Annotated in this window: 41 protein-coding genes and 1 tRNA gene (2 of these 42 only partly in view); 31 read left to right on the forward strand and 11 right to left on the reverse strand. The window is 26.2% G+C overall.

Annotated features, from left to right (window positions below):
• The 3 genes from ABNS14_RS00690 to ABNS14_RS00700 all read right to left on the reverse strand — a co-directional run.
• Positions 1-1,010, reverse strand: partial view of a 4-phosphoerythronate dehydrogenase gene (locus ABNS14_RS00690; protein ID WP_348666457.1) — the 5' portion only. It extends 124 nt beyond the left edge of the window; only the first 1,010 of its 1,134 coding nucleotides appear in the window; it begins with the start codon at positions 1,008-1,010; the stop codon falls past the left edge of the window.
• A gap of 469 nt (positions 1,011-1,479) precedes the next feature.
• A complete protein-coding gene (gene pta, locus ABNS14_RS00695) occupies positions 1,480-3,612 on the reverse strand; it encodes a phosphate acetyltransferase (RefSeq protein ID WP_348666458.1) in 2,133 nt (710 codons plus the stop codon).
• Positions 3,613-3,692: 80 nt separating this feature from the next.
• On the reverse strand, positions 3,693-4,895 hold the full coding sequence (locus tag ABNS14_RS00700; protein WP_348666459.1) for an acetate kinase: 1,203 nt from the start codon (positions 4,893-4,895) through the stop codon (positions 3,693-3,695).
• Between the two features lie 1,135 nt (positions 4,896-6,030).
• Here ABNS14_RS00700 and ABNS14_RS00705 point away from each other — a divergent pair.
• The 9 genes from ABNS14_RS00705 to der all read left to right on the forward strand — a co-directional run bounded on the left by ABNS14_RS00705 (position 6,031) and on the right by der (position 17,031).
• A complete protein-coding gene (locus ABNS14_RS00705) occupies positions 6,031-6,696 on the forward strand; it encodes a sugar phosphatase (protein ID WP_348666460.1) in 666 nt (221 codons plus the stop codon).
• Positions 6,697-7,919: 1,223 nt separating this feature from the next.
• Positions 7,920-8,342: a nucleoside-diphosphate kinase gene (gene ndk, locus ABNS14_RS00710; protein WP_348666461.1), complete on the forward strand. Its 423-nt coding sequence runs from the start codon at positions 7,920-7,922 to the stop codon at positions 8,340-8,342.
• Between the two features lie 179 nt (positions 8,343-8,521).
• On the forward strand, positions 8,522-9,622 hold the full coding sequence (locus ABNS14_RS00715; RefSeq protein WP_348666650.1) for a bifunctional tRNA (adenosine(37)-C2)-methyltransferase TrmG/ribosomal RNA large subunit methyltransferase RlmN: 1,101 nt from the start codon (positions 8,522-8,524) through the stop codon (positions 9,620-9,622).
• A 290-nt stretch (positions 9,623-9,912) separates the two neighbouring features.
• Entirely contained in the window at positions 9,913-10,425 is a 513-nt protein-coding gene (locus tag ABNS14_RS00720) for a helix-turn-helix domain-containing protein (RefSeq protein ID WP_348666462.1), read from the forward strand.
• Positions 10,426-11,149: 724 nt separating this feature from the next.
• Positions 11,150-12,262: a flavodoxin-dependent (E)-4-hydroxy-3-methylbut-2-enyl-diphosphate synthase gene (ispG, locus tag ABNS14_RS00725; protein WP_348666463.1), complete on the forward strand. Its 1,113-nt coding sequence runs from the start codon at positions 11,150-11,152 to the stop codon at positions 12,260-12,262.
• Positions 12,263-12,365: 103 nt separating this feature from the next.
• Complete coding sequence (hisS, locus tag ABNS14_RS00730; RefSeq protein ID WP_348666464.1) at positions 12,366-13,643, forward strand: histidine--tRNA ligase; 1,278 nt, start codon at positions 12,366-12,368, stop codon at positions 13,641-13,643.
• A gap of 42 nt (positions 13,644-13,685) precedes the next feature.
• Positions 13,686-14,285, forward strand: coding sequence for a YfgM family protein (locus ABNS14_RS00735; protein WP_348666465.1), 600 nt, complete (start codon positions 13,686-13,688; stop codon positions 14,283-14,285).
• Position 14,286: 1 nt separating this feature from the next.
• A complete protein-coding gene (bamB, locus tag ABNS14_RS00740) occupies positions 14,287-15,468 on the forward strand; it encodes an outer membrane protein assembly factor BamB (protein ID WP_348666466.1) in 1,182 nt (393 codons plus the stop codon).
• A gap of 141 nt (positions 15,469-15,609) precedes the next feature.
• Complete coding sequence (gene der / locus ABNS14_RS00745) at positions 15,610-17,031, forward strand: ribosome biogenesis GTPase Der (protein ID WP_348666467.1); 1,422 nt, start codon at positions 15,610-15,612, stop codon at positions 17,029-17,031.
• A 105-nt stretch (positions 17,032-17,136) separates the two neighbouring features.
• Here der and hemF read toward each other — a convergent pair whose 3' ends face one another.
• The 4 genes from hemF to ABNS14_RS00765 form a co-directional block, all read right to left on the reverse strand.
• On the reverse strand, positions 17,137-18,048 hold the full coding sequence (gene hemF / locus ABNS14_RS00750) for an oxygen-dependent coproporphyrinogen oxidase (RefSeq protein ID WP_348666468.1): 912 nt from the start codon (positions 18,046-18,048) through the stop codon (positions 17,137-17,139).
• A 1,419-nt stretch (positions 18,049-19,467) separates the two neighbouring features.
• On the reverse strand, positions 19,468-19,971 hold the full coding sequence (gene crr, locus ABNS14_RS00755; RefSeq protein ID WP_348666469.1) for a PTS glucose transporter subunit IIA: 504 nt from the start codon (positions 19,969-19,971) through the stop codon (positions 19,468-19,470).
• A gap of 48 nt (positions 19,972-20,019) precedes the next feature.
• A complete protein-coding gene (gene ptsI, locus ABNS14_RS00760) occupies positions 20,020-21,729 on the reverse strand; it encodes a phosphoenolpyruvate-protein phosphotransferase PtsI (protein ID WP_348666470.1) in 1,710 nt (569 codons plus the stop codon).
• A gap of 153 nt (positions 21,730-21,882) precedes the next feature.
• Entirely contained in the window at positions 21,883-22,140 is a 258-nt protein-coding gene (locus tag ABNS14_RS00765) for an HPr family phosphocarrier protein (RefSeq protein WP_348666471.1), read from the reverse strand.
• A 2,587-nt stretch (positions 22,141-24,727) separates the two neighbouring features.
• On the opposite strand from ABNS14_RS00765, the gene ligA reads away from it, so the two are divergent.
• From ligA to ABNS14_RS00855, 18 genes are all read left to right on the forward strand, one after another.
• On the forward strand, positions 24,728-26,755 hold the full coding sequence (ligA, locus tag ABNS14_RS00770; RefSeq protein ID WP_348666472.1) for an NAD-dependent DNA ligase LigA: 2,028 nt from the start codon (positions 24,728-24,730) through the stop codon (positions 26,753-26,755).
• A gap of 1,089 nt (positions 26,756-27,844) precedes the next feature.
• Positions 27,845-28,252: a sulfurtransferase complex subunit TusD gene (tusD, locus tag ABNS14_RS00775; RefSeq protein ID WP_348666473.1), complete on the forward strand. Its 408-nt coding sequence runs from the start codon at positions 27,845-27,847 to the stop codon at positions 28,250-28,252.
• A 17-nt stretch (positions 28,253-28,269) separates the two neighbouring features.
• The gene (gene tusC / locus ABNS14_RS00780) at positions 28,270-28,629 is read left to right on the forward strand and encodes a sulfurtransferase complex subunit TusC (RefSeq protein ID WP_348666474.1); all 360 of its coding nucleotides are present in this window, start codon (positions 28,270-28,272) and stop codon (positions 28,627-28,629) included.
• 35 nt (positions 28,630-28,664) lie between these two features.
• Complete coding sequence (tusB, locus tag ABNS14_RS00785) at positions 28,665-28,970, forward strand: sulfurtransferase complex subunit TusB (RefSeq protein ID WP_348666475.1); 306 nt, start codon at positions 28,665-28,667, stop codon at positions 28,968-28,970.
• 128 nt (positions 28,971-29,098) lie between these two features.
• Positions 29,099-29,473, forward strand: a complete 375-nt coding sequence (gene rpsL / locus ABNS14_RS00790; RefSeq protein WP_348666476.1) for a 30S ribosomal protein S12 — start codon at positions 29,099-29,101, stop codon at positions 29,471-29,473.
• A gap of 96 nt (positions 29,474-29,569) precedes the next feature.
• The gene (rpsG, locus tag ABNS14_RS00795) at positions 29,570-30,040 is read left to right on the forward strand and encodes a 30S ribosomal protein S7 (RefSeq protein WP_348666477.1); all 471 of its coding nucleotides are present in this window, start codon (positions 29,570-29,572) and stop codon (positions 30,038-30,040) included.
• Between the two features lie 82 nt (positions 30,041-30,122).
• The gene (gene fusA / locus ABNS14_RS00800; RefSeq protein ID WP_348666478.1) at positions 30,123-32,234 is read left to right on the forward strand and encodes an elongation factor G; all 2,112 of its coding nucleotides are present in this window, start codon (positions 30,123-30,125) and stop codon (positions 32,232-32,234) included.
• 69 nt (positions 32,235-32,303) lie between these two features.
• Positions 32,304-33,488 (forward strand): elongation factor Tu, encoded by a 1,185-nt coding sequence (gene tuf, locus ABNS14_RS00805; RefSeq protein ID WP_348666479.1) that lies wholly within the window; start codon positions 32,304-32,306, stop codon positions 33,486-33,488.
• Positions 33,489-34,716: 1,228 nt separating this feature from the next.
• On the forward strand, positions 34,717-35,100 hold the full coding sequence (secE, locus tag ABNS14_RS00810) for a preprotein translocase subunit SecE (RefSeq protein WP_348666480.1): 384 nt from the start codon (positions 34,717-34,719) through the stop codon (positions 35,098-35,100).
• 1 nt (position 35,101) lies between these two features.
• The gene (nusG, locus tag ABNS14_RS00815) at positions 35,102-35,647 is read left to right on the forward strand and encodes a transcription termination/antitermination protein NusG (protein WP_348666481.1); all 546 of its coding nucleotides are present in this window, start codon (positions 35,102-35,104) and stop codon (positions 35,645-35,647) included.
• A 117-nt stretch (positions 35,648-35,764) separates the two neighbouring features.
• A complete protein-coding gene (rplK, locus tag ABNS14_RS00820) occupies positions 35,765-36,199 on the forward strand; it encodes a 50S ribosomal protein L11 (RefSeq protein WP_348666482.1) in 435 nt (144 codons plus the stop codon).
• A gap of 3 nt (positions 36,200-36,202) precedes the next feature.
• Positions 36,203-36,898, forward strand: a complete 696-nt coding sequence (gene rplA, locus ABNS14_RS00825) for a 50S ribosomal protein L1 (RefSeq protein WP_348666483.1) — start codon at positions 36,203-36,205, stop codon at positions 36,896-36,898.
• Positions 36,899-37,204: 306 nt separating this feature from the next.
• A complete protein-coding gene (gene rplJ, locus ABNS14_RS00830; RefSeq protein ID WP_348666484.1) occupies positions 37,205-37,699 on the forward strand; it encodes a 50S ribosomal protein L10 in 495 nt (164 codons plus the stop codon).
• A 64-nt stretch (positions 37,700-37,763) separates the two neighbouring features.
• Positions 37,764-38,132, forward strand: a complete 369-nt coding sequence (rplL, locus tag ABNS14_RS00835; protein ID WP_348666485.1) for a 50S ribosomal protein L7/L12 — start codon at positions 37,764-37,766, stop codon at positions 38,130-38,132.
• Between the two features lie 369 nt (positions 38,133-38,501).
• Complete coding sequence (gene rpoB, locus ABNS14_RS00840) at positions 38,502-42,530, forward strand: DNA-directed RNA polymerase subunit beta (RefSeq protein WP_348666486.1); 4,029 nt, start codon at positions 38,502-38,504, stop codon at positions 42,528-42,530.
• Between the two features lie 126 nt (positions 42,531-42,656).
• The gene (gene rpoC, locus ABNS14_RS00845; protein ID WP_348666487.1) at positions 42,657-46,877 is read left to right on the forward strand and encodes a DNA-directed RNA polymerase subunit beta'; all 4,221 of its coding nucleotides are present in this window, start codon (positions 42,657-42,659) and stop codon (positions 46,875-46,877) included.
• A gap of 248 nt (positions 46,878-47,125) precedes the next feature.
• A complete protein-coding gene (gene hemE / locus ABNS14_RS00850) occupies positions 47,126-48,130 on the forward strand; it encodes a uroporphyrinogen decarboxylase (RefSeq protein WP_348666651.1) in 1,005 nt (334 codons plus the stop codon).
• Positions 48,131-49,907: 1,777 nt separating this feature from the next.
• A tRNA-Glu gene (locus ABNS14_RS00855) sits at positions 49,908-49,980 on the forward strand.
• 404 nt (positions 49,981-50,384) lie between these two features.
• Here the strand turns inward: ABNS14_RS00855 and rpmG are convergent.
• On the reverse strand, positions 50,385-50,552 hold the full coding sequence (rpmG, locus tag ABNS14_RS00860; protein ID WP_348666488.1) for a 50S ribosomal protein L33: 168 nt from the start codon (positions 50,550-50,552) through the stop codon (positions 50,385-50,387).
• A 42-nt stretch (positions 50,553-50,594) separates the two neighbouring features.
• Positions 50,595-50,813, reverse strand: a complete 219-nt coding sequence (rpmB, locus tag ABNS14_RS00865; protein WP_348666489.1) for a 50S ribosomal protein L28 — start codon at positions 50,811-50,813, stop codon at positions 50,595-50,597.
• A gap of 780 nt (positions 50,814-51,593) precedes the next feature.
• On the opposite strand from rpmB, the gene coaBC reads away from it, so the two are divergent.
• Together coaBC and dut are read left to right on the forward strand one after the other, a co-directional pair.
• A complete protein-coding gene (gene coaBC, locus ABNS14_RS00870; RefSeq protein ID WP_348666490.1) occupies positions 51,594-52,808 on the forward strand; it encodes a bifunctional phosphopantothenoylcysteine decarboxylase/phosphopantothenate--cysteine ligase CoaBC in 1,215 nt (404 codons plus the stop codon).
• A complete protein-coding gene (gene dut, locus ABNS14_RS00875; RefSeq protein WP_348666491.1) occupies positions 52,786-53,241 on the forward strand; it encodes a dUTP diphosphatase in 456 nt (151 codons plus the stop codon). The genes coaBC and dut overlap by 23 nt, the downstream gene beginning before the upstream one ends.
• A gap of 279 nt (positions 53,242-53,520) precedes the next feature.
• Here the strand turns inward: dut and rph are convergent, their stop codons facing one another.
• Complete coding sequence (gene rph, locus ABNS14_RS00880) at positions 53,521-54,255, reverse strand: ribonuclease PH (protein ID WP_348666492.1); 735 nt, start codon at positions 54,253-54,255, stop codon at positions 53,521-53,523.
• Positions 54,256-54,398: 143 nt separating this feature from the next.
• On the opposite strand from rph, the gene ABNS14_RS00885 reads away from it, so the two are divergent.
• Both ABNS14_RS00885 and pfkA read left to right on the forward strand, forming a co-directional pair.
• Positions 54,399-55,265 (forward strand): YicC/YloC family endoribonuclease, encoded by an 867-nt coding sequence (locus ABNS14_RS00885; RefSeq protein ID WP_348666493.1) that lies wholly within the window; start codon positions 54,399-54,401, stop codon positions 55,263-55,265.
• 701 nt (positions 55,266-55,966) lie between these two features.
• On the forward strand, positions 55,967-56,944 hold the full coding sequence (gene pfkA / locus ABNS14_RS00890) for a 6-phosphofructokinase (RefSeq protein ID WP_348666494.1): 978 nt from the start codon (positions 55,967-55,969) through the stop codon (positions 56,942-56,944).
• A 285-nt stretch (positions 56,945-57,229) separates the two neighbouring features.
• Here the strand turns inward: pfkA and nfuA are convergent, their stop codons facing one another.
• Positions 57,230-57,671, reverse strand: partial view of a Fe-S biogenesis protein NfuA gene (gene nfuA, locus ABNS14_RS00895; RefSeq protein WP_348666495.1) — the 3' portion only. It continues 140 nt past the right edge of the window; 442 of the gene's 582 nt are visible here — the last part of the coding sequence; its start codon lies beyond the right edge, outside the window; it ends in the stop codon at positions 57,230-57,232.

The following is a 57,671-nucleotide window of genomic DNA, read 5'->3' on the forward strand; positions in this document are numbered from 1 at the left end:
AATGTACCATCAATATGAGCAAAGTTTCTTAAACAGGCATCATCACGACGTATATCATATACTAAATGTATTAAACGTTTCAAATTTTCTTGTGTTAATTTTCCATTGAAGTTAATTTGATTAAATTCTGCAATAGGCAATAAATCAATTACTGTTTCATTTTTTGTTTTTCCTAAAAATTTTTTAAATTCATTAAATATGTGTAATGTTCCTCGTATTTTCCCTTCAAGAGAATAACCAGCAATATGTGGAGTAGCGATAGTAGTATAAGTTAATAAAGGTAGTAAGAAGAAAGGTTCATTTTCCCATACATCTAATATGATGTATATTTTTTTTCCATTTGTTAATTTATTAAATAATATTTGATTATTAAAAACTGATCCACGACTAGTATTGATTAAAATTCGACCTGTTGGTATAGCTTCTAGTAATTCTTCATCTAATAAATGATATGAGGAATAATCTTTTGATTTATTCAAAGCAGGGTGGAAAGTTAAAATTTCGGCTTCATTAATTATTTTTTTTAATGAGCAAAATTTTTTATTATTTTTGGTTATATTTGCAAGAGGAGGGTCATAAAGTAATGTATGTACTCCCCATATTTTTAAATATTTATTAAGAAGATTTCCAATATTTCCTACTCCAAGAATGCCTACTGTTTTTTCTCTTAAATCAAAGCAATGATCTTGAGCTATCGTTAATAAGGCAGAAAAAACATATTCAACAACAGAAATAGCATTGCAACCAGTAGCGGTAGTGAAAGTTATTCCTGCCTTTTTTAACCATTTTTTGTCAAGATGTTCAAATCCAGATGTTGCAGTTCCTACAAATTTTACATTAGTATTGTCTAATAATGTTTCGTTAACTGGAGTAACAGAACGTACCATTAAAGCATCAAAATTTTTTACTATAGATTTAGAAATTAAACGACCTGGAATTGTTTTGACTTCACCTATTTTTTGGAATAATTGTTTTGCATAAGTGATATTTTCATCAATTAATATTTTCATCTATTTATATATCCATTCATATTTATAATGATTTAATTATTGTTATTAATTATTTTAAATATTATTTTTGAAATTTATTTAAAATGATTGATATTTTATTTCTGTTTAATATTTGATATCAAATATTAAAAATATATGTTTTTTATAGGATATTAAAAATATGTTTGCAGAATATATATTTGATAAATATAAAGTTATAGATCCGTATTATCCTTTGAAGGATTATTTTGTATATTATATTTTTTAAATTGTATTATAAAAAATTATCTATAAATATTTTAAAAAATATTTTTAAAATATGGTTTTCAACTATATATTTACTTTTAAAAAATATTGAACAGTAATATTGTTGACTAGTAAGAGCTAAAATTATCATTTTCATAAAATACATACTACGGAAAGATTTTATCAGTATTTAAAAAAATGACAATATTTTTCTGATCTTTTAGGCAACAGAAAATATAAAATTTTAATTTTTTGAGGCTTGAATTGCAGTTAGTGCAATAGTATAGACTATATCATCTACTAATGCACCTCTTGATAAATCATTTACTGGTTTTCGCATACCCTGTAACATTGGTCCAATAGATACTAAATTTGCTGAACGTTGAACTGCTTTGTAGGTTGTGTTACCAGTATTAAGATCAGGAAAAATAAAGACTGTTGCTTGACCTGCTACAGGCGAATTTGGTGCTTTTGATTTAGCAACATCTGCCATAATAGCTGCATCATATTGCAATGGACCATCAATTACTAAATTAGGATGTTTTTTTTGTACTAAACGTGTAGCCTTTCGAACTTTTTCTACATCACTACCACTGCTAGAATTACCAGTAGAATAAGAAATCATAGCAATTCGTGGTTCAATACCAAATGCTTTTGCAGAATAAGCAGATTGTATTGCTATTTCAGATAATTGTTCAGCTGTAGGATCTGGATTAATAGCACAGTCACCGTAAACTAAAACCTGTTCAGGTAATAACATGAAAAATATAGATGAAATAAGTGTATTTCCTGGAGAAGTTTTGATTAGTTGTAATGCTGGTCGAATTGTGTTAGCTGTAGTGTGAATAGCACCAGATACTAAACCATCAACTTCATTATTTTCTAGCATCATTGTACCTAAGACTACATTATCTTCTAATTGTGTACGTGCAATAATTTCAGTTACTCCTTTGTTTTTTCTTAATTCCACTAAACGTTTAATATAATTTTTTCGTACTTTTTTAGGAATGATGATTTCAATATCTGATTTTAATTTGATACCTTGAGTTGCAGCAACCTTTTTGATTTCATCTGGTTCTCCAAGTAAAATACAGGTAGCAATACCTTTTTCAGCACATATAGCAGCAGCTTTTACAGTACGTTGCTCACTGCCCTCTGGTAATATAATACGTTTGTTTGCTTTTCGTGCTAGTTCTGTTAATTGATAAAGAAATGCTGGAGGAGAGAGACGTTTAGGACGATTAGAATGAGCACTTAATGAATTAATCCATTTTTGATTTATATACAAAGCAATATAGTTTTGTATTTTTTGAATTCGTTCATGATCGTCAGCATATACTTCTAAGCTAAAGTTTTGTAAACTTAATGAAGTATTCCAAGTATTCATGTTAACCATTAATACAGGTAATCCAGTTTGAAAAGCAGGATAACATATTTTTTTTATAGATTTATCAATTATATAACCTCCAGTTAATAATAAAGCACCAATTTTTATACCATTCATTGCAGTTAAACAAGCTGATATAATTATATCATGGCGATCAGCAGATATTACTAGTAATGAACCTGGACGAAATAAATGAATCATATTAGATATACTATTTGTACAAAATATAATTGATTTTATTCTTCTTTTTTTTAGTTCTCCTTCATTGATAATTGTAGCATTTATGTGATTAGCAATATCAATACCACGTGTAGCTATTAAATCTAAATTCCAAGGAATACAACCTAATATTGGTAATGGACTATTCTTTTTTAAATAATTTATATCTATTTTTTTTGTTTTTTTTTGATTAGATCCTTCAAATATTTCTGATAAATCAGGTCGTATGTAACCATTTTCATCAATAGGTGCATTAAATTTGTTAATAATGACTCCAGTAATATTTTTGTTTTGTAAACCACCAAATTCTGAGCAGGCTAATTCAATATGTTCTTTTAATTGTTTTGATGTGTGATGGTTGAGTACTGTTACAAAAACGACATCACTTTCAAGTGTTTTAGCAATATCATAATTTAAAGATTGAGCAAAAGGGTGTTGTCTATTTGGCATTAAACCTTCAATTAGAATTACTTCGGAAAGTTGGGTATTTTTATGATAACGAGCTACAATTTCTTCCATTAAAAAATTTTTTTTATTATGAGCTAAGAATGATTCTACATTACTCATTTTTAATGGTTTATTAATTTGTTTTTCAGAATGCTTAAGTAAGATTTCAATAGTTTTGTCTTTATGTTTGAAACATTTTTGATCAATAGGTTGAAAAATACTTACATTTACCCCTTTTTGCTCCATTGATCGAATAAGCCCTAAACTAATGCTAGTTAAACCAACATTAATATCAGTTGGTATCAAAATTATTGTACGAGACACGTTTACCTCTTGAAAAATTTAATATTTACAAATCTTTAATGTAATATTAATAATAGGCAATATTAGCTAATTTGAATTTTTTATTTTGTTAGATAGTTGGTATCTTGAGCAATAACTAATTCTTCATTAGTTGGAATAACAAAAGCAGGAATACTATCTTCAGCAGTAATTGTTCCTAATTTGCCAAAACGCATGGATAAATTACGCTCATGATGATATTTAATACCAATTAAAGATAATTTTTTTAGCGTTAAAGCTCGTACGATAGAAGAATTTTCACCAATTCCACCAGTGAAAATAATTGCATCTAATCTTCCTTGCATCAATGTAGAATAACTTGCAATATATTTAGCTAAACGATGACAATAAACATCCATTGTACGTTTTGCCTCTAGTTTTTTGTAATAATTATTTTCTACATAACGATAATCGTTTGTCACTGTAGTTAACCCAAGTATACCAGACTCTTTTGTTAATAAAAGATGAATTTTTTTTAAACTCATTCCTAAGATATTATGAAGATAAAATATAATAGATGGATCAATATCTCCACTCCGTGTTCCCATTACTAATCCTTCTAGTGGTGTCAATCCCATGGAAGTATCAACTGATTTTCCATTAAGTATGGCAGTAATAGAAGATCCGTTACCTAAATGGCATGAAATCACATTTAATTCATTGATAGATTTATTAAGTTTTTTTGCTGCTTCTTTTGTGACATAGTAATGACTAATGCCGTGAGCGCCATAACGACGGATGCCATATTTTTTGTAGAGATAATATGGAATAGGATATAAATAAGATTCAGAAGGCATAGTTTGATGAAATGCAGTATCAAATACAGCAACTTGTTTATTTTTTAAATGTGGAAATACTTTTTGAATTTTTTGAATTCCCATTATGCTGGCCGGATTATGTAATGGAGCAAATGGAATAAGTGCTTCTATTTCTTCAATAACTTCATGATTAATAAGAGTTGATTTATGGAATTTTTCACCGCCATGTACAACGCGATGTCCAATGGCAGAAATTGCTTGAACTAGTGTGTTTTGTTTACTAAGAATGGTATTTGTCAGAAAATCTATTGCTTCATTATGTCCAAATTTTTTACGTAAAGAAACTTCATGTTTGCTACCTTTCATTTCCCATTTTATTTTGCTTTCTGCTAGATAAAAACATTCTGCTATACCAGATAATTCTTGGTAATTATTTATTGGATTTATAATAGCAAATTTAAGTGAAGAACTACCACAGTTTAAAACAAGTATTAATTTATTTGACATATCTCCCTCCTATGAATTGATGATAGAATTTTATTGAAAGCTGTATGAATGATAGGAAGTTAGGTTAATAAATGTTTATATTTTTATAAAAAATAATTTTGCTAACTTATTTTTCTTAGTATTAAATTTAACGATTAATATCATTTTTAGTAAATTAATATGAGCATAAAAATAAAAATATTTATAAATTCTAAGTTAAATATTAAATTTTAGAATCTAATTTTTTAGTATTATGAATTAAAATCTAAAAATAGACAAAAATAAAATTTATTTATCATTATTTTTTCTTTTATAAGAATTTATATTAAAAAATAAATGTTTTGCATTTGTTTTTTATATTTTTATTTTTGATAGATTAGATTGTTATAATTTTACAGATTGGATTTTTATGAAATATAATTCTATAATACATATAAGTTATTTAATGAAATTATAAAGCATAAAATATATTTACATTATTAGAGTTAATTTTATTAAAATAACATAAAAATATTACTTTTTTGATTTGATAAGAATTATTGTTAATATTAAACATCTTCTTTGATTAATATTAAACATCTTCTGATGTTACCTGTCTTTTTATTATGCAATTATTTTTAATAATTAAGGATTTCCATAGATTTATAAAATTATAATTTATGAGTTGCAAATAAATATGTAAATATTTTTTTGGTATTTATTATTTTTGTATAAATTATGAAGATTATTACATAATTTTTTATATGGCCAAATATATTATATATTATGAATTTTAAAAAACAAGATTGGTCTTTTTATGAAGTTATGTATTAAATTTAATTTTTTTGGTTTATCTAAAAATTTTAAAAATTTTATTAAATATTTATATTTTATACATTTTATTTTGCGATTGTCTTAGTTATAAAAAAATACAAAAACATTTTTGCTCAATATTTTTGAAAGTTTTTATTTTTATAAAACTAATTTATATAAAATTATTGATTTAATTTTAAGAATATATAAATTTTCAATAAAGCTTCAAAAAAAGTATATTATTTAATAAAATAATAATAAAAAGTAAAATTTATTCATAGCACCAAATACTATTTTTATATTTTAAATATTAAATTTAATTAAATGATAAATATATTGTTTATTTTTAAGGAGAAATCATGAAATGATATTAACATGTAAAGGATTTTTATTTGATTTGGATGGCACATTAGTTGATTCTTTATCGAGTGTCGAATATTGTTGGAAAAAATTTAGTCATCGACTTGGTATTTCAGAAAAAGATGTTTTGGAATATATTCATGGAAAACCTGCGATAACTTCTATTCGTCATTTTATGCCTCATACAGATGAAACTGATATTAAAAATATTTTTCATTGGTTAGAAAATATGGAAACAGAAAATATGTCAGGTATTGTAGCAATGCCTGGTGCAATTTCTTTGCTTGAAAAATTAAACAAACTTTTTATCCCATGGGCAATTGTTACTTCTGCTACAATGTCAATAGCTTTGAATCGTATTAAATCTGCAGGTTTACCTGAACCATTGCATTGGGTTACAGTTGAAAAAGTAAAAAATGGCAAACCGCACCCGGATCCTTTTTTGCTTGGTGCGAAATTATTGGGATTACCTCCTAAGTTTTGTATTGCAATTGAAGATGCGGAAGCTGGTATTTATTCTGCATTAGATGCTGGATGTCCAGTTATTGCTCTTAATGCACAATTATATATGCCAAGAAGATCAGAGATTTCAATGATCATAAAATCATTAACTGAATTAAATATTGCAAAAATAGATCATCGATGTGTTATTAGAATAAATAATTTGTAATTATCTATAATTATTTTTTTTAAAAATATCATAAAATTGTATGTTGTTACTTATTTTATAAGTATTGCTATATAATTTTTATGATACTTTTTCTTAAAATATTTTTTAAGTTTTATATTAAAATATAAATATTTTAATGGGAAACTGATTTATTGTAAGTTTTTATTTTTAATAAACATATTTTCTTTTTTTTTGTATATGAATTTATCAGTTTATGTGTTAATTATTTTTTAATTGCTATTTTAAAAATATTATTTTTTTTAACAAGCAGAAAAAATGATGTTCTTACATATATTGTAGATGCAATCTGATATTTAAATATTTTTTGTATGTATATAAACTACTTTTATACTGTTAGTAATTATATTTTTATTTTTTAAGTTTATATACATTTAATATAAAATCGATATTAATTTGATTTCTTAATGTTTGCATTTTTTATAAAAATACAAAAATGGTTTATTGATCTAAAAATTTTATGATATACTATTTTTATAATTAATTTTAAATTTTACTAATTGATTATAAGTTTTGTTTTTATTTTTTTAAATTTTTATAAAAATTTCTTCTAAAATCAATTTATACATAGATTTTTTACATAAATAAAATGATTTGTTATATACATAAAATATTAATTTTAATTTAATTTATATTTATATTAAAATATTATATGATTCTTTATGTTAGATTTTTTTTAAATAATTTTTTATTTTATCATTTAATATAAAAATTACTAACTATAATAGATACTAATTTTCATATATACTAAGATTCTTTTTTGTATAAATTATAGATGTTTAAAGGTTAGTAAATTAACATTCCATTTTTGAAATAATCCATAGTAAGATTAATAGTATTGATAATTATTGTATTATAATTATTTTTATGAATCAATTATTTTATTTAATTCAATAGGTATTTATAAGAATTATTAATTGTAGTAAAAATTTATTTTAGTTATCTTATAAATACAATTATCTTATAAATACAAAATGGTGTAGTTTTTTGTAAAAAGGATTATTTTTGCTGTTTTTTATGTTTTTTGATAAAACTTTATGTAATTTTTTGTATGCTATAGTTATAATATAAAAATTAATAAAATTTTTTTATAAGTAAAAAGAATAAAATAAAAAAATATCTACTAATTTTTAAAATGATCATATAAATTTTTAATTCTGTGAATGAAAATTTAATATAAAACCATAATTATTAGGAGAATTAAAATGGTAATTCAACGAACATTATCTATTATTAAACCACATGCGGTTAAGAAAAATATGATCGGTGCAATTTATTCTCGTTTTGAACAAGCTGGTTTTAAAATTATTGCTGCTAAAATGGTATTTTTTAATCGTGAAGAAGCTAAAGTTTTTTATAGTGAGCATAAAAATAAAGTATTTTTTGATATTTTAATCGATTTTATGGTTGGACCTATTATGTTACAAGTTTTAACTGCTGAAAATGTTATACAACGATATCGTGATTTGATGGGAGCGACTGATCCGAGTAAAGCACTAACAGGAACATTACGTGCTGATTATGCAGATAGTTGCAGTGAAAATGCAGTACATGGTTCAGATTCTATTATTTCATCAGAAAGAGAAATTAGTTTTTTCTTTACGGAAAAAGAAATTTATCCTCGTTAATATAAAAATATTTATTAGAAATAAACAAATATTTAATAAATATTAGATTAATATATTACTTTTAAAATAAACTTTCATTAAATCTTGATAAAGATTTTATAAATGCGCACATGAAAATCATTCAATCTAAAAAAATCACAAATACTATTTCTTTTCCTGGTTTTAGAAAAATTAATTTGATGAATTCTAGAAAAATTAATTTGATGAATATGGATCGTAAAAAAATGCAACAATTTTTTATAGATTTAGGGGAAAAAGCGTTTAGAGCTGATCAGATAATGAAATGGATTTATCATAATTATTGTGATGATTTTGATTTAATGACCAACATTAATAAGAAATTACGCAGTAAATTACAATCAGTTGCTGAAATTCGTATACCTGAAATTCTTCAAGAACAGCGTTCTGTTGATGGTACAATAAAATGGGGGATTAGTGTAGGTCAACAAAAAGTAGAAACAGTCTATATTCCTGAAAAAAATCGTGCAACTCTTTGTATTTCTTCTCAAATTGGTTGTGCACTTGCATGCAAATTTTGTGCAACTGCACAACAGGGTTTTAATCGTAATTTATCTGTTTCAGAGATTATAGGACAATTATGGAGAGCCAATCAGGTTATTAATTCTTCTGCTTCTTTTTGCAGAAATCATGATATTACTAATGTTGTAATGATGGGGATGGGTGAACCTTTATTAAATTTACATAATGTTATACCAGCTCTGAAAATTATGATGGATGATTTTGGCTTTGGATTATCAAAAAGACGGGTTACTTTATCAACTTCTGGTGTTGTACCTGCACTTGATAAGTTAGGTGATATGATTGATATTGCTTTAGCAATTTCTTTACATGCACCTAATGATAAACTGCGTAATGAAATTATACCTATTAATAAAAAATATAATATTTCTTCTCTGCTTGCTAGTGTTAAACGTTATTTAAATAAATCAAATGCTAATCAAGGACGTGTTACTATTGAATATGTAATGTTAAAAGATATAAACGATACTGTTAAACATGCATATCAATTGGTTGAATGTCTTCGAAACACCCCTAGTAAAATTAATTTGATCCCATTGAATGTATTTCCAGGGGTATTATATACTCCTACTTCTAATAAACGCATTGAAGATTTTGCAAAAATATTAATAAAACATGGTTTTACTACTATTATTCGTAAAACTCGTGGTGATGATATTGATGCAGCATGTGGTCAATTAGCGGGAGATGTTATTGATCGAACAAAACGTACATTAAAAAAAGATTTTTTTGTACACTAATACAATAAAAATGATTTTTTATTATATGTATTGACTAGAATTAAATAACTGTGATGATTCAAAAATAAAAATTCTTTATGCAATCATTCATAAAACTTTAATTTATAAGAAAATATAATATAAAAAATAATATTAAAAGTTATGTAATAAAATGCAGATTATCTATTGAATATTTAAATAATTTAAAATAAAATATTATTATTTAAATTTATTAATATTTAACAACTGTAATATAATAAGTTATTTTAAATAAGTCATTTTGAAAATTCATAAAATTGATTTTTACGAATATGAATATTACATCTAAAACAGAAACAACAGAAATTACTATAGGACAACGTTTATTACAGGCGCGAGAAGCGCTCGGTTTTTCATTGGAAAATGTTGCCGAAAAACTGTGTTTAAAAGTATGTATAGTACGTGCAATAGAAAATAATAACTCTAATGATATCGATCCTACTTTTCTTAGGGGTTATATTCGTTCTTATGCAAAATTACTTAAAATTCCAGAAAAAGAAATACTGGACCTATTAGAAGTGAATACACCAAAAAATACCATAACAACATCACCTGTACATACTTATTCTTTAGGAAAAATACAAAAAAAAAGAGAAGGTTGGTTAATGAAGTTTACTTGGTTGATTATGACTATGATTATTGCTATGATAAGTATTTGGTGGTGGCAAGATCATAAAGTTGAAAAACAAGAAATTAAAGTTATGGCTAAAAAAAATCAGGTCGGGTTTTCTGATTTTGGAAATCATTCTTCTTCTAAATTTGAAGAGCAAATCGGTAAGTACTAAAAAAAGTATAATAAGAATTTTTTAAACACTATAGATAGAATAGAATGTGTAAAATTTATACGATTAGCAAATATTAATATTTTTTGCAATAATTATAAAAATATTTTTGATATGATACTTAAAATATTATAAAAATTAGTCTCGTTTATATGTTCATAAATTATAATATAAGGAAACTAGTATTTATAAATTATTTTAAAATATTTGTATTTATTTTTTATCTCAGTAGTTTAATAGTTTATACAAATAAACATCTTTAGATCTTTAGGTAAAAATAAATAATAAATAATATTTTTATAAAAAATGAACAATACTGATTGCTTTTTAAAAATCTTATCTTATAAATCAAGATAAGTCAGTAGTTCATATAAAATAAAAATGTCAGAAACAATTTTTTGATAGAGAAGTAAGTACAGTTAAAATTTGTATTAAGTAGTTAGTTTCCTTACCAATTAAATATTAATGTAATTTCTAATTAATCATATAACTTTAAAAACAATTATGCTGCTCTTTTGCATTGTTTGTATCATAGTTAAAATGGCTGAAAGTTTATTCAGTGCTATTTTCTTACCTAAATTTTAATAATATCTAATAAAATAATATCTTATAAAAAAGGATACACTAATAATTAAATATGATAGATGATAAAAATCAAAATCTTTAGTTAATGATTTTTGTGATTTATGTAATTATTAATATTTCTATTTTTGAAGGTGATTAAGACATGTATACATTTTCAATTAAAAGGCGTCAATCAACACGTATTTACGTGGGTAATGTTGCTATTGGTGACGGTGCACCCATTACAATACAATCTATGACCAATACAAATACAACAGATGTTATTGCAACAGTCCAACAAATTAAAGAATTAGAAAGAGTTGGTGTAGATATTATTCGTATATCTATACCAACAATGGATGCAGCTGAAGCGTTTAAATTGATTAAAAAAGAAGCAAAAGTTCCGATTATTGCTGATATTCATTTTGATTATCGTATTGCATTAAAAGTTGCTGAATATGGTGTAGATTGTTTACGCATAAACCCTGGTAATATAGGAAATAAAAAACGCATTCATCAAGTAATTGATTGTGCTCGCGATAAAAATATCCCTATTCGTATAGGTGTTAATGGTGGTTCATTAATACAAGATTTAAAAAAAAAATATACCGTACTTACTCCAGAAGTATTAGTAGAATCAGCTATGCGTCATGTTGATATATTAGATAAATTAAATTTTGATAAGTTTAAAGTAAGCGTTAAAGCTTCGGATGTATTTTTGGCTATTAGTGCTTATCGTTTATTAGCTAAAAAAATTGATCAGCCATTACATGTTGGTATTACTGAAGCTGGTGGAAAACGAGCAGGTTCAGTAAAATCTGCTATTGGAGTGGGTATTTTGTTATCTGAAGGTATTGGTGATACATTACGTATTTCGTTAGCTGATAACCCCATTGAAGAAGTGAAAGTTGGTTTTGATATTTTAAAATCACTTCGTATTCGTTCAAGAGGTATTAATTTTATCGCTTGTCCAACTTGTGCGCGTCAGGAATTTGATGTTATTGGTACTGTAAATGCTTTGGAAAAAAGATTAGAGGATATTATTACACCAATGGATATTTCAATCATTGGTTGTGTTGTTAATGGACCTGGTGAAGCAGAATTAGCGAATTTTGGTGTTACAGGAGCAAAAGCAAAAAGTGGATTTTACGAAAATGGTGTACGTCAAAAAGAGCGTTTAGATAATGATAATATAATAGATTTATTAGAAGCGAAAATTCGAGAAAAAGCATTAATTTTAAATAAAAAGTATCAAATTAACATAAAACAAAAATAGAATTTTTTTAATAAAATATTTTTTATAAGATTTTATTTTTTATTTCTTTGCTTCTTTGAATTAAAATTACGTGTTTGTATTATACAATAGAGAAATAAATAAGTTGATAAATAAGATTCAATCTATCCGTGGTATGCATGATTGTCTTCCTATTAGTATTCAATTTTGGCAAAAAATTGAAAATATATTAAAGACAATTTTTGTTAGTTATGGTTTTTCTGAAATACGTACCCCAATTGTAGAGCAGAATGTTTTATTTTCGAGAGCGATTGGTAAATTTACTGATGTAGTTGAAAAAGAAATGTATACCTTTCATGACCGAGATGGTAATTTAATAACATTACGTCCAGAAAATACTGCTGCTTGTATACGTTCTGGTATTGAGCATGGATTTTTGTACGATCAGCCACAACGTCTTTGGTATTTAGGACCAATGTTTCGTTATGAGCGTCCACAAAAAGGACGTTATCGTCAATTTTATCAGTTTGGTGCTGAAGTTTTTGGTTTAACTGGGCCAGATATTGATGCTGAAATTATAATTATGACAAAACGGTGTTGGTCTCAATTAGGAATCAGTAAATATCTTTCTTTGGAAATAAATTCACTTGGTTCATTAGAATCACGGTTGAAATATTCTAAAGTATTATCAATGTTTTTGAAAAAACATGAAGATAAATTAGATGAAAATAGCCGACGTCGCATGTTCATTAATCCATTGCGAATATTTGATTCAAAAAATCCTCAAATTCAAGATTTATTAAATGATGCACCTCTTCTTTTTGATTATCTTGATGATGTCTCTAAAAAACATTTTTTAAAATTATGTAAATTACTTGATATTACAGGAATTCAATATAAAATTAATCCTCGTTTAGTACGCGGATTAGATTATTATAATTGCACTGTATTTGAATGGATTACTAATGTTTTAGGTGCAAAAGGTACTATTTGTGCTGGTGGTCGTTATGATGCGTTAGTAGAACAACTTGGTGGGCGAAAAACCAAAGCTATAGGTTTTGCAATAGGTATGGAACGTACAGTATTATTAGTTAAAAAATTAAATTCAGATTTTATACATAAGTATTCTTCGCCTGATATTTATTTAATATCTTATGGTAAAAATAGTCAAAATATAATATTAAAATTAGCAGAAAAAATACGAGATCAAATGCCATTTTTAACGTTAATTACTCATCATGGTGGTGGTACTTTAAAAAAACAATTAGCAAAAGCTAATAAATATAAAGCAAAAATTGCACTTATTTTAGGTGATGATGAATATCGATCTGAATCAATTACAATAAAAAATTTATATACAGGTAAACAAGAAAAAATTTTTCAGAAATGTCTCAATATACGTTTGACAGAAATTTTAGGCTAAAAAGATTTGATGAAATTTTATGTTATTAATTGCAAAATAAAGATGATTAAACATTATTTTATTAATAAAAAAAGAATGTTAATCATCTTGTTCATCATTGGATTAAATCTAATAACACTTAGTCATTATCATTGGCAATCATTGTATTTATCTCTTCTGAATACGAAAGCTTATTTTTCTGAAAAAAAAAATTTTCAATGGTATGAAAGGTTTAAAGAATTTTTTTTTAGTAATGAGCAGTTTTTTGATGCAAAAAAAAATATTTATTTTGTTTTAAAGAATATAGAAGAAGCAAAGATTTTAGTAGAAAAAAATGATCTTTTGAATGCAGAAAAAGTATTGTTAAAAGCATTAACACTGACAAATGTAAAAAATATTCAGAATTTAATTAATATTAGATTAGCGCGTATTCAATTAGCTTTAAATCATACAGAAAAAGCACTGGTTTCTTTGATGGAAGTAGAAGAGAAAACGTGGAATATGATTGTAGAAAATATACGAGGTGATATTTTTCTTAAAAAAAATGATATTCCTGCTGCTCGTGCAGCTTATTTAAAAGGATTAGAATCAGATGGATCTGAAAATATGAAAACTATATTAAAAATAAAAATGAATAGTTTATCACAGCAAGAGGGATATTGAGATGCAAACAATCAAAATATTTTTTTTTGTTACATCAATAATAATTTTGTTAATCGGATGTTCAAGTAAAAAAAATTTTACGTTTATCTCTTCTATCCCTCCAGTTAATAATCAATTTACTCCTATTGTGATTTGGAAAAATATCATAGGACATGGTACTGGAAAGTATTATTCAAAAATTTCTCCTGTTTATGATAATTTTGTTGTTTATGGAGCGGATCGTCGAGGTATTATAAAAGCAATCGATTTTAATTCCGGCAATATATTATGGTCAATTGATTTATTAAACCAAATTGGTTATATTACAAACAATAAACCTATATTACTTTCTTCTGGATTAACTATTTCAGGAGATAAGATTTATATGGGAGCAGAAACTGGTCAATTAATTGCATTAAATAAGTTTAATGGAAAAGTTGTATGGGTTACTAATGTTGCTGGAGAAGCAATTTCGCAACCTGTAGTCAGTGATGGTTTAGTTTTAACTCATACTAGTAATGGAGTATTACAGGCTTTAGATATAAAAAATGGAAATATTAAATGGAGTATTCACTTAGATAATTATTCAATATTATCTATAAGAGGTAAATCTGCTCCTAGCATATTTTATGGTATTGCAATTGTTGGTAGTAATAATGGTAGAATTACTGCAATAACCTTGTCTCAAGGAGAAATTCTTTGGCAGCAATATATTGATAATATGCATGGTATCAATAAAATCCTACCTTTGCATGATATTAATATGACACCGGTTATTGATATTAATTTAGGTGTTATATTTGCTGTTGCATATAATGGTAATTTGGTTGCAATTAATCTACATTCTAATCAAATTATATGGAGTCGTAATTTAGGATCGATTCATGATATTATTATTAAAAATGAAACTATTTATTTAGTAGATCAAAATGATTCTGTATTAGCAATTCGCAAAAGTGATGGTGTTATCTTGTGGATGCAAAATGCTTTTTTATATCGTAATTTAACTGCACCAAGTATCTATGATAGTTTTTTAGTTATGGGTGATGGAGAAGGATATCTTTACTGGTTAAATGTTCATAATGGTCAATGTGTTGCACAAAATAAATTAAATTCCTCTGGATTATTAACTCGGCCAATTGTTGTTAATAATAAATTATTAATTCAAGCAAAAGATGGAACCCTTTATTTACTTCAGTCTTAATTTACTTCAGTCTTAATTGTTTAATGTGCTTCAATATATTTGATTACAAAATTATATCAGATTTTTATTTCAAATTAATTTTGTTGTTTTTGAAATTAAAATAAGAATGCTTATTATTTTTTTTGAGGTTTATTTTTTAAAATGATACCGATAATTGCATTAGTAGGTCGTGCTAACGTAGGAAAGTCTACTTTGTTTAATAGATTAACAAAAAGTAGGGATGCATTAGTTGCTGATGTTTCTGGTTTAACGCGTGATAGAAAATATGGTAGAGCTTTTTTATTAGGACAGGAATTTATTATTATTGATACTGGAGGCATCAATGGATCAGAAGAGAAAATACAATTGCATGTATTTTCACAATCTTTGTTAGCTATTCAAGAAGCTGATATTATTTTTTTTCTAGTAGATATTTGTACTGGAATTATACCATTAGATTATAAATTTATAAAAAATTTACGTAGTTCTAATAAAGAAATTTATCTTCTTATAAATAAAACAGATGGTTGTAATTTTAATAATATATTGAGTGATTTTTGTGTGCTTGGTATAAAAAATATTTATCCGATTGCAGCATTGTATGGTTTTGGTATTTTTTCACTTATAAAAAAAGTTATTGCTTCATGTTATAAAAAAAAATTGATAGATAAGATAAATAATTTTAAATTACCTTTAAAATTGAGTCATACTATTGATTATTTTTCTCGAAAAAAGCAAAATATTATTAAAAATACTCAAAAAAATCCATTTGATCCATTTTTATTACCAATTAGATTAGCTATTGTTGGTCGACCAAATGTTGGAAAATCAACATTAATTAATAATATTGTAGGTGAAAATAGGGTAGTAGTGTATGATATGCCTGGTACAACTCGTGATAGTATTGATATCCCAATAGAAAGAAATCAATATAAATATATACTTATTGATACTGCTGGTATTCGAAAAAAGAAAAAAATAACTGAAAAATATGAAAAATTTTCAATTATGAAGACATTAGAATCTATTGAATATGCTCATGTTGTTTTATTGTTAATGGATGCAAAAGATGGAGTTTTTGATCAAGATTTATCTTTGTTAGATACTATTTTGCATACTGGTCGTTCTTTAGTCATTGTAATAAATAAATGGGATACTATCTCATGGAAAGAGCGTAAATCTATAAAAAGTATTCTTAATTTGCGATTAACTTTTGTTAAATTTGTTAAAATTCATTTTATTTCAGCTTTATATGGTAGCGGTGTTGATCATATGTTTCAATCTGTTAACGCATCATATTTATCTGCAACCCGTCGAATGAGTACTTCTTTATTAACTCGAATGGTTAATATGGCAGAGAAACAACATCAACCGCCATTAATAAGAGGACGCAGAATGAAAATGAAATATGCACATGCTATAGGTTATAATCCGCCAGTTATATTAGTACATGGAAATCAAGTAGAAGATGATATTCCTAGTTCTTATAAACGTTATTTAAGTAATTATTTTTGTAAAAAGTTACATATGATAGGAACTCCTGTTCGTATTGAATTTAAAAAGAACTATAATCCATATGTTTAAAAGATAAAAAACATTTAAAATTAATCGAGTGATGTTAAATTTAATTTAAATATTGATAAGTATCAAAAGCTCAAATTTTCTAGAAAATATTTTTTTTTCTAAAGTTTAAATCCATTCTTTTTTTATTAAAAAATTTTTGTATAGTTTTTCTTCTTCTGAGTCTAATTTAGGATGATAATTATATTCCCAACGGGCTAATGGTGGTAAAGACATTAAAATTGATTCTGTGTTACCATTGCTTTGTAACCCAAATATGGTTCCACGATCATACATTAAATTAAATTCTATATAGCGTCCTCTTCTATACAATTGAAATTGACGTTCACGATTGTTCCATATCATTTTTTTTCTTTTTTTAATAATTGGTAAATATGCATCAAGAAACCCATTGCTTACATCTTGAATAAAATTAAAACAAGTGTTAAAGTTAGGCTGATTTAAATCATCAAAAAATAATCCACCTACTCCACGCGGTTCGTTACGATGTTTAATGAAAAAATATTCATCACACCAATTTTTGTAATTTTTATATATTTGTTCTCCATAAGGTCTACATAAAGCTTCTGCAGTTTTATGCCAGTGTATAATATCTTCTTCAAATCCATAGTATGGTGTTAAATCAAATCCACCACCAAACCACCATGTTGATAATTTATTTTTTTTTGCAATGAAAAAACGAACATTTAAATGAGCCGTTGGAACATAAGGATTGATTGGATGAGCAACCAAAGAGACCCCCATTGCTTGATATGTAGATCCAATTAAAGATGAACGTTTTTCTGTAGCAGAAGATGGTAATTTTTCACCATTTATGTTTGAAAAGTTAATAGTTGCTTTTTCGAAAATTAATCCATTGGTTATAATACGACTACGTCCTTCTTTTTTTGGTTTTGTTTTTATTGTCCAAAAATTTTCTTTAAATTTTTCTTTGCCATCAATATCTTCAAATTGTTGGCAAAATTTATTTTGTAAATTAAGAAAAAAAATTTTAATATTATTGATATTTGGTGTATTCATAAATAAATTATTGATAATAAAATTACATTTATTTCATTATACAGAGAATATGATTGATATATAGTGCTTATTAATAGATAATATTTCGCATAGATTATAATAGTTATAAAATAACATTTACATTCATAAATGTTCATAGAAGATTTTTTGCTTTTTTTATTTTTTGATATTTCATAGTTTTTTGATATTAATAATCAATTATGATAAGTATAATTTATACTATTTAAATATAACAATATTATATTTTTTAGAAAATTAATATAAAAATATTAATTTTTCAATAATTAGATTTATTGTTGTTAACAAGTAATAATTTTTTTTATTAGAATTAGAAACTAAATATTTTAATAAAAAATGAATAATTAAGACAGAATTTGATTTTCATGATCTTAATCATTCTTATTTTTTTTAAAATCTAAATAATAAAAATGACAGCATAAAGACTAAAAAATTGTAAAGATAGTAATAATAAATTTTTATTTTAAAAAATATTTTCTACACAAATATTTTTTATGAAAAAAAATATTTTTCATGAATATATTAATTTATTAAATTAATATATATATTAAAAATGTTTAAATATTTTTTTTAAAAAAAATAACTATTTTATAAGAAGTATATTATATATTTTTTTATTTTTAATATATGAATGATTTTAATATCTAAAAATTGAATAGAATAAAAAAAATATAGTATTAATAAATACTGAATCCAGTTTTTTTTGAATTAATAATAATGATTAAAATCATATTATTTTTTACAGATTTATTTTTTCGTGAAATATTGTTAATTTTTAATTATTAAATCATTTTGTTTTTTTATATATAAATTGTATAACTAGTCTACTAAAATTATGCATGTAATTTTTAAATTTTTATTTTTTTTATTGATATAATATAAGTATATTCATTTGTATCAATAAAATAAAAGGAAATAATTTAATAAAATTATATTATAAATATATATTTATGTTTTTTAATAAATATGGCAAAGATTATTATTAATATGTATTTGTGTTTTATTAAGTTATATATATGCAATATTTTATTTATTCATTGGTATTTTATAGAAATGTAGATTTTATCTCTATTTTTTTAAAGATTAGATTTAGGAATTATTGGTTTATATATGTAAACTATTGTAATAATTTTTTCTGTTTTGCAAAAAACAGTATCTATTTTAGATTTTTTATGTTTTTCTTAAGTTTTCTAGAAACTATGCCATATTTTTTTATAATGTAATTTAAAATTTAATGTACATTTATTAATTAGATAAAAATAACTTTAATTATTTGTTTTTTATATTATTTTAAAAAATTATAAAAATAAAATATGCATCAGATTTTTTATTTTGTATATGATAGTAAAATTATTTATGATCGTTTTGTTGAACATAATTATTTTTTTATTGTCATAATAATTATTTTTTTATTGTCATAATAATTGTTTCTCCTAAAATAATAGATCCAGTAGATTTTATTAATTGTTTTATTTCATCCATATTAGAGATAATTACAGGTGTTAGTGTAGATTTTGCTTTTTTTTCTAATAAAGGAAGATCAAATTTGAGTATCAAATCACCTATTTTTACTTTTTGTCCTTCTTTTGCTATTCTAAAGAACCCTTCACTTTTTAATTCAATGGTATCAATACCAAAATGTACAAATAATTCGATACCATCATCTGATCTCATGGAAAATGCATGATTTGTTTCAAAGATTTTGCTGATTGTTCCATTTATGGGAGCAACAATTTTGTTACCAAATGGTTTAATAGCAATTCCATCTCCAACAATTTTTTCTGAAAAAACAACATCTGGAACATCTTGTATATTAACAATTTCACCTGAAATTGGTGCAAGAATATTAATAATTTTATTTTTATTTTCTGAAACAAGTGATTTCACTTTATTAAATATACTCATAGATTTTCCTTTATTTTTGATTAAAATTACAGTATATTGATAATATAATCATGTTATATTGTTTTTTATAAATATTTCAATAACATCCATTAATTCTTTTGCTGTTGATTGAGTTAGTGCTTCTTTGGCTAATTTTTTTGTATCTTGAAATTTTGCATTTCTGATAATTTTTTTTATTTTTGGTATCGAGGTGCTATTCATGCTAAATTCATCCAATCCCATCCCCAGTAGTAATAATGTAGCCCGTTCATCACCGGCAAGTTCACCACACATACCAGTCCATTTCCCTTCTGCATGAGCAGCATCAATAACTTTTTTGATTAGTTTTAATACAGAAGGAGACATTGGATCGTATAAATGTGAAACAAGTTTATTTCCACGATCAACTGCTAGTGTATACTGAGTTAAATCATTGGTACCAATGCTAAAAAAATCGACTTCTTTTGCTAAGTGATTTGACATAATTGCTGCTGCTGGTGTTTCAATCATTATCCCTACTTCAATTGATTTATTAAATGCTATTTTTTCTTTAATTAATTGATTTTTAAGGATTTGTAATTCCTTTTTTAAACTTCTAATTTCTTCAACAGAAATCACCATGGGAAACATAATACGTAATTGACCAAATGTAGAAGCTCTTAATATAGCTCGTAATTGAGCATGAAGAATTTCTTTTCGATCTAGGGAAATACGAATTGCTCTCCAGCCAAGAAACGGGTTTTCTTCTTTGGGTAAGTTCATATAAGGAATATTTTTATCACCTCCAATATCCATTGTACGAATAATAACAGTTTTTGGATATATGCTTTCTGCCATTTTTTTATAGGTTTGAAATTGTTCTTCTTCTGTTGGTAAAGTATTGCGATTCATGAACAAAAATTCAGTTCGATATAAACCAATACATGCACTTTTATCTATATCATAAAAGTTACTAATGTTAGTACAAACTTCTACTTGATGTCCGTCTAGAGTAATAGCTGGTAGATTTTTAAATTTTTTTAATTCATTTTTTTCAGATAAATATTTTTTTTTGATTTTCTTTAATTTATTAATTTGATTTGTAGATGGATTTTTATAAATGTGATTATTAATGGCATCTAATATAATATAATCATTTGGTTGAATTTGGTTTGTGGCATTACTTGTGCCAACAATAGCAGGAATTTCTAAGGATTTTGCCATAATTGAAGTATGTGAGGTTTGACCTCCTAAATCAATAATGAAGCCAAGTACTTTTTTAAAATTTAATTGTGCTGTTTGAGAAGGAGTAAGATCGTGTGCAACTAAAATAATTTCTTCAGTAATTGTACTTAAATCAATAATTGGTAAGCCTAGAATATTTTTTAGTAAACGTGTACCAATATCTCTAACATCAGTAGCACGTTCTTTTAAGTAAGCATCATTTAATTCTTCTAATGCTATTGCTTGTTCTTCAATGACTTTTTGAGTTGCTGCATCTGCTGTTTTATGTTCTTTTTGTATTAAAGCCAAAATTTCCTGTTCTAGCTCTTCATCTTCTAGTAACATAATATGACCTTCAAAAATTTCTGCTTTTTCTTCACCTATTTTTTTTTTAGCGATTTTTTTTATATTTTTTAATTGTTCTACTGCTTGTTTTCTTCCAGTAATAAATCTATTAATTTCATTGTTAATTTGGGTATCAGTAATTTTTTTTTGATTGCCAACAATTAATTCTTCTTTCAGAATTAATGCTTTCCCGAAGGCGATACCTGGTGATACTGAAATTCCTAAAATCATAAATATTGTTACCTTATTAACAATGGGTGGATAATATTTAGCTCATAGGGATATTATGGCTGCAAAATTAATCGTTAATTATAGATTCTATTTTTAATATTTTTTATATAGATAAATTAAAAATTTTGATTTTGTTTTTTATGATCTTCATTTCTATTCTAATTTAGCCATAACTTTAACTAGATGTTCTACTGCTTGTTTTTCATCTTCACCTTCTGCTGATATAGTTACAACTGTACCTTGACTTAATTCTAGTGTTTGTAATTTAAATAAACTTTTAGCACTTGCAGATTTATCACCAAGTTTTAATGTAATTTCAGAAGAGAAATTTTTGGCTTCTTTAACAAACTGAGATGCAGGACGAGTATGTAAACCATGAGATGCTGTTATTATGACTTCTTGTTTGAACATATTATTTTCCCCTCAACAAATTTAATATGTTTTGTTGATAATATAACATATTTTAGCTGAAAAAATCTGAATTTGCGTACTACTTTTCTCAGAATATACAAGGACAGTTTTTTCTGTGATGAAGCATATATGTTATGAATATTAAAATTATATAAATAATATAATTTCTTTGTTTTATTTTTAAATATTTTTTAAATTCCTGTTATGTAAGATAATTTGTGTTTGAAATATTAAAAATAATTTTTAAAGATCATCTTAACACATAGTTAAATTACATTTAAAATATAAAATATATCAAATATTTTGTAAGTAACATAATTTAAAGATGTTATTTTTTTAGCTTTTAAAATTATATTTTATGTCATATAAAATATAATTTTTTTAAAAAATACTTTTTTAGTTGAATATATCATTATTATTTATTATTTATATTTCCATTCTAATCTAATATTAGATTTGTTTTATTTTTATTTTTGATTTGATTCTTATTATGCAATATTTGTAATATTTTTTTTAATTATTTTTGTAATTATTGTTAATCATTTAAAGATTTATAACAAATAGTTAATAAAAATAAATCTTTTTATTTTTTGATAATTATTGTGTAGAATCTACATATAAGCTACATGATAATATAATTCATGTATAAAATCATAATTCATCTACACAATGTATTATATTTTTTTTTGAAATTTATGGTTTTTTAGTAAACAATTAGATTTTTATTGATGTTAAAAAAATCATTTTTTTTGCATATAATAGAAAAGTAGTATTTTTGATATTTTTATGAATATAAATAACTTGATATAAAATATATTAAATTTTATTTGTATCTTTATAGATTTAAAAATCTATTTTGTTTTAATTCATAAAATGAATATATTTTTTTAGATGGTTTTTCAAAAAAAATTCTAAAGAATATTTTTTTATGTTTAATATGTGCATGTATTAATGATATTTTTAACAAGAAATATTAGGGTGATAATGATAATTTTATTTAAGAAAATAATGCTTAAATTTTGTATTTTAATATTTAGCATAATTTTAAAATTTATATTTTTAATAAAATAAATATTTCTTTAAGTATCGAGTCGATTGTACATTAAATGAATTAGTAGATGATATTTTTGATTTAAAATATAGTTTTATTTTTAATATATGACTTTTAAACAATTAATTCATGAAAAATCAGTAAATTTTCTGGTGAATTACATAATATATATATTTATATTTTGATATTTTTTGTATTTTTTTTATAAGTTAATTTCCATTTTTTTTGTTTTTATTATTTTTATCAAAATTTGTTGTATTATATATTTCTTCTTTTGAAGAGACTTTTAATTTTTTAAGATTTGAAAGATGTTTGTTAAAATAAGTTAACAGTTTTATTTAAAAAAATATTATTTTTTAAATCTTTTTAAACCAAAAATTAAATTTTTAATCAATGGTAGTTAATATATATAAATATTTTTTTATTTTTTCGTATTACTATTAATATAAAAATTATTTTTCTATAAAAATAACGGTAATTATTAAATAATAGAAAGCAATAAAAAAATCAAAAAAAAGGATGTTTATCATATTATATTAGTATTCTAGAATAATTATAATTCTTTTAGTTTTATATACTAGTATGGAAATAAATTGTAAAGCTCGTTTAAAATTTTTTAAAAACCATTTTATGATATAGTTTTTTAAAAAATTTAGGTTGAAAGATAAAGTTATTAATTATTAATGATTGTTAATTTATTTTAATGCAAAAGTAATATTCAAGTAATTAAAATTTATAGTGAATATTTCAGTAATTACAATTAAAACTTTAAAGAAAAAAACATTGATTATTTAAGATAAAGATAATTAACAATATCATTTTGATGTATAAAAATGATATAGATAACGAATATAAAGAATAAAAAATAGATATTGTATATTTAATATTAGAAATAAAAATGCTATGAAGATAAAAAACAAAATAATATAAAAAAGTATGTATTGCCGTAAACAGTATAGAAAATAGATTTTTAAAAATTGATAATATATTTGCGGAATAGTATAATAAAAAAGTTTTTTAGATAATAAAAAATATTTTTTATGTAGTTACTTTAAAAGCTTAAGTCTTTATAAAAAAATTCTTTAGATTATTTTTTTATTTTTTTATTTAAAATAGAATTTTTTATTGCTATGTTAATTTTTTGATATAGTTATGTGGTTTTCAATGAATGTTATTTATTTTTTTTAAAATAATTAAATCATTTATATAGAAATAATGATTAATCTTATAACTTCCTTGTATCTATATTTACAATTTTATTTTTAATAATGGTAATTCAAGATCTAATATCTAATTAAATTAATGTTGTTATAGGTGTTAAAAACTGTTGTTACTTTATAGAGAATAATATCGTATATGGAATGATGTCGAGATGAAGATTATAAAATCAAAAATTCATGAATATACATTATTCTTGTATTGAAAAATAAACTAACTAAAGTATCAATATATTAAATTTAGTATAACGATTTTGTTTGAGTATGATAATCAATCTACAATAGATTTTTTCTTTTATTTGATATGAAAAGATTTCTTATGATAAATCATAAAAAAAAAATTGAAATTTTAAAAGAGCAGTTACTGCATTACGCATATCATTATCATGTATTAGACCAACCCATAATATCTGATCAGAAATATGATAAAATGATGGAAGAATTACAACAATTAGAATTGTTGTATCCAGAATTTATTACCAGTGATTCTCCAACACAATGTGTTGGAGCTTTACCATTAAAATCTTTTAAAGAAGTATATCATGAAATACCGATGTTGTCATTAGACAATGTTTTTAATGAAAAAACTTACTTAGCATTTAATAAACGAGTGCATTCTTATTTTAAGAAAAATATTCAATTAAGTTTTTGTTGTGAACCTAAATTAGATGGTGTAGCTGTTAGTTTATTATATAAGAATGGTAAATTAGTACAAGCAGCAACACGTGGTGATGGTAAAATAGGTGAAAATATTACTGATAATATTCGTACAATATTATGTATCCCAGTGCAGTTAAAAGGTGATAATATTCCTAAGATTATTGAAATTCGTGGCGAAGTTTTTATGACGCATGAAAATTTTAAAAAATTAAACAAAGAAGATGGATGTCATAAAAAAATTTTTTCTAATCCAAGAAATGCTGCTGCTGGATCATTGCGTCAGGTAGATTCAAGTATTACTGCTAAAAGATTATTACATTTTTTTTGTTATGGTTTTGGTATATTTTCCGGTAAGATATTACCAAATAGTCAATATAAATCTTTGATGCAATTTAAAAGATGGGGATTACCTATTAGTGATAAAATAAAATTTTGTCAAAATAGTAAAGAGGTTTTAGAATATTATCATCAAATGTTACATATTCGTTTAGGGTTAGGTTTTGATATTGATGGTATAGTAATTAAGGTAGATTCATTAGAATTACAAAAAAAGATTGGATTTATTGCTCGAGCACCTCGTTGGGCTATAGCATTTAAATTTCCTTCTCAAGAAGAAATGACTGTTTTAAATGATGTAAAATTTCAGGTTGGACGCACAGGTATTGTTACACCTATAGCTAAATTAAAACCTGTTAAAATTTCTGGTGTTACTATTTCTCATGCAACACTTCATAATGTTGATGAGATTAAACGTTTAAAAATACGTATCGGGGATACTGTTATTATTCGTAGAGCAGGTGATGTAATTCCTAAAATTGTTAATGTGGTTTCTACATTTCGGCCTACTAATAGTAAAAAAATTATTTTTCCTATTTATTGCCCAACGTGTAGTTCATATCTTGAGCGTATTGAAGGTCAAGTGAGAATTCGTTGTACTGGTGGTCTTATTTGTGCTGCACAACGCAAAAGAACTTTGAGGCACTTTGTTTCAAGAAGTGCTATGAATATTAGAGGTATGGGAGAGAAAATAATTAATCAACTTGTTGATAAAAATTATGTAAATACAGTTGTTGATCTTTATTTTTTAAATTGTAAAATATTCTCAAAATTAACACGTATTGGTTTGAAATCTCAAAGAAATTTAATGTATTCTCTTGAGAAATCTAAGAGAACTACATTGGCACGTTTTGTTTATGCTTTAGGTATTCAAGAAGTCGGTTTAGTTACAGCTAATAATTTAGCCGACTATTATGGTTCATTGGAAGCAATAATAAAAGCAGATATGGAATCACTAAAAAAAGTAAAAGATATTGGAGAAATAGTAGCTAGAAATATCATATTTTTTTTTCGTGAAGAGAAGAATCGTAATATTGTTAATGAATTAATATATAAAATTGGTATTAGTTTTTTAGTTAGAAAAGTTGAAAAATCTGTAATCAAAAAGAAAGAAAATATTGAATTTTTAGGAAAAACTATAGTTTTAACAGGAAAATTTCATTTTTTAACACGTGATCAATTAAAAAATAAATTAATTTTTTTTGGTGCTAAAGTCATGGAGAATGTTTCCAAAAAAACTGATTTAGTGATTTTTGGAAAAAATTATGGTTCAAAATTTGCTAAAGCAAATGAATTAGGAATAAAAATTCTAAATGAAAATGAATGTATGAAATTATTAGAAGAAGATTAATAAATAAGTTTTTTCAAATCAGTAATAAAATCAAAAAGTACTTAAGTATTGTTATTAAAACAATTATTTTAAATGATTTTTTAGACATGCATCTGAAAGATACTTTTTTATAAAAAATTTTATTATTTAGTTTTTTATATTATTCTATTATGTTATATAAAAACATAGTAAATTACTATTTGGAAGAAAAGCATGAATAGAAATAATTTTAGATATATTTCGCAAATATTTTGTGTTATCTTCGAATAATAAATTTATTATTTTATGCATTATGTTATATTTGATATTAACACATAGTTATTGTAATAGTGTTAATTTTAATAAATTAAATTGAGATTAATACAAGATAAAATTAAACACACATAATCATCAAGATTGATTTTACTTCATTTTTTACGAATTCCTTATATTTTTTTTATCTATATCTATTTTATTTTTATTCATTTTTAATTAATGTGCATTAATTTTTGTTCATAAAATGTATTTATTTTTTATTTATAATATTTTTCTGTTTATGAGTTATAAAATTTTAAGAATTTAAATAAAATAATGATGATATAAAATGTTCATTAACATATTAAAAATATTCTTAATAAGAAAAATAGTGATTTTAAAAATATTTATTTTAGTTTCAGAAATTAAATATTTTTATATGCTCTTTTTCGTTTTTTCTTTTAAATTTAAAAGAAAAGAGTATAATTCATTATTAATTAAATTTTGTTAATATAAAATTGTATTATCCTGATCCTGATTATAGGTAAAATAATTTCTTTTTTGAAAAAAGATTTTATTTAATACAAAAATTTTTGTATATTTTTTTGAAAATTTAAAATAGATTTATCAAAAGATAAATGCATATTTTTTATTTATATAAATAATTAAATTAATATAGTAGTATATCATAAATATGATTATTAATATTTCTGATATTTTTGTCTTAGATTTTTTTTTATTTTTTATTTTATAAAATGATACTTAATACATATAGTTGATATTTTAAAAATAGTTGATATATTTAAAATAAATATTAATGATAATCAAATATTATTTATTAATGAATTAAAATAATACTGTTATTATGAGTTAAAAATGAGTCTTGTTATTAAAAAAAAATTAACTTATTGTTTATTAGTTACTGGCGCCCCATATGGCACACAAATGGCTACTAATGCTTGGCGATTTGCAAATTTTTTGTTTGTTAGTGGACATATACTGAAAACAGTTTTTTTTTACAAAGATGGAGTTTATAATGCTAATAAATTCAATTCACCAGCTAGTGATGAATTTGATTTATTGATTGGATGGAAAAAATTGATGCAAAAAACAGGATGTACATTGAATATTTGTGTTGCAGCTGCATTAAGACGTGGTGTTGTTAATGAAATAGAAGCAAAAAATATCGGTTTATATTCTAATTTAGATAAAAATTTTGTATTAAGTGGTCTAACTAATTTAGTGGAAGCAATGCTTATTTGTGACCGTACAGTTCAATTTTAAAAAATCATAACAACGATATGAAAAAAATAGCATTTATTTTTATGAGCGTTCCTCATGGAACTTCTAGTGGACGTGAAGGATTGGATTTATTATTAGCAACTGCTATTTTAACTGAAAAAATAGGTATTTTTTTTATTTCTGATGGCGTCTGTCAATTATTAGCAAGACAAAACCCAAATAAAATTTTGTCGCGTGATTATATTGTAACATATAAATTATTATCACTCTATAATATTAATCATCGTTATATTTGTCAGGAAGATCTTGAAGAAAGAGGATTTTCTTCAGATAGTTGTTTTATTCTTCCTGTAACAATTCTTTCAGTTGATCAGCTTAAACATAATTTAAAAAATTATGATGTGGTTTTGACTTTTTAGTTAATAATTTTAAAAAAGTAATAGACAATTAATATATGTTGTATAGCATTTCTACTTCTCCTTATTATACTGATATGAATTCATTAATTAGCTTAGTAATGAAAGAAGATGAATTATTATTAATGCAAGATGGTGTTTTGATGGGACATAAAAAATTGCTGAATAATAATGATAATTATTATTTGATGCAATTTAAAAAAAAAGGCATTCATGTATTTGCATTACAAGATGATATTAAAGCAAGAGGATTAATACCATATATTTCATCTTATATACATCAAATATCTTTTATTGATTTTGTAGAACTAACCGTAAAACATACACAATATTTTTCTTGGTGATTAATTATCATTTTGTATATTTCTTGACACCTGTTTCTGTCAGCAATAAAATTTTGCTTATTCAAATTTTCTTATTTTAATAATGAGAAAAATATTTGTGCTTACTCAATGAAAACTAGGAGTTTTAAATGGCAACAATTAATCAATTGGTTCGTAAACCACGTAGTTCAAAAATTATGAAAAGTAATGTGCCAGCACTAGAAGCTTGTCCTCAAAAACGTGGTGTGTGTACTCGTGTATATACTACGACTCCTAAAAAACCTAATTCAGCATTACGTAAAGTATGTCGTGTTCGTTTAACTAATGGTTATGAAGTATCTTCTTATATTGGTGGTGAAGGTCATAATTTACAAGAACATTCAGTGGTATTAATTCGTGGTGGTCGAGTTAAAGATTTGCCAGGTGTTCGTTATCATACTGTTCGGGGTGCATTAGATTGTTCTGGTGTAAAAGATCGTAAACAAAGTCGTTCTAAATATGGTACTAAAAAACAAAAAAATTAAAATAGTAATCTATTCATTAAGATTAAACATGTAATTTTTACATAATAATCTCATAAAGATTTAAGTAATCTTTATATTTTAAAACGGAGTATATCCATGCCACGTCGTCGTGTAATTGGTCAACGTAAAATTCTTTCAGATCCAAAATTTGGATCAGAATTATTAGCTAAATTTATTAATATTTTAATGGTAGATGGTAAAAAATCTATTGCAGAAACGATTGTTTATAAAGCACTTGATACTTTATCTTATCGTGCTAAAAAAAAACATATGGAAACTTTTGAAATAGCACTTGAAAATGTTCGACCAATGGTAGAAGTAAAATCGCGTCGTGTTGGTGGTTCAACATATCAGGTTCCTGTAGAAGTGCGTCCTGTGCGTCGCAATGCATTAGCCATGCGTTGGATTGTTGCAGCCGCTCGTAAACGTCCTGATAAATCTATGGCTTTGCGTTTAGCTAATGAACTAACTGATGCAATTGAAAACAAAGGCACTGCTGTTAAAAAACGTGAAGATGTTCATCGTATGGCAGAAGCTAACAAAGCATTTGCTCACTATCGTTGGTAAGTTTTGTTAGTTATCTTTCGTAAGAAAGTAGCATGTATATTACTTTTTTATACGAATTGAATAATCACGAGAGAGGAAAAACATGGCTCGTAAAACTCCCATTACGCGTTATCGTAATATTGGCATAAGTGCCCATATTGACGCTGGTAAGACCACAACAACTGAGCGCATTTTGTTTTATACTGGGGTTAGTCATAAAATAGGAGAAGTTCATGATGGCGCAGCAACTATGGACTGGATGGAGCAGGAGCAGGAGCGTGGTATTACAATTACCTCAGCTGCAACTACTGCCTTTTGGTCTGGTATGGGAAATCAGTTTGATGAACATCGTATCAATATCATTGATACACCAGGACATGTTGACTTTACTATTGAAGTCGAACGTTCTATGCGTATTTTAGATGGTGTGGTAATGGTGTATTGTGCAGTTGGTGGTGTTCAACCACAGTCTGAAACTGTTTGGCGTCAGGCAAATAAATATCGAGTGCCCCGTATAGCATTTGTTAATAAAATGGATCGTATGGGTGCTAATTTTTTACGGGTTGTTAAACAAATTGAAACTCGTCTTGGAGCAATAGCAATCCCGTTACAGTTACCTATTGGTGTAGAAGAATCATTTAGTGGTGTTATTGATTTAATTAAAATGAAAGCAATTCATTGGAATGATAATGATCAAGGTGTTACTTTTGTTTATGATGATATTCCAGAAAATATGCAATTGCAGGCTGAAGAGTGGCGTAATAAATTAATTGAAGCTGCAGCAGAAGCATCAGATGAGTTAATGGAGAAGTATTTTAGTTTTCAAGTATTATCTGAGGAAGAAAGTAAAAAAGGATTACGACAAAGAGTAATCAATAATGAAATTATTTTAGTTACTTGTGGTTCCGCCTTTAAAAATAAAGGTGTACAAGCAATGTTAGATGCTGTTATTGAATATTTGCCAGCCCCAACTGATATTCCAGCCATTAAAGGTGATTTGATGGATAATATGAATGGTTCTTTAGAACGTAATCCCAGTGATGATGAACCTTTTTCATCATTAGCTTTTAAAATTGCAACTGATTCATTTGTAGGGAATTTAACTTTCTTTCGTGTGTATTCTGGTGTAGTTAAATCAGGTGATACTGTTTTTAATTCAGTAAAAAACAAAAAAGAACGTTTCGGTCGGATTGTGCAAATGCATGCTAATAAACGTGAAGAAATCAAAGAAGTCAGAGCAGGTGATATTGCTGCTGCTATTGGACTTAAGGAGGTCACTACAGGTGATACTTTATGTGCATTTGATAAGCCAATTATTTTAGAACGCATGGATTTCCCCCAACCAGTTATTTCAGTTGCTATTGAACCTAAAACGAAAACTGATCAAGAAAAAATGGGAATGGCTTTAGGTCGTTTAGCACAAGAAGATCCATCTTTTCGTGTATCTACTGATGAAGAATCAGGTCAAACAATTATTGCTGGTATGGGTGAATTACATCTTGAAGTATTGATTGATCGTATGCGTCGTGAGTTTAAAGTTGAAGCAAATGTCGGAAAACCTCAAGTAGCATATCGCGAGACTATTCGTAAATCTGTTGAACAGGAAGGTAAGTTTATACGTCAGTCTGGTGGTCGCGGGCAATTTGGTCATGTATGGATTCGTGTTGAGCCTTTAGAAGAAGTTCATGACATTGGTTATGAATTTCATAATGAAATTGTTGGTGGTGTAATTCCTAAAGAATATATACCATCAGTTGATAAAGGGGTTCAAGAACAGATGAAAAATGGTGTTTTAGCTGGTTACCCCGTTGTTGATGTAAAAGTAGCATTATATGATGGTTCATATCATGAGGTTGATTCTTCAGAAATGGCATTTAAAATTGCAGGTTCAATAGCTTTTAGAGAAGGTTTTATGAAAGCTAATCCGGTATTATTAGAACCCATTATGCAAGTTGAAGTTGAAACTCCTGAAGAGTATATGGGTGATGTTATTGGTGATTTAAATCGTCGTCGTGGAATTATTGAAGGTATGGAAGATATAGGAACTATTAAAACAGTTCGAGCTCGAGTACCATTATCAGAAATGTTTGGTTATGCTACAGATTTGCGCTCACAAACTCAAGGTCGTGCTTCTTATTCAATGGAATTTTTGAAGTACAATGAAGCACCAGTGAATGTTGCTCAAGCAATTATTGGAGCACGTAAAGCTAAATAACAGATTTTTTATTTAACTATTTGATTTAGTTCTTTTCTATTTTTGAGAACTTTATAAGGAATACAAGTCGTGTCTAAAGAAAAATTTGAACGTTCAAAACCGCATGTTAACGTTGGTACAATTGGTCATGTTGATCATGGAAAAACAACTTTGACTGCAGCAATTAGTACAGTTCTTGCAAAAAAATATGGTGGTAATGCTCGTGCATTTGATCAAATTGATAATGCACCGGAAGAGAAAGCACGTGGAATTACTATTTCTACTTCTCATGTAGAATACGATACATCTAAACGTCATTATGCACATGTTGATTGTCCAGGACATGCAGATTATGTAAAAAATATGATTACTGGTGCAGCACAAATGGATGGAGCTATTTTAGTAGTTGCTGCAACGGATGGTCCGATGCCACAGACTCGTGAGCATATTTTGTTAGCTCGTCAAGTAGGTGTTCCATATATCATTGTTTTCTTAAATAAATGTGATATGGTTGATGATGAAGAGTTGTTAGAATTAGTAGAAATGGAAGTTAGAGAACTTCTTTCGCAGTATGATTTTCCAGGAGATGATACGCCGATTATTAACGGTTCTGCATTAAAGGCTTTAGAAGGTGATCCTCATTGGGAACAAAAAATTATTGATTTAGCAAATGCGTTAGACAATTATATCCCAGAGCCAGAAAGAGCAATAAATAAACCTTTTTTATTACCAATAGAAGATGTATTTTCAATATCTGGTCGTGGAACAGTAGTTACAGGACGTGTTGAACGTGGAGTTATTAAAGTTGGTGAAGAGGTAGAAATCATAGGAATGAAAGAGACCACTAAAACAATTTGTACAGGTGTAGAAATGTTTAGGAAATTATTAGATGAAGGTCGAGCTGGCGAAAATATAGGAGTTTTATTACGTGGTACAAAGCGTGAAGATGTAGAAAGAGGTCAAGTATTAGCCAAACCAAATTCAATTAATCCGCATACTCAATTTGAATCAGAAGTGTATATTTTAAGTAAAGATGAAGGAGGTCGTCATACACCATTTTTTAAAGGTTATCGACCACAGTTTTATTTTAGAACTACAGATGTAACTGGTACAATTGAATTACCAGAAGGTGTTGAAATGGTTATGCCAGGAGATAATATTAATATGAAAGTGACTTTAATAGCACCGATTGCTATGGATGAAGGATTGCGTTTTGCAATTCGTGAAGGTGGTCGTACAGTAGGTGCTGGTATTGTTGCTAAAATTATTTCCTAAGATGATATGAACATATAAAAGTTGTTTACAAAGGCATCAGATGATAAAGGGTATCATCTGATGCCCTTTATGTAATATTTTTTTAATTGTGGTTAAATAAAATGAAAGTTATATTTTTATATTTGATTTTAATTTTTTTGATTATTGAATATAGAGTATTTTTTAATTTTTTAAAAAATATATTAAAAATTTTTAATATCAATGTAAAAAAAAATATAATTTCAGAAAATTAAGAAATGTAAAAATCTTGGTTTAAATAGTATATAGTTATTATCAAAAATAAGTATAATAGTAGTTTATAAAATGTATAAGATATTATCTTTATTTTATTTTATGTTGTATAAATAAATTAAGAATTAATAGCTTTTTTTTTAATATTTTTTTGGAAAGAAAACATTAAAATAAAAATAAATAATAAGAAGTTAAAAATATAATTATTGATTAATATAATTATTTATTATGCCCATAATTTATTAATTTTTTGTATAGTTGTATGTTTTTTATGAAAGAAAATTTATAGTATTTTTAATATTTTTATATATAAAAATTGTATTTGATAAATATATTATTAATAATAATTATTATTGAATATCATTATCATAGTGCTGATATTTTTTATAGTTTATCTTCTTAAATTTTCCTGAATGCTATGTTATTCATATTTTTATGCAAACAATTTATTAAGTTAATTTTATTATTATTTGGTACTTTTTTTTTAATAGTATTAAATATGATGTTTTATATTTATAGAAGTATTTGAAAATAAAATATTGATATTCTTTTATAGAGAATATTGTTATATTGTAGTATTTGTTGAAAATTAGTAATAGCATATTAATTTGCTTGTTTTTTATTTGTCATAAATTAAATGTACAGAAAATTGTAATGTTAACCATAAATATTGAAATAAAATATTTAAATTCATGTTGATTTTTGCTAAAAGATATTTTTGTGTTTTTTATATTTTTGATTTTTTTAAAAAATAGTTTTTAAAAGATTTTTATTATTAAAAATAATAATCAGAAACATAAAAAATATTAGATATTTGTTAAATAAATAATGTTATGATGCTTTTTGGCATATACTGCTTTTTGGCATATACATTATGCATAATGTTAAATACCCACTCAAGATTAAGATTAGTTTATTTTTTCGTGTAAATATGCATTGTTTTCCGTATAAAAATAAATATTCATTATATCATAATATTATAGCAATAGGTTGATTTATGAGCTTTAATAGTAAGCTGAAAGAAAATGAACGTATTTTTGATATAGCAAAATGGGCACTAGTAGGACTTTTTTTGATTATTGCTATTGTTGGTAATTATTATTTCCGACAATATAGTACTATATTGCGTACTATTGCGGTAGTTTTTATGGCGCTTTTTTCTGTTGGACTTGTATTGTGGACAAAAAAAGGAAAAGAAATTTTAGGATTTATACAAGCAGCTAAAATAGAAATACGTAAAGTTATTTGGCCTAGTCGTCAAGAAACATTACAAACGACATTAGTTGTTGCGTTAGTTACTATTGTTATGTCACTAATTCTTTGGGGTTTAGATGGTATAATGGTACGTTTAGTTTCATTTATTATAGGTCTGAGGTTTTAAAATGTCAGAATCCTTTAAAAAACGTTGGTATGTTATTCAGGCGTTTTCTGGTTTTGAGACTAGAGTTGCAGAATCATTACGAGAGCATATAAAATTACATGCAATGGAAGATAAATTTGGTGAAGTAATGGTGCCAACAGAAGAAGTAATGGAAATTAGAAATGGGCAACGCCGTAAAAGTGAAAGAAAATTTTTTCCAGGATATGTTTTAGTGCAAATGACCATGGATGATGATAGTTGGCATTTGGTACGTAGTGTACCTCGTGTTATGAATTTTATTGGTGGTACTCCAGATAATCCTTCTCCTATTAGTGATAAAGAAATTGATGCGATTATGAATCGCTTACAAGCAATAGGGGATAAACCACGACCAAAAACACTCTTTGAACCAGGAGAAATGGTACGTGTTAGTGATGGACCATTTGTAGATTTTAATGGTGTAGTTGAGGAAGTTGATTATGAAAAAAGTCGTCTTAAGGTATCAGTTTCTATTTTCGGTAGAGCAACTCCAGTAGAGTTAGATTTTAGTCAAGTTGAAAAAGTATAAAAATATTATTTATCTATCTGCAATATTTTTTGTTTGTTCTTTTTTATAAAATTTTATATAAAAAATTTTTTATGCTTTAAAAAAATGAGTGTTTATTAATTTTAAGGAAAAATAGAAATGGTTAAAAAAAAAGTTCAAGCTTATATTAAACTGCAAGTTGCAGCAGGTATGGCAACTCCTAGCCCTCCTGTTGGTCCAGCTTTAGGACAAAAAGGAGTAAATATTATGGAATTTTGTAAATCATTTAATACTAAAACAGATAATTTAGAAAAAGGTTTGCCAATTCCTGTAATCATTACTGTTTATTCAGATCGGTCTTTTACTTTTGTTACTAAAACACCTCCTGCAGCAGTTTTATTAAAAAAAATGGTTAACATTCAATCTGGTTCAGGTCAACCTAATAAAGAAAAGGTAGGTAAGATTACTCTTACACAAATTCGTGCAATTGCTGAAATAAAATTTGCTGATATGACAGGAAATGATATTGAATCTATGATGCGTTCAATTCAAGGAACTGCTCATTCTATTGGATTAGTAGTAGAGGAAAATTGATTTATGGGTAGATTAAGCAAAAGAATGCATAATATTTATAAGAAAGTTGCTTTTAATAAAGTATATGATCTTATGGAAGGAATTATCTTCTTAAAAGAGTTATCCTGTGTTAAGTTTATAGAAAGTGTTGACATTGCAATTAATCTTGGTATTGATTCACGTAAATCTGAACAAAATATTCGTAGTGCAATTATGTTACCACATGGTACAGGTCGTAAGGTTTGTGTTGCGGTTTTTGCTCAAGGTATTAATGCTGAAAAAGCAAAATCTGCTGGTGCTGAATTAGTGGGAATGGAAGAGTTATCTGATAAAATTAAGGCTGGCTATAAAAAATTTGATATTGTGATTGCATCTCCAGATACAATGCCTATGATTGGACCATTAGCCCATATTCTTGGTCCTCGTGGTTTAATGCCGAATCCAAAAATGGGTACGGTAACCACTAATATTACGGAAGCAGTTAAAAATGCAAAATCTGGTCAAATATATTGTCGTAATGATAAAAATGGTATTATTCATACCACTATAGGTAAAATTAATTTTGATAATACAGATTTAAAAGAAAATATTGAAGCATTATTACTATCTTTGCAAAAATTAAAACCGTCTTCTAGTAAAGGTATTTATATAAAAAAGATCAGTTTATCTACAACAATGGGACCAAGCCTTATTCTGAATCAAAAATGTTTTTCTATATAAAAGAAATGTATAAAATATTATTTTTGTCTTTACCTTTTTGCGAAATATGTATAAAATTTGATTATGTACATATATCTTCCTAAAGATATAGTATCAATAAAATAACAGTTAGTTTTATTAGAAGTCTTGTTTCAAATTTTTGTTCTAGGATTGTAGACATAAAAAAGTGTTTAATAAGCTACTTAGATTGTAGAAAGATGATATTAATTTTTTGATTTTTCTTACCATATAATACTAAAACATATAAAATATTGTTAGAGATATCCAAATCCCGGGATCACCCGTTAAATCCAGGAGTAAAATTTCATGGGAATTACTCTTCAAGACAAAAAAATGATTGTTGCTGAAATTAGTAAATTAGCCAAGGATTCTTTGTCTGCAGTGATTGCGAATTCTTGTGGTATATCTGTTAATAAAATAACCAAACTTCGTAAAGTATGTCGTAAATCTGGGGTGTATCTTCATGTTGTTCGCAATACATTAATATATCGTGCTTTTGAAGGTACCAATTATGATTGTCTTAAAAAAGTATTAGTTGGTCCGACTTTAATTGCTTTTTCTACAAAACATCCAGGTGCAGCGGCTCGTTTATTTAAAGAATTCATAAAAGAAAATCCAATATTTCAAATTAAAGCAGCGGCTTTTGAAGGTGAATTTATTGCAGGTAACCAAATTGATCGTTTGGCAAGTCTTCAAACTTATGAAGAAGTGATTAAATCTTTAATATTAATCATGAAAGAAATTTCTATAGGTAAATTAATTCGTATTATGATCTTAATATGTGATAAGAAAAAACGATAAAAAATTATGTTTAATTTTTTATTAAACGTATAAAAATTTTATAAATTTCAGGAACCCTTTTATTATGTCTTTAACTAAAGAACAAATTCTTGATGCAGTTTCAAACATGTCCGTAAAAGATGTTATGGAACTGATCAGTATGATGGAAGAAAAATTTGGTGTTTCTTCTGCAGAAACAGTTGCGGTTACTTCTGGTACTGCTACCCAAATTATTGAAGAAAAAACTGAATTTGATGTTATTTTATCCGCTATCGGGAGTAATAAAGTATCAGTGATTAAAGCCGTGCGCAGTGCAACAGGATTGGGACTCAAAGAAGCGAAAGATATGGTAGAATCAGCACCAGTTACAATTAAAGAAGGAATAACTAAAGAGGCATCTGAAACTTTAAAAAAAACCTTAGAAGAAGTTGGGGCTGTTGTTGAGATTAAATAAATTTTGTTTTAAATTCGCAGTCTGTATTTTATAAGGCCGACAGCTGGTGATTTTTAATCACCAGCTTTTTTGCTATATACAATATATTAAAGATATAAATAAAACAGAATTTATTTTTATTAATAGTACTTTATTATCTTTTTAATCTCTTTTGCTATTAATAATTAAATATACTATATTGTCATTTTTTGTTATACTTTTTTATTTATTTATATAATATAAAAAAAATATAATACACATATAGTAAAATAATTCACAATTAATAACATGAATATTATAAAATATTATCTATTGTATAAAAAATAGATAATACTGTAGATGTTGTCTTTTAGGACACAGTTGATAACTAATTAGCAAACGAGGAACCCTATGGTTTACTCCTATACTGAAAAAAAACGTATTCGTAAAGATTTTGGTAAACGTCCACAAGTTTTGGATGTACCTTATCTGTTATCTATTCAACTCAATTCGTTCGCTAAGTTTATTAAAAAAGATTTTAAAAAACAGAATGGTCTTGAAGCAGCATTTCATTCTGTATTTCCCATTCAGAGTTACAGTGGTAATGCTGAATTACAGTATGTTAGTTACCGTCTTGGTGAACCTATTTTTGATGTTAAAGAATGTCAAATTCGTGGTGTTACTTATTCTGCGCCTCTTCGAGTTAAATTACGTCTGATTATTTATGAACGTGAAGCACCACAAGGTACGGTGAAGGATATCAAAGAACAAGAAGTTTATATGGGTGAAATTCCACTTATGACAGCAAATGGTACATTTATTATTAATGGAACGGAGCGCGTTGTTGTATCTCAATTACATCGCAGCCCTGGTGTATTTTTTGATAGTGATAAAGGTAAAACTCATTCTTCTGGTAAAGTATTATATAACGCTCGTATTATTCCTTATCGTGGTTCATGGCTAGATTTTGAATTTGATCCAAAAGATAATCTTTTCGTACGTATTGATCGTCGTCGTAAATTGCCTGCAACAATTATTCTACGTGCAATGAATTATAATACAAATGAAATACTTAATATTTTTTTTGAAAAAATTATTTTTGAATTTCATGAAGATAAATTATTTATGCAATTAATACCTGAACGTTTACGTGGAGAAACAGCTTCTTTTAATATTACAGCAAATGATAAAATATATGTTGAAAAAGGCAGACGTATTACTATACGCCATATTCGTGATTTAGAAAATGATAAAATTAAACTTATCAAAGTTCCTTTTGAATATATTTTAGGAAAAGTTATCGCGAAAGATTATATTAATGAAAATACTGGTGAATTAATTTGTAAAGCTAATACAGAAGTTTCGTTAGATTTATTAACACGTTTAAAAAAAGCAGGTTATCAAAATATTGATACGTTGTTCACAAATGATTTAGATCATGGTGCATATATTTCAGAAACTCTACGTATTGATCCGACTAATGATCGTTTAAGTGCATTAATTGAAATTTATCGTATGATGAGACCAGGTGAGCCACCTACTCGTGAAGCAGCAGAAAATTTGTTTGAAAATTTGTTTTTTTCTGAAGATCGTTATGATCTTTCTATTGTAGGAAGAATGAAATTTAATCGATCTTTGGATCGTACTAGAATTACAGGATTAAATATCTTAAGTCAACAAGATATTATTGATGTCATGAAGAAACTTATTGGTATTCGTAATGGTAAAGGTGAAGTTGATGATATTGATCATTTAGGTAATCGACGTGTGCGTTCAGTTGGCGAAATGGCTGAAAATCAATTTCGAATCGGTTTAGTACGTGTTGAGCGTGGAGTTAAAGAACGCTTATCTTTAGGAGATCTCGAATCTCTAATGCCTCAAGATATGATTAATCCTAAGCCAATTTCTGCTGCGATAAAAGAATTCTTTGGTTCAAGTCAATTATCTCAATTTATGGATCAAAATAACCCACTTTCTGAAATTACTCATAAACGTCGTATTTCTGCATTAGGCCCTGGTGGACTTACACGCGAACGAGCAGGATTTGAGGTACGTGATGTACACCCAACTCATTACGGTCGTGTTTGTCCAATTGAAACACCTGAAGGTCCAAATATTGGTCTCATTAATTCGTTGTCTGTATATGCACAAACAAATGAATATGGTTTTTTAGAAACACCTTATCGTTTAGTGAAGAATGGTGTAGTTACTAATGAAATTCAATATTTATCAGCTATTGAAGAAGGTAATAATATTATTGCTCAGGCAAATACTGTGTTAGATGATAATGGTAGATTTTTAGAAGAATTAATTACTTGTCGTAATAAAGGTGAATCTAGTCTATTTAATCGTGATCAAGTTGAATATATGGATGTTTCTACCCAACAGATCGTTTCTGTCGGAGCTTCATTGATTCCATTTCTTGAACATGATGATGCAAATCGTGCATTAATGGGTGCGAATATGCAGCGTCAAGCAGTGCCAACTTTGCGCGCTGATAAGCCATTAGTCGGTACCGGTATGGAGCGCGCTGTTGCTGTTGATTCAGGAGTAACAGTGGTGGCAAAACGTGGAGGAAAAGTACAATATGTCGATGCTTCACGTATTGTAATAAAAGTACATGAAGACGAAAGTTATCCAGGTGAAGCTGGTATTGATATCTATAATTTAACTAAATATACACGTTCTAATCAAAATACTTGTATTAATCAGATCCCATGTGTTTCTTTAGGTGAATTTATTGATCGGGGTGATGTTTTGGCTGATGGTCCATCAACAGATTTAGGTGAATTAGCACTTGGTCAGAATATGCGTGTTGCATTTATGCCATGGAATGGTTATAACTTTGAAGATTCTATTTTGATTTCTGAAAGAGTAGTACAGGAAGATCGCTTTACCACTATTCATATTCAAGAGTTAGCTTGTATTTCTCGTGATACTAAGTTAGGTCCTGAAGAAATTACTGCAGATATTCCTAATGTTGGTGAAGCTGCATTATCTAAATTAGATGAATCAGGTATCGTATATATTGGTGCTGAAGTTAATGGTGGTGACATTTTAGTTGGTAAAGTAACACCAAAAGGTGAAGCTCAATTAACTCCAGAAGAAAAATTATTGCGTGCAATTTTTGGAGAAAAAGCTTCTGATGTTAAAGATTCTTCATTACGAGTACCAAATGGTGTATCTGGAACAGTTATTGATGTGCAAGTTTTTACTCGTGATGGTGTAGAGAAAGATAAACGTGCTTTAGAAATTGAAAAAATGCAATTACGGGATGTAAAAAAAGATTTAACAGAAGAATTACGTATTTTTGAATCAGGCTTATTTGCTCGTATACGAACAGTGTTAATTGCTGATGGTATTGAAAAAGATGAATTAAAGAAATTACCATATTTGAGTTGGTTAAAAATCTCTTTAAAAAATAAAGAAAGACAACATGAATTGCAGCAACTAACGGAACAATATAATGAGCTTAAAGCAAAGTTTGAAAAAAAATTAGATGCTAAACGTCGTAAGATTACTCAAGGTGATGAATTAGCACCTGGAGTATTAAAAATTGTTAAAGTATATTTGGCAGTAAAACGTCAAATTCAACCAGGTGATAAAATGGCTGGTCGACACGGTAATAAAGGAGTTATTTCAAAAATTAATCCTGTTGAAGATATGCCATATGATCGATATGGTAATCCTGTTGATATAGTTTTAAATCCATTGGGTGTGCCATCTCGTATGAATATAGGACAGATTTTAGAAACGCATTTGGGTATGGCCGCTAAAGGTATTGGTGATAAAATCAATATAATGCTAAAAGAACAACAAGAAGTGAAAAAAATACGCAATTTTATTCAAAAAGCTTATAATCTAGGAGATGATCCTCGTCAAAAAATTGATTTAAATACTTTTTCAGATGAAGAGGTTTTACGATTAGCAAATAATTTAAAAAAAGGTATGCCGATTGCTACTCCAGTTTTTGATGGTGCGAAAGAAAAAGAAATCAAAGAATTATTAACTTTAGCAGAATTGCACACTTCTGGTCAAATCACTTTGTATGATGGACGTACTGGTGAAAAATTTGAACGTCAAGTAACTGTTGGTTATATGTATATGTTAAAATTAAATCATTTGGTTGATGATAAAATGCATGCACGTTCAACAGGTTCTTATAGTTTAGTTACTCAACAACCTTTGGGTGGTAAAGCCCAATTTGGTGGTCAACGTTTTGGTGAAATGGAAGTTTGGGCTTTAGAAGCATATGGTGCTGCTTATACTTTGCAAGAAATGCTTACAGTTAAATCTGATGATGTTAATGGACGTACGAAGATGTATAAAAATATCGTAGATGGTAATCATCAGATGGAACCAGGTATGCCGGAATCTTTCAATGTATTACTGAAAGAGATTCGTTCATTAGGTATTAATATTGATCTGGAAGATGACTAATGATTGATATAGTAAAGTTTTTTTTAAATGTTTTTTCCTGTAAATTATTGTCGTTAGTTTTTTAAGGAGGAAGTGATTTTTTAAGTCTACTTCCTAGCAGGTTTAACTCCGATAGGAGCCCATTCCGTGAAAGATTTATTAAAATTTCTAAAAGCACAGACTAAAATTGAAGAATTTGATGCGATTAAAATTACTTTAGCTTCTCCAGACATGATTCGTTCTTGGTCATTTGGTGAAGTAAAAAAACCAGAAACTATTAATTATCGGACTTTCAAACCTGAACGTGACGGTCTTTTTTGTGCACGTATTTTTGGACCAGTAAAAGATTATGAATGTTTATGTGGTAAATATAAAAGATTAAAACATCGAGGTGTAATTTGTGAAAAATGTGGTGTTGAAGTTACGCAAAGTAAAGTACGTCGAGAAAGAATGGGGCATATTGAACTAGCATCACCAACAGCACATATTTGGTTCTTAAAATCATTACCGTCACGTATTGGTCTTTTACTTGATATGCCGTTGCGTGATATTGAGCGTGTTCTTTATTTTGAATCTTATGTAGTTATTGAAGGAGGTATGACAAGTTTAGAATCTGGAGAAATTTTAAGTGAAGACCAATATCTTGATGCTTTAGAAGAATTTGGTGATGAATTTGATGCTAAAATGGGTGCAGAAGCAATTCAATCTTTACTAAAAAATCTTAATTTAGAAAAAGAATGTGATACTTTACGTGAAGAATTTAATGTTACTAATTCTGAAACTAAACGAAAAAAATTGACTAAGCGTATTAAGTTATTAGAAGCTTTTATTCAATCTGATAATAAACCTGAATGGATGATTTTAAATGTGCTTCCTGTATTACCTCCAGATTTGCGCCCATTAGTTCCATTAGATGGTGGTCGTTTTGCAACTTCTGATTTGAATGATTTGTATCGTCGTGTAATTAATAGAAATAATCGCTTAAAGCGATTATTAGATTTATCTGCACCTGATATCATTGTGCGTAATGAAAAAAGAATGTTACAAGAAGCAGTTGATGCATTGTTAGATAATGGTCGTCGAGGACGAGCCATTACTGGTTCGAATAAACGTCCTTTAAAATCTTTATCTGATATGATTAAAGGCAAACAAGGACGTTTTCGTCAAAATTTACTTGGTAAACGTGTTGATTATTCTGGACGTTCTGTAATTACGGTTGGTCCTTATCTACGATTGCATCAATGTGGTTTACCTAAAAGAATGGCATTAGAATTATTTAAGCCATTTATTTATGGTAAATTAGAGTTACGTGGATTAGCAACAACAATTAAAGCAGCAAAAAAAATGGTTGAACGAGAAGAATCTGTTGTTTGGGATATTTTAGATGAGGTTATTCGAGAACACCCAGTTATGCTGAATCGGGCTCCAACATTGCATCGTCTTGGAATTCAAGCATTTGAACCTATTTTAATTGAGGGTAAAGCAATTCAGTTACATCCATTAGTTTGTGCTGCTTATAATGCTGATTTTGATGGTGATCAAATGGCAGTTCATGTTCCTTTAACTGTAGAGGCTCAATTAGAGGCTCGTGCTTTAATGATGTCAACAAATAATATTTTATCTCCAGCAAGTGGAGAACCTATCATTGTTCCGTCACAAGACGTGGTTCTTGGTTTATATTATATGACTCGTGATTGTGTTAATGCGAAAGGTGAAGGTATGATTTTATCTGGACCTCAAGAAGCAGAAAGAGTTTATCGTACAGGATTTGCATCATTAAATGCTAGAGTCAAAGTACGTATAACAGAAAAATTACTAGATAACAATAATATAAAAGATATCACTCAGTTAATTGATACTACAATTGGTCGAGTTATTTTATGGATGATAGTTCCTCAGGGTTTACCATATTCTTTAGTAAATCAAACATTAGGTAAAAAAGCAATCTCAAAAATGTTAAATACTTGTTATCGTATTTTAGGATTAAAACCAACTGTGATTTTTGCTGATCAAATCATGTATACTGGATTTGCATATGCTACACGTTCTGGTGCTTCTGTTGGTATTGATGATATGATTATACCTGATACAAAAGTTAGTATTGTTGCAGAAGCTGAATCTGAAGTTGCAGAAATTCAGCAACAGTTTCAATCTGGTTTAGTAACTGCTGGAGAACGTTATAATAAAGTAATTGATATTTGGGCTGCTGCTAATGAGCGTGTTGCAAAAGCAATGATGGAAAATTTATCAACTGAAACAGTTATGAATCGTTTTGGAAAAAATGAGAAACAGGTTTCATTTAATAATATTTTTATGATGTCTGATTCTGGTGCTCGTGGATCTGCTGCTCAAATACGTCAGTTAGCTGGTATGCGCGGTTTGATGGCAAAACCAGATGGTTCAATTATTGAAACACCAATCACAGCTAATTTTCGCGAAGGTTTAAATGTATTGCAATATTTTATTTCTACTCATGGTGCTCGTAAAGGGTTAGCTGATACAGCATTAAAGACAGCAAATTCAGGGTATTTAACTCGTCGTTTGGTTGATGTTGCTCAAGATTTAGTGGTTACTGAAGATGACTGTAGAACTCATGATGGTATTTTAATGACACCAGTAATTGAAGGTGGTGATGTTAAAGAACCTTTGCGCGAACGTGTGTTAGGAAGAGTGACAGCAGAAGATATATTAATACCTGGTAAAGCTGATATTTTAATACCTCGTAATACTTTATTAAGTGAACAAGGATGTGATGAATTAGAAGCAAATTCTATTGATAGTGTTAAAGTTCGATCTGTTGTAAGTTGCGATACTGATTTTGGTGTTTGTGCAAAATGTTATGGGCGTGATTTAGCACGTGGTCATATTATTAATAAAGGTGAAGCCGTGGGTGTTATTGCTGCACAATCGATTGGTGAACCAGGTACACAATTGACAATGCGAACATTTCATATTGGTGGTGCTGCATCACGTGATGCTTCTGAATCTAGTATTCAGGTACGCAATAGAGGTAATATTAAATTAGTTAATGCTAAATTTGTAAAAAATATTGCAGGTAATTTAGTAATTACTTCTCGTAATACAGAAGTTCGAGTAGTGGATGAATTTGGAAGAACAAAAGAGAGTTATAAAGTACCTTATGGTGCTCAACTTAATAAAGATAATAGTGATTCAGTAAATAGCGGTGAAATAATTGCTAATTGGGATCCACATACTATGTCTGTTATCAGTGAGGTTTCTGGTATTATTCGTTTTTCTGATATGTCAGATGGGCAATCTATTATACGTCAGACAGATGAGTTAACTGGTTTATCATCTATTGTCATTTTAGATACTGCTGAACGCCCTACTGGTAGTAAAGATTTACGTCCTGCACTCCGTATTGTTGATAAAAAAGGGAATGATGTATTGATCCCTGGGACTGAAATGTCTGCGCAATATTTCTTGCCTGGTAAAGCAATTATTCAATTGGATGATGGTGCAATCATTAATATTGGTGATACATTAGCTCGTATTCCACAAGAATCTGGAGGAACTAAGGATATCACTGGGGGATTACCACGTGTTGCAGATCTTTTTGAAGCAAGGAGACCAAAAGAAGCTGCTATTTTAGCTGAAATTACCGGTATTATTTCTTTTGGTAAAGAAACTAAAGGTAAACGTCGTTTAGTAATTATGCCGTTGTCTGGTGGTGAACCATATGAAGAAATGATTCCTAAATGGCGTCAACTTAATGTTTTTGAAGGTGAAAGAGTTGAACGTGGTGATGTAATTTCTGATGGTCCAGAATCTCCACATGATATTTTGCGTTTGCGTGGTACTCACTTTGTAGCACGTTATATTACTAATGAAGTACAAGAAGTTTATCGTTTGCAAGGTGTAAAAATTAACGATAAACATATTGAAGTTATTGTTCGTCAAATGTTACGTAAGGTCACAATAGTTGATGTTGGTAACTCTGAGTTTTTAGCTGGTGAACAAGTTGAGTATGCACGTGTTAAAATAGCTAACCGAAAATTAAAAGCAGAAGGTAAAAACATTGCAACTTTTAATCGTGATTTATTAGGAATTACTAAAGCTTCTTTAGCGACAGAGTCTTTTATTTCTGCTGCATCATTTCAAGAAACAACGCGTGTTCTTACTGAAGCAGCGGTTGCTGGTAAACAAGATGAACTACGTGGTTTAAAAGAAAATGTGATTGTTGGTCGATTGATTCCTGCAGGTACAGGATATGCATATCATCAAGATAGAAGACTTCGTCGTCGTAAACCTAATCAATCATCACAACAACAAGTGACTGTTGATGAAGCAACTGCTAATTTAGCAGAGCTACTAAATGCTGGATTTTCTAATAAAGATATTTTATAAAAGTGATTATATTGTATATTGTATTTTTTGATAATTATTTTTTATTAAAGGTTTAAAAATTTGTATTATGAATATGTATTTAATATTATTTATACAAATCAGATTTATATAATAATATTTTATATTTGTGATGATTATATAAAATATTAATAAAATTTAATAAAAAGGAAATATAATTTTATGGAGTTTACTTTTTGCGCTTAAAAAATGATCGTTATATACGTGCATTATTAAAACAACCTGTTGACATGACTCCAATATGGATGATGCGTCAAGCCGGACGTTATTTACCTGAATATCAAAAAATTCGTAAAAAAGCGGGTGGATTTTTATCATTATGTAAAAATCCGGATTTAGCTTGTGAAGTAACATTGCAACCCTTTTCTCATTTTCCATTAGATGCTGCAATCCTCTTTTCAGATATTTTAACTATTCCAGATGCGATGGGTTTAGGTCTTTATTTTTCAAAAAAACAGGGTCCTATTTTTGAACGTCCTATTCGTAATTTTTCTGATATTAATAAATTACCTATTCTTGATCCTGAACAAGAGTTGGGTTATGTCATAAATGCTGTACGTGCCGTTCTGAAAGCACTTAATGGTCGGGTACCATTAATAGGTTTTTCTGGTAGCCCATGGACATTATCAACTTATATGGTAGAGGGAAGAAGCAGTAAAAGTTTTAGTTATATAAAAAAAATGATGTATATGGAACCTAAAATATTACATGTTTTATTGGATAAATTAGCTAAAACTGTTATTCTTTATCTTAATGCTCAAATAGAAGCAGGAGTTCAGTCAATCATGATTTTTGATACTTGGGGTGGGGTATTGACAAAGTCTGCGTATAATGAATTTTCATTATATTATATTCAACAAATTATTGATAGTTTACATCGTAAATATAATGGATACAAAGTGCCAATTACTTTATTTACTAAAGGTGGTGGACAATGGTTAGAATTAATGGCAATGACGGGTTGTGATGCATTAAGCATTGATTGGATGACGAGTATAGATAATGCACGTTCTCGTGTAGGAAATCAAGTAGCTTTGCAGGGTAATATGGATCCTGCGATATTATATGCCTCATCAGAACGTATTGAGCGTGAAGTTGCAATGATTTTAAAAAAATTTGGTCAGGGTAGCGGACATGTTTTTAGTTTAGGTCATGGAATTAATCAAGATATTATGATTAACAATATAAACATTTTTGTTCATTTAGTTCATGAGTTATCCAAACAATATCACTAATTAAATTATAAAATGTTTATTAACAGTATAATAAGATTTTGTATAAATAATTATTTTTTGCTTTTAATAAGATAGAAAACTATATTAAGTAATATTTTTTATTGATATAAATAGTTGTTTATTTTTGAATTTTTAATTTTTTTATATCTGATATTTTTAAACGATTTTATTTATTATTTGTAAAATTATATTTACGAAATGCTAATTTGTATTTTTTGTGTTTTTAATAGATTATCTTTTGTAAATATTTTTTACTAATTTTATTATGAAAATTATTATTTATGGACCATTTTATATGATTATATTAAAATAATTACTTTGTTACTTTAAAGGAAATTTAAATTATTATATAGCAATATTTTGAATTTCTTCTAGAATTTTTTTTGATTTTTTTTAAATTTGTTTTGAAGATTTTTTTTAATATCAATATTTTCTTGTAGTAAAAACATTAAATATTAAAATTTTTTATAAAAAAGTTTAATATTTTGAATTTTAAAGGTATATTACTTTAAATACTTAATTATAAAAATATAACGTAAAAAAATAAATAAATATTTGATTTCTTATGTGAATATTATCAATCATTATTAATGATCTATCAATAAAATAAATGACATTTTTTAATATTTTTAAAGATACAAGTTAAAAATTAGTTTTATTGATGTTATCAATTCTTAATTTTTATTAACGTTATGTAATAAATAATAATATATGGTTTTATTTGTGTAATAAAATAAAATAGGGTAATCTTTTAAAAGATAATAATAAATATTTTGTAAATTACATATTATTTTATTAATAGTTACAATTTACATATAAATATTTTTTAATGTGTAACTAAAAATTTATAATATAAAAATATATGTGTATTTTTTCATTATTTTTCTAAACTTGTAGTTTTATTTAAGTGTAATAAAAATAAATATGAAAAATATTTTTATATGCATAATTAAATTTATTAAGCTTTTTTATTATTCTTCATATTATTGAAGTATTTATATTTTTATAAAAAATAAAAATTTTGTATTTTTTATAAATGATTTTATATCGTATGATATTATATTTTTTATGATTTAAATAATAATAGAAATATTTTAAAGTAATGTGGTGAAATATAATGTTTTGCAAAGAAAATGTTATAATTAACATTATTTTTAAAAATTTCTTTAATTAAAACTTTGTAAGTTCAGTATAAAAGATTTTATGAATCAAAAAATCAAGTAATAAAATATTAAACTTTATGAAAATGATTATATTATTTTTTTGTAAAGATTATTTAATGTTAATATTTTTTTAATAATATTTTTATATTGCATGGATTTTTTGATACAGAATAAAGACTCACAATATTTTTAAAAGGTGATTTTATGGAGATTATTTTTTATTAATATTATAATTATGTAATGATTTATTTTACTTATGATATACTTTTTATAAATTTATTTTAACTAGCTAGTATTATTTAAATCATTATTTTATTTGACCAGAAGATAATAGTAAATTAGAATAAAGTTTTGATAAGTTTCCATATTTTAAAATTACTGAAATAAAAAAAATTTATTATTCTATTTTAAAGTAATATTGATTCATAATCAAAATTTTATTAACTAAGAATTTTGATGAAAACGTTTTGATTAATTTTAATAATAAAAAATATTTTTGTTAAATAAATTTAAGGTTATTGAAAACTCATGTTTGTAAAATATTATTTTATTAAGATATGATATGTTTTACGTAAATTTTTTTAAAAATTTTGTAGTTTTTAAACTTTTTTTATGTCCCCTTCGTCTAGAGGCCCAGGACCTCGCCCTTTCACGGCGGTAACAGGGGTTCGAATCCCCTAGGGGACGCTAAAACTTATTATAATAAAAAATATTATCAAAATTATTTTATTTTTATTGATTTTTTTTTAAAAATACTGAAAATAAAGTATATTATTAATTTTTATAACAATTCTAATTTTATTTTTTCATTAATAAAAGGTGCATGCATATTAAAATAATAGATTTTTTTTAAAATAGATATTCATTTGATGGATATCAATATATTTTTAGTTAGTTAATGTAGATTTTTATTTTTTAATGCTGATATTCTTATGATCAAATAATTTCCAAATAATTTCTTAGATAATTTTATTAAGAACTAGGGAGGATATTTTTTTGTTTAAAATCATAAAGATACATATATTTTATAATATGTAGATTTTAAAAATATTTTTTTAGTAAAATAGATAAAAATTACATGATTATTCTAATTATTTAATTTTTGATTCTGTATAAAGAACATGTTTACGTACAATAGGATCAAATTTTTTTATTGTTAATTTTTCTGGCATCGTACGTTTATTTTTTGTTGTAGTATAAAAATGACCTGTTTTTTCAGAAGACACTAGTTTTATTTTGTTGCGAATACTTTTTGCCATTTAGAGTTTTTCTTAATTTTAATTGGATTATTGAGGTCGTAATTATGTTTGTTTTTTTATTAAATTTTCTATCCCTTTTTTATCAATTATACGCATTCCTTTTGCGGATACACGAAGTTTTATAAAACGTTTTTCAGATTCTAACCAAAATCGATGAAAGTGGAGGTTTGGCAAGAACCGACGCTTAGTTGCGTTCATTGCATGTGATCTATTATTTCCACTCATCGGACGTTTCCCAGTTACTTGACAAATTCGTGACATTTGTTATTTCACCTCTAAATAACTTATTTTAACTTGTTTTTTAAGATTTGTAATTTTTTTATTATATATCTAAAAAATATTTCATGGAATTAATTTTTTTATTTTAACAGATGTTTTATTTTTTATTCAAAATATTATATATTTTTTGATATTTTATTCAAGTTTTAATTTAAAAATATGTTATTTGAATAATCATTTTTAATAATTATCCACAAAAAGAATTTGTAAAATTATAAATTTTAAAAAAGAATATTATATTTTTTAAAAAAATATTATACTGAATTTTATTTTTATTCAATCAACTAAAATTCATTTTTTAAAAATGATATTTTGTGAAAAAATATTTTTTATTTATCAAGAAAGAAAATAAAATAAAATATTTACTCAATATTTTTATTTTTTTATATAATATTAACCAGTATTGTAATTTTTAAAATTTTATAAGATTTTTTTATAAATTTTCTGATTTATTTCTTAAATAATGAATAGTTACAAATAATTTTTATAAAAATATTATATTTTTTTGAAAAATGAATATTAAAATTACTAAAAATTATAAATAGTTGATAAAATAAAAGTCTATTAAAATAAACAAACCATTTTTTTATTTATAAATTTATATTTCTATTTATTAATATAGAACAGAAATATAGAATAATATTTTATTATTGTTAATATATATATAATATATAACTTTATAGTATATAACTTGATGGTAGAAGCTAAATAAGAACTTATGGGATATTCAGTAATCGTATTATCTGCTTTGGATATCTAATAATGGAAGAACTTCTCAATAAACATATCATAATTGGTATTAGTGGTAGTATAGCAGCATATAAAACACCAGAATTAATTCGTTTTTTACGTAGATATGGGGCAAAAGTAAGAGTGATAATGACTCATTCTGCTAAATTTTTTATTACATCATTAACATTACAGACTGTTTCTGATTATCCAGTAGTTGATGATTTTTTAAATTCTAGTATAGATGCTACAATTAATCATATTGAATTAGCGAAATGGGCAGATTTAATTATTTTAGTTCCTGCAACTGCAGATTTAGTTGCTCGTTTATCTATTGGTATGGCAAATGATTTATTAACAACAATCTGTCTAGCTTCAAAGGCAAAAATAGCTGTGGTACCAGCGATGAATAAAAATATGTATCAAGCTAAAATTACTCAACAGAATATAAGAATACTTAAAGATCGCAATATTTTGGTTTGGGGTCCTGATGAAGGTAATCAAGCGTGTGGTGATATTGGACCTGGTAGAATGTTAGATCCTTTGATAATAGGTGAGTTAGCCAAGTATACTTTACAATATCAAAAAAATATTTCAACATTACATTTTGCTATTACAGCAGGTCCTACACAAGAAAAAATAGATCCAGTGCGTTTTATAACCAATTATAGTTCTGGAAAAATGGGTTTTGCAATAGCTCAAGCAGCTGCAGAACGAGGTGCTCAAGTTACACTAATCAGTGGCCCAGTTAATTTATCAACGCCTTTAGGAGTTGAACGAATTAATGTTGTGAGTGCATTAGATATGTATCGTCAAGTACATAGTATAATTCATGAAAAAGAAATTTTTATTAGTTGTGCTGCAGTAAGTGATTATCGACCAAAAAAAATTCAAGAAGAAAAAATTAAACAGCAGAAAAATGAAATAACTTTTAGCTTTGTAAAAAATCCTGATATTGTGGCTAGTGTTGGTAAGTTAATAAAAAATCGTCCTTATGTAGTTGGTTTTGCAGCAGAAACAGAAAATATAAAAGAATATGCACGTATTAAACGTATAGAAAAAAAATTAGATCTTATTTGTGCAAATGATATTTCATTATCTTCACATGGTTTTAATTCAGATAATAATGCTTTGTATTTGTTTTGGAAAGACAAAGAAATGTATTTACCATATAGTCATAAATTAGAGCTTGGTCATCGTTTACTCAATGAGATAGTTAAACATTATGAAAAAAAAAATAAATATTAAAGTTCTTGATATGCGTTTAGGGGATATATTTCCATTGCCTAGTTACGCAACAGAAGGTTCTGCTGGATTAGATTTACGAGCTTGTATAGATAAAGTTTTTTATCTTAAACCAGGAAAAACTAAGTTATTGCCTACTGGATTAGCAGTACATATTGCAGATAAACAACTAACCGCAATAATTCTCCCTCGTTCAGGTTTAGGTCATAAAAGTGGTATTGTATTGGGTAATTTAGTTGGTTTAATAGATTCTGATTATCAAGGTGAATTAATGATTTCAGTTTGGAATCGGGGTAATAAAACATTTATAATTAAACCTGGTGCACGTTTAGCACAAATAGTTTTTGTACCAATTGTTCAAGTAGAATTTATCATTGTAGAAAATTTTCAAAAAACAGAACGTAATACCAACGGTTTTGGTCATTCAGGTTGTTAATAATTTTTTTTCAAAATGTAAGTAATTGATATTTTTATTGATAAAATTGTAGAATTAGTTTTTTACTATTTTAAAATAAATTAAAAAATGATAAAGTAATAAAAGCAATTTTTGATCAGTTATCTTAATATTTTTCATAAACATTGAAGTAGTTATTATTTGTAATTCATGTAAATTTTAATTACATAATTCATTGAAAGGTAAATTAATATCATGTTATAAAATATAAGTTTTAATTTTTTATGAAATATAATAAAAGTTTAATTATTTAGTTTATATTTAAAATGTATTATAAAGTTTGTTTTTTATTGCTTTTTTTTGTGCTTGAAAAATACTTTGTAAACCATTTTTTGCTAAAGAAAGTAATAATAATAGTTCATCGTAACTAAATGGTTTTCCTTCAGCAGTACCTTGTACTTCAATCATTTTACCGTTATCCATCATAACAATATTCATATCTGTATCTGCTATACAATCTTCACTATATTCTAGGTCACATATAGCTTGACCATTTACAATTCCAACAGAAACTGCGGCAACCATGAATTTAAGAGGATTGTTTTTTATTTTTTTTTCTGTTAACATTTTATTCAATGCATCATATAAAGCAATATAAGCGCCAGAAATTGCAGCAGTACGGGTGCCTCCATCAGCTTGAATTACATCACAATCTAATATAATAGTATATTCAAATAATTGGTTTAAATCAACTGAAGCTCGTAAAGCACGTGCAATAAGACGTTGTATTTCCATAGTACGGCCAGTCTGTTTACCTTTTGTAGCTTCACGTATATTACGATAATGTGTTGCTCTTGGTAACATGCCGTATTCTGCTGTTATCCAACCTTGTGATTGCCCTTTTAAAAATCTTGGAACGCCTTCTGTAATTGTTGCATTACATAATACTTTAGTATCACCAAATTCAATAAAAACAGAACCTTCAGGATGTTTGCTGTATTCTCGTGTTATTTTAATAGGACGCACTTGTTCAGGTTTTCGATTTTCTGGACGCATTGTATTTCTCTCTATGGTGAAAAATAATATTTTTTTAATAATATTATATAATATTATACGTTCTTAAAAATTAAATTCCTATGTTATGCTGTTATTTAAAATTTATTGTTAAATAACGTCATGATTATTTAAGGAAAATATATATGATTCGTAGTATGACAGCTTTTGTACGATTAGATGTGAAAAATGAATGGGGACATGCAGTTTGGGAAATACGCTCTTTGAATCAACGGTATCTTGAAATATGCGTTTTTTTACCTGAAATTTTTCAAAATTTAGAGCCATTTATTCGTGATCGGTTGCGTGCAAGATTGACAAGAGGAAAAGTAGAATGCAAATTATATTTTAAATTGAATATCAATAATAAACAAAATGAATTCACTTTAAATATGAAATTAACAAAAAAAATAATTAATATAGTTAATAGAATAAAAAAATATGCTGATATAGGAAATATAAATCCATTAGACATTCTTCGGTGGCCTGGAATTATAGTTACTCAAACAGAAAATTTAGATGTTATTTCTTCTCATTTGTTAACAAAATTAGAATGTGCTTTAGATAATTTGATTGATAATCGTGAAAATGAAGGAAAAAAGTTAAAAGCATTAATTGAAAAACGTTTACATTCTGTTTATCAAGAAATAAAAAAAATACGTCTTTGGATGCCTGAAATTTTAAAGTTGCAAAAAAAACGATTATTAAATAAGTTAAAAGAGGCAGAAATTCAAATAGATGATAATCGTTTAGCACAAGAAATAATTATATTAGCTCAACGTATTGATATTGATGAAGAACTTGATAGGATTGAAGCTCATGTAATAGAGACGTGTAATATTCTCAACAAACATAAAATTGTTGGTCGTCGTTTAGATTTCATAATGCAAGAGTTTAATCGTGAAGTAAATACATTGGCTGGAAAATCTATTAATTATGCAGTTACTAATTCTGCGATTGAATTAAAAGTATTAGTAGAACAAATGCGTGAGCAAATTCAAAATATTGAATGATTTAATGCCACTATTTTAAGATAATAAGAAATACTTAAATAAATTATTTTTTGATATAATTTTTAAAAACTATTATCTCTTCAAGAGATATCATATTTTTTATTCAAAAACTTAATATTGAAAATATAATTTTTAAAAATAAGAAAAAATTATTTTTATTCAATAAAAAATAATTTTTATATCTTTATAAGATTCATATCATAATAATTATAAATTATATATTAACTTGATGTTTTTCATAAAATAAATAAGAATTATTTTTCAATATTTTTTATAAAATTTGATTAATTATAATATTAATCAAATAAATCATTTTAAATAAGATTTATAATCTTAGAAAATATTTAACTAAATTTATTGATATTAAATAATCATTTGTATGATATATATAATCTATATATCATTTATTATATAATATTTTTGTATTTGTTTACAATATTAATAGTAAGATATAAATCTGATTATATTATTAGTATATCTTACATAAGATATATGTATGTATAATATTAAAAATATCACAAAATATTTCAAATTAAATTTAATATCATAATTCAATACTTAAAAGTATACATTTTTTATGAATAAATTTTTTATTTGAATAACATTATTTTTCTTTCTAGAAAAACAATCAATTGGAATTATGATAAAAATCAATATCTGATGTTATAAATTAAAAATAACTTTTTATTTTAAAGGTCACTATGAATCAAACAAAAATAAAAAAAATTGGTGTTTTAACTAGTGGTGGTGATGCGCCTGGCATGAATGCTGCTATTCGTAGTGTTGTAAGGACAGGTCTTTCTGAAGGTTTAGAAGTGTACGGTATTTATGATGGCTATATGGGACTTTATGAAAATAGAATTAAAAAATTTGATTGTTTTAGTGTTTCAGATATTATTAATCGTGGTGGTACTTTTTTAGGTTCTGCTCGTTTTCCAGAATTTCGAAATAGCAAAAAAATAAGAGACCAAGCCATTGTTAATATAAAAAAACATGATATTGATGCTTTAGTAATTATTGGTGGTGATGGTTCTTATAAAGGTGCAAAATTGATTATTGCAGCTGGTATTTCTTGTATTGGGTTACCTGGAACCATCGATAATGATATTGCAGGTACTGACTATACTATCGGTTATTTTACAGCGTTAGATACAATTGTTGAAGCAATTGATCGTTTGCGTGATACTTCCACTTCACATAAACGTATTTCTATTGTTGAAATAATGGGTCGTCATTGTGGTAATCTAACTTTGTCCGCAGCTATAGCCGGAGGTTGTGAGTTTATAGTATTACCAGAAATACCTTTTTATAAAGAAGAATTATTAAGGGAAATTAAATCTGGATTACTTAAAGGTAAACGCCATGCTATTGTAGCTATTACAGAAGATATTTATGATGTTAACAAATTAGCAAAATATATTGAAAAAGCTACAAAGCATGAAACTAGAGCTACTATTTTAGGTCACATTCAACGGGGGGGGACTCCAGTAGCTAATGATCGTGTTCTTGCATCTCATATGGGAGCCTATTCTGTTCAGTTACTTTTAGAAGGATATAGTGATCGGTGCGTTGGTATTCAGAATGATCAATTAGTGCATCATGATATTATTGATGTAGTCAAGAATATGAAACGTCATTTTAAAAAAAATTGGTTAGATATGGCAAAAAAACTTTATTAATTTTTTTATTACATTATTTTTTGATATGTTTTTGAAAGTATCTAGTTTTTATCAAATGTTTTTATCATACTGCAAAATGTATTTTATTTTTGATAATTTATAAAATTTAATATTTAATTTATAATATATTTTTTTGTAATATATTATAAAAATATTACAATAAATAATTGTTATTTCGTCTCATAAATTTAATCGTTGTTATTTTATTTAACAGTGCATTACTTAGGAATAATTTTTTTATTAATTCAATAGATAGAGCTAAATTTTTTTTAATTTAATTTTTATTTAATAATAAGAGTGATTACCATGTTGATGTTCTGTAAAATCTTTTACACCTTTTAATTCATTTGGAAACATATTTAGTAATTGTTTTTCAATATTTTCTTTTAAGGTAAAAGTTACCATTGTGCAACCATTACATCCACCACCAAATTGTAAAATTGCATATCCATCATTATTAATTTTTATTAATGAAACATGCCCACCATGTCCCGCTAATTGTGGATTAATTTGGAATTCTATAAAATATTTAATTCTTTCAGTTAATGGAGTAGATTTATCAAAAATTTTATTTTTTTTTGCATGTGGCGCTGTTATAGTTAGTTGCGATCCTACTTGATCTTTTATCAAATCAATTTCTGCTTCTTTTAAAAAAGCAAGACTAATTTTATCAACGTATGCTGAAAATTTATCGAATTTAAATTCGATATCACTTTTTTCAATAGCA

Source organism: Arsenophonus symbiont of Ornithomya chloropus, assembly GCF_964026495.1.
In the GTDB taxonomy this organism is placed as follows: domain Bacteria; phylum Pseudomonadota; class Gammaproteobacteria; order Enterobacterales; family Enterobacteriaceae; genus Arsenophonus.

Bases quoted from the DNA above. Each gene is read 5' to 3' on its own strand.
- ABNS14_RS00700 (WP_348666459.1), bottom strand. From the start codon at position 4,895: ATGTCAAATAAATTAATACTTGTTTTAAACTGTGGTAGTTCTTCACTT.
- ABNS14_RS00705 (WP_348666460.1), top strand. From the start codon at position 6,031: ATGATATTAACATGTAAAGGATTTTTATTTGATTTGGATGGCACATTA.
- ndk (WP_348666461.1), top strand. From the start codon at position 7,920: ATGGTAATTCAACGAACATTATCTATTATTAAACCACATGCGGTTAAG.
- ABNS14_RS00715 (WP_348666650.1), top strand. From the start codon at position 8,522: ATGAATTCTAGAAAAATTAATTTGATGAATATGGATCGTAAAAAAATG.
- ABNS14_RS00720 (WP_348666462.1), top strand. From the start codon at position 9,913: ATGAATATTACATCTAAAACAGAAACAACAGAAATTACTATAGGACAA.
- ispG (WP_348666463.1), top strand. From the start codon at position 11,150: ATGTATACATTTTCAATTAAAAGGCGTCAATCAACACGTATTTACGTG.
- ABNS14_RS00735 (WP_348666465.1), top strand. From the start codon at position 13,686: ATGATTAAACATTATTTTATTAATAAAAAAAGAATGTTAATCATCTTG.
- bamB (WP_348666466.1), top strand. From the start codon at position 14,287: ATGCAAACAATCAAAATATTTTTTTTTGTTACATCAATAATAATTTTG.
- der (WP_348666467.1), top strand. From the start codon at position 15,610: ATGATACCGATAATTGCATTAGTAGGTCGTGCTAACGTAGGAAAGTCT.
- hemF (WP_348666468.1), bottom strand. From the start codon at position 18,048: ATGAATACACCAAATATCAATAATATTAAAATTTTTTTTCTTAATTTA.
- crr (WP_348666469.1), bottom strand. From the start codon at position 19,971: ATGAGTATATTTAATAAAGTGAAATCACTTGTTTCAGAAAATAAAAAT.
- ptsI (WP_348666470.1), bottom strand. From the start codon at position 21,729: ATGATTTTAGGAATTTCAGTATCACCAGGTATCGCCTTCGGGAAAGCA.
- ABNS14_RS00765 (WP_348666471.1), bottom strand. From the start codon at position 22,140: ATGTTCAAACAAGAAGTCATAATAACAGCATCTCATGGTTTACATACT.
- ligA (WP_348666472.1), top strand. From the start codon at position 24,728: ATGATAAATCATAAAAAAAAAATTGAAATTTTAAAAGAGCAGTTACTG.
- tusD (WP_348666473.1), top strand. From the start codon at position 27,845: ATGAGTCTTGTTATTAAAAAAAAATTAACTTATTGTTTATTAGTTACT.
- tusC (WP_348666474.1), top strand. From the start codon at position 28,270: ATGAAAAAAATAGCATTTATTTTTATGAGCGTTCCTCATGGAACTTCT.
- tusB (WP_348666475.1), top strand. From the start codon at position 28,665: ATGTTGTATAGCATTTCTACTTCTCCTTATTATACTGATATGAATTCA.
- rpsL (WP_348666476.1), top strand. From the start codon at position 29,099: ATGGCAACAATTAATCAATTGGTTCGTAAACCACGTAGTTCAAAAATT.
- rpsG (WP_348666477.1), top strand. From the start codon at position 29,570: ATGCCACGTCGTCGTGTAATTGGTCAACGTAAAATTCTTTCAGATCCA.
- fusA (WP_348666478.1), top strand. From the start codon at position 30,123: ATGGCTCGTAAAACTCCCATTACGCGTTATCGTAATATTGGCATAAGT.
- secE (WP_348666480.1), top strand. From the start codon at position 34,717: ATGAGCTTTAATAGTAAGCTGAAAGAAAATGAACGTATTTTTGATATA.
- nusG (WP_348666481.1), top strand. From the start codon at position 35,102: ATGTCAGAATCCTTTAAAAAACGTTGGTATGTTATTCAGGCGTTTTCT.
- rplK (WP_348666482.1), top strand. From the start codon at position 35,765: ATGGTTAAAAAAAAAGTTCAAGCTTATATTAAACTGCAAGTTGCAGCA.
- rplA (WP_348666483.1), top strand. From the start codon at position 36,203: ATGGGTAGATTAAGCAAAAGAATGCATAATATTTATAAGAAAGTTGCT.
- rplJ (WP_348666484.1), top strand. From the start codon at position 37,205: ATGGGAATTACTCTTCAAGACAAAAAAATGATTGTTGCTGAAATTAGT.
- rplL (WP_348666485.1), top strand. From the start codon at position 37,764: ATGTCTTTAACTAAAGAACAAATTCTTGATGCAGTTTCAAACATGTCC.
- rpoB (WP_348666486.1), top strand. From the start codon at position 38,502: ATGGTTTACTCCTATACTGAAAAAAAACGTATTCGTAAAGATTTTGGT.
- hemE (WP_348666651.1), top strand. From the start codon at position 47,126: ATGACTCCAATATGGATGATGCGTCAAGCCGGACGTTATTTACCTGAA.
- rpmG (WP_348666488.1), bottom strand. From the start codon at position 50,552: ATGGCAAAAAGTATTCGCAACAAAATAAAACTAGTGTCTTCTGAAAAA.
- rpmB (WP_348666489.1), bottom strand. From the start codon at position 50,813: ATGTCACGAATTTGTCAAGTAACTGGGAAACGTCCGATGAGTGGAAAT.
- coaBC (WP_348666490.1), top strand. From the start codon at position 51,594: ATGGAAGAACTTCTCAATAAACATATCATAATTGGTATTAGTGGTAGT.
- dut (WP_348666491.1), top strand. From the start codon at position 52,786: ATGAAAAAAAAAATAAATATTAAAGTTCTTGATATGCGTTTAGGGGAT.
- rph (WP_348666492.1), bottom strand. From the start codon at position 54,255: ATGCGTCCAGAAAATCGAAAACCTGAACAAGTGCGTCCTATTAAAATA.
- ABNS14_RS00885 (WP_348666493.1), top strand. From the start codon at position 54,399: ATGATTCGTAGTATGACAGCTTTTGTACGATTAGATGTGAAAAATGAA.
- pfkA (WP_348666494.1), top strand. From the start codon at position 55,967: ATGAATCAAACAAAAATAAAAAAAATTGGTGTTTTAACTAGTGGTGGT.